This window comes from Nocardia veterana NBRC 100344, from assembly GCF_000308855.1.
GTDB classification, from domain to species: Bacteria; Actinomycetota; Actinomycetes; order Mycobacteriales; family Mycobacteriaceae; genus Nocardia; species Nocardia veterana.
Map to the genome: position 1 here is coordinate 1 of NZ_BAGM01000210.1, position 55,524 is coordinate 55,524.

Genomic DNA, 55,524 nt, shown 5'->3' on the forward strand with positions numbered 1-55,524 from the left:
AAGGTTTGCCTCATCTTCGACAAATTCGTCCGACCTTTTTCGGCAACTTCTTCCGGACACTCGACCATTAATCGGCAACCAGCGAAAACGCAATGGCGTCCGGATCGTCCATTCGTCGTTTACGATATGATCACAGCTGGTTCACAGTCTCGCCACAATGCCCTCGGTACCCTAAAACGGTCTACAGCGTCGTATGATTCCTCACTCGCCGAACGGCAAATTGTGCTTACAAAGGGGCGTTACGTGTCGAATCCAGTCTATGCCCGGGTTCTGGGACCCTTGACTCTTGCTCTGAACAATCGTAATGCGACACCGACCGCTCAAAAACAGCGGCAATTGCTGGCATTGCTGTTGATTCGGCATTCCACGGTCGTTCCGGTGACCACACTGATCGAAGAACTGTGGAACGACGAACCGCCACGCAGCGCCGTCACGGTGGTACAGACCTATATTCTCGGCATCCGCAAGAAGATGGCCGAATATCTGGAACTGGAGCAGAGCGACATCGCGGACAGATATCTGCGCACCTGGAGCAAGGGCTATCTGTTCGACGCGCAGGAGTGCGTCCTCGACCTGCGCGACTACCGAACCATGACCGACGCCGCCCGCTGCGCCCTGACCGCCGGCGACGACCGGCGCGCGGTCGATCTGTTCCAGGCCGCCGAGGCGCTGTGGACCGGACCGCCGTTACTCGACGTCGAGGTAGGCATACCGCTGTCGAGCGAACTCTCGCATCTGGATCAACTGCGGCTGACCAATCTGGAACTGCGCATCGAGGCCGAGTTGCGGCTCGGCCGACATCGCGAAGTGTGCCCCGACCTGGCGCGACTGACGGTGGAACAGCCGCTGCACGAACGATTGCAGGCCTACTACATGTACGCGCTGTGCCGGTCCGGGCGCCGGCACCGCGCCCTGGAGTCCTATCACCACTTCGCCCGCGCACTGCAGCGCGAACTCGGGCTGGATCCCTGCGTGAAGCTGCAGCGACTGCACTACGACATCCTGAACGCCTCCGACGAAACGGTGACCGCGATGCTCGAATCCCGGCACGCCGGATACCTGATCGGCTGGCAGGCGGACGCCGGATACGACGTCTCCGCGACGCCCGCCTGACCCCCCACCCGATCATTCCGCGCCGGCCTCGCCGAGCATCTCGCCCACCAGCGCGGTGGTGTGCGTACCGGCGCGGAATTCCGGGCGGTCGAGCACCTCCAGGAGAAATTCCCGGGTCGTGCAGAGGCGTTCTCCGCTGATCCGGAATTCACCCAGCGCCCGGCGCATCCGCGCGATGGCGGCGGCGCGGTCCGGCGCCCAGACCACCACTTTGGCGAGCAGCGAATCATAGTTCGGCGGTATCGAATAACCGGCCCGAAGATGCGAATCGACACGGGTGAACGGACCACCCGGCGGGGTGAATTCGGAAACGACGGCCGGCGTCGGCACGAAACCGGCGGCCGGGTTCTCCGCGTTTATCCGGCATTCGACGGAGGCGCCCACGGGCCGGATGTCGTCCTGGCTCCGGCCGAGCGGCTCACCCGCCGCGATCCGGATCTGCTCGGCGATCAGATCGATACCGGTCACCATTTCCGTGACGGGGTGTTCGACCTGTATCCGGCAGTTCACCTCCATGAAGTAATAGTTGCCCGCCGCGTCGACCAGGAATTCGACGGTGCCCGCGCCGGTGTATCCGGCCGCGAGCACACCCGCCACCGCGGAACGGCCGATGCGCGCGGCCAGTCCGTCCGGCAGTCCGGCCGCCGGCGACTCCTCCACGAGCTTCTGCTGGCGGCGCTGCACCGAGCAATCTCGTTCGCCGAGATGGATTCCCGCGCCGTGGGTATCGCACAGCACCTGCACCTCGACGTGCCGGGCCTGCTCCAGATACTTCTCGACGTACACCCGGCTGTCGCCGAACAACATGCGCGCCGCGGCCCGGGTCTCGCGATACGCACGCGGGAAGTCGCCGGCCTCGTGCACCACCGTCATCCCGCGACCGCCGCCGCCGGCGACGGCCTTCACGATCACCGGGAAGCCGATCCGCTGCGCCAGGGTCTGCGCCTCGTCGAATTCCACCGCGTCGAGACTGCCCGGCAGCAACGGAAGACCCGCCTTGGCCATCAGCGTCCGCGCCGACTGCTTGTCGCCGAGCTCGGCCATGACATCGGCCGGCGGCCCGATGAGACGGACGCCCGCGGCTCGGCACGCGTCGGCGAAATCCGGTGATTCCGAAAGAAATCCGTACCCCGGATGGATCGCGTCGGCACCGGTGATCTCGGCGGCGGTGAGCACGGCCGCCGCATCGAGGTAACTGCGTTTCGCGGCCGCCGGCCCGATCCGCACGGCCTCGTCGGCGAAGTCCACGACCGCGGAGTCCCGGTCGGCCGCCGAGTAGACCGCTACGGTGCGCAGCCCGAGTTCGCGGCACGTGCGGGCCACCCGCAGTGCGATCTCGCCTCGATTGGCGATGAGAAGCTTGTCGAACATGATGTCTCGCAATCCGTTACGCCACCGAGCGGGCGGCCACCGGTGCGCCGAATCGACGGAACCGAGCGCGACGCTCGGCGGCCAATTCCTCGCCACTGCGCCCGATCAGGGCGGACAACGACTCGACGAGCGCGTGGTGAAGCCGGTCCGCCGCCTGCTGCCGGGCAACGGCGCCACCGGTATCGGCTGCCGGGAGCACGCCGTCGACGATCCCCAACCGCAGCAACTCGCGGGCTGTGAGATGCAGTGCCGCCGCGGCATCGGGCGCCGCGGCCGGATCGTTCCATACGATCGCGGCGCAGCCCTCGGGGCTGATCACCGAATAGGTCGCGTCGGCCGCCATCAGCACCCGATTGGCCACCCCGAGCGCGAGCGCACCGCCGCTGCCGCCTTCGCCGATGACGACGCTGATCACCGGCACCCGTAGGCCCGACATCAGGCGGAGGTTCTCGGCGATCGCGATGGCCTGACCCTGCTCCTCGGCCGCCGCGCCGGGGTAGGCGCCCGGCGTATCGATGAGCGCCACCACCGGAAGACCGAGTTTCTCGGCCAGTCGCATGAGCCGCGCCGCCTTGCGGTAGCCGGCGGGGGTGGGCATGCCGAAGTTGCGCGCCATCAACTCCTTCGGATCCCGGCCCTTCTGCTGTCCGAGGACGATGACCGGTTGCCCGCCGAGCCAGGCCGGCCCGCCCACGATCGCCGGGCAGTCGCCACCGATCCGGTCGCCGCGCAGCTCCACGAATCCGTCGAAGACCAGGCCGATGTAGTCCAGCGCCGTAGGCCTCGTCGTCTCCCGCGCGGCGCGCACCTGCGCCCACGGGTCGGTCGCGGCCAGGGAATCGGGATCGGTGACGAGCTCCGCCGGTTCGCCACGGTCGCCGGTCGGGTCGACCGGTCCCGCGAGGCGCAGCAGCGAGCCCAGCACCGAGCGCAGCCCGGCACGCGGCACGATCATGTCGACCAGACCCCGGCTCAGCAGGAATTCCGCGGTCTGGAACTCCGCGGGCAGCTGCTGCCGGATCGTCTGCTCGATGACTCGGCGGCCGGCGAAGCCGAGGCGGGCGCCCGGTTCGGCGATCAGCACATCCGTCGACGTCGCGAACGACGCGGCGACCCCGCCGTAGGTCGGGTCGGTGATGAGGCTGATGGTCAGGATGCCGGCGCGGCCCAGCTGTTCGAGTGCCGCGCTCGTCTTCGCCATCTGCATCAGCGACAGCGGTCCTTCCTGCATCCGGGCGCCGCCGGAGGCGGTGACGATCAGCAGCGGAATGCGCTCGGCCAGGGCGGTTTCCGCGGCGGCGGTGATCATCTCCCCGACGGCCGTGCCGAGACTGCCGCCCAGGAAGCGAAAGTCCATCGCCGCGATGATCACCGGCGAACCCTCGATCCGGGCGCTCGCGCAGACGACGCCGTCCCGCAGACCGGTGCGGGCCCGGGCACGAGCCAGCCGATCCGGATACGGCTCGACGTCGTGGAAGCCGAGTGGGTCGTCGTCGGTCGCCACGATCGGTAGCGGCCGGAATCGGCCGCCGTCGGCGAGCAGGCGCAGGCGTTGCTCGGCCGAGAGCGCGCTGTGTCGCCCGCATTCACCGCAGACGCCGAGATCTCGTTCGAAACGCTTGCGGTACAGCATGGTCCGGCAGCCCGGGCAGAGCACCCAGTCCGCGGTAGGGGAGCTTTCCGGCTTCTTCACGGGTATCTCCTGTGCTCGATCGGCCACGGCGAGCCCGGACGGCTCGAGGCGGTGTGTTCAGCTTCGCGGCGGCCACTCGAGGACAGCTCGACCGTCGTCCTCGAGCGATGCTGGAGCGGCTCCCCGCACGCTGATGGTGATCGCGGTGCCGTCACCGGTGGAAGGGGAAACAGCTATGCACATCAAGGCATTCGGGGGTTCGGCATGAGCCGCCGCGTGGTCGTGACCGGACTCGGCGTTCGTGCCCCCGGCGGAAACGGCAAGGACGAATTCTGGGCCTTGCTGTCCGAGGGCCGCACAGCCACCCGGCGGATCAGCTTCTTCGACGCGTCGCCCTACCGCTCGCAGGTCGCGGGTGAAGCGGATTTCGACGCGGTCCGGGAAGGCCTGTCGCCCAGAGAAATCCGGCGGATGGACCGGGCCGCGCAGTTCGCGGTGGTGTGTGCACGGGACGCGGTGGCCGACAGCGGGCTGGCGATCGACACCCTCGATCCCCAGCGGATCGGTGTCAGCCTCGGCAGTGCTGTCGCCGCGGCGACGAGCCTGGAACAGGAATATCTGGTGTTGTCCGACGCCGGGCGCAACTGGGTGGTCGACCAGAAACACCTGTCGCCCTACATGTTCGACTACATGGTCCCGAGTGTGATGCCCGCCGAGGTGGCCTGGAGCGTGGGCGCCGAGGGACCCGTCGCCATGGTGTCCAACGGCTGCACGTCTGGCCTGGACTCGGTCGGCCACGCCGTGCAGTTGATCCGCGAGGGTTCGGCCGATGTGGTGCTGGCCGGCGCCGCCGACACCCCGATCACCCCGATCGTGGTGGCCTGCTTCGATGCCATCAAGGCGACCACCCCGCGCAACGACGACGCCGAACACGCCTCCCGCCCGTTCGACAGATCGCGCAACGGATTCGTGCTCGCCGAAGGCGCGGCCATGTTCGTCCTCGAGGAGTACGACAGCGCGCGCCGGCGCGGTGCGCGCATCTACGCCGAGATCACCGGGTACGCGACCCGCTGCAACGCCTACCACATGACCGGGCTCAAGGCCGACGGCCGGGAGATGGCGGAGGCGATCCGGGTGGCGCTCGACGAATCGCGGGTCGATCCCCGAGCGGTGGATTACGTCAACGCGCACGGTTCCGGCACGCGCCAGAACGACCGCCACGAAGCCGCGGCGGTGAAGCGGAGTCTCGGCGAGCACGCCTACCGCACGCCGATGAGCTCCATCAAGTCGATGGTCGGGCATTCGCTCGGCGCGATCGGTTCGGTGGAGATCGCGGCCTGCCTGCTCGCGTTGCAGCATCAGGTCGTGCCGCCGACGGCGAATCTGTACGAGCCGGATCCGGAGTGCGACCTGGACTACGTTCCGATCACCGCGCGCGAGCACCGCATCGACACCGTGCTCAGTGTCGGCAGCGGCTTCGGCGGTTTCCAGAGCGCCATGGTGTTGCGCCGGCCGCAGGAGGTGGCGGCATGAGTGTGGTGACCGGAATGGGCGTGGTGGCGCCGAACGGGCTGGGGCTCGAACAGTTCTGGGACGCCGTACTGGCCGGTCGCGGCGCGATCGCACCGCTGACCCGGTTCGACACCGACGGCTTCAGCGCGACCCTGGCGGGCCAGGTCGCCGACTTCGAAGCCGCCGAGCATCTGCCGACCCGGCTGCTGTCGCAAACCGACGTGTCCACCCGGATGGCACTGGTGGCGGCCCAGTGGGCGCTCGACGACGCGAAGGTCGATACCGGCGCGCTGACCGACTACGACATGGGTGTGGTGACCGGAAACGCTTCCGGCGGTTTCGAATTCACCCATCGCGAATTCAACAAACTGTGGTCGCTGGGTTCCGAGCACGTCAGCGTGTACGAATCGTTCGCCTGGTTCTACGCCGTGAACACCGGTCAGATCTCGATTCGGCACGGGATGCGCGGTCCGAGCAGCGCCCTGGTCGCCGAGCAGGCCGGCGGGCTGGACGCGATCGGCCATGCCCGGCGCACCGTGCGGCGCGGCACCCCGCTCGTCGTGACCGGTGGCGTCGACTCGGCGCTCGACCCGTGGGGATGGTCCGCGCACATCGCGGCCGGAACCGTCAGCACCGCAACCGATCCCGCGCAGGCATATCTGCCGTTCGATGTGCGTGCGGCCGGTAACGTCCCCGGTGAGGGCGGTGCCATGCTGGTGCTCGAGGATGCCGCCGCGGCCCGCGCCCGGGGCGTGCCCGAGGTCTACGGCGAGATCGCCGGCTATGCCCAGACCTTCGATCCGCCGCCCGGCTCGCCGCGGTCGCCCGGTCTGCAGCGGGCGATCGAACTGGCCCTCGCCGACGCCGGACTGAGCAGCGACGACATCGACGTCGTGTTCGCCGACGCCGCCGGTGTCCCGGCCGCGGACCGCGCCGAGGCGGCGGCGCTGGAAGCGGTGTTCGGCCCGCACGCGGTACCCGTCACCGCGACGAAACCGCTGACCGGCCGGCTGTTCTCCGGTGCGGGCCCGCTCGACATCGTCACCTGTCTGCTGGCCATGCGCGATGCGACCGTCCCGCCGACCGCGGGCACGACCGAACTCGCCGCGGACTGCCGCATCGACCTGGTCCGCGGCGAACCCCGAGCCGCCGAGGTGCGGGCCGGTCTGGTGCTCGCCCGGGGGCGCTGGGGATTCAACTCCGCCGTGGTGGTCCGCGCCCAGCCGCGCTAGTCGCCGGTGCACAACCCGACCAACCGTCCGAACCCAACCAGGAGCAGATCATGACCATGACCATGACCATCGACACCCTGCGCCGGATCCTCGTAGCCTGCGCGGGCGGCGACGAGGACGCGCCCGAACTCGCCGGCGATATCGCCGACGTGGAATTCGAAGAGCTGGGTTACGACTCGCTCGCCCTGATCGAGACCGCATCCCGCATCCAGCGCGAGTTCGGGGTGACGGTCCCGGAAGAACAACTCATCGACGTGAAGACCCCACGCGAGCTGATCGACATCGTCAACGACCAACTCGAGGGTGTGGCATGACGATTCGGATGACCCATACCCGCGTCGTCGAGGCGCCGGCGGCCGAGGTCTACGGCCTGGTCGCCGACGTCACCCGATGGCCGGTGATCTTCGCCCCCACGGTACTGGTCCGGCACCTGCACCGCGGGGCGGACGAGGAACGTTTCCGGCTGTGGGCGACGGTGAACGGCAGCGTGACCGACTGGACCTCGCGGCGCACCCTCGACCCCGCCGGCCTGGCGATCACGTTCGAACAGGAACGCAGCCGGGCGCCGATCGCCTCGATGGGCGGGCAGTGGCGATTCACCGCGGACGGCCCGCGGACGACCACGGTCACCCTCGATCACTCCTTCACCGTGACCGACGGCGTCGAACCGGACGTGGTCGCCGGCGCGGTCGACCGCAACAGCATCAGCGAACTGGCCGCGCTGGCGCGCATCGCCGAACTCGGGTATCCGGTCGACGAGATCGTCGTCGGCTTCGAGGACCGCGTGACACTGGAAGCCTCCGCGGCCGAACTGTACGACTTCGTCTACCACAGCGACCGCTGGCCCGACCACGTTCCGCATGTCGATCGCGTCGTGCTCACCGAAGATGCGAACGGCGTGCAGGAGATGGAGATGGACACCGTCACCGCCGGGGGAATCGCCCACACCACCAAATCCATCCGGGTCTGTGTGCCGGACGAACGGATCGACTACAAACAGCAGCTGCCTCCGGCGATGTTGATCGGCCACAGCGGCGCCTGGGAATTCGCCGACGATCCGGCCGGGGTGGTGGTGACGGCCCGGCACACCGTCGCGATCGATCCCGCAGCCGCACGCGAAATCCTCGGTGCCGATACCGATCTCGCGGATGCCCGCGCCTATCTCGGTGAGGCCCTGGGCACCAACAGCCGCAACACGCTGCTGTGCGCGGTCCGCTACATCGCGGCCCGCCGCGCCGAGTCCGCGAAATCGGCGTCATGACGGCGGCCCGAACCTCCGATGCCGCTGTGCCGGTGATCCAGGAGGTGGCCGATGGCGTGTTCGCCTACACCCACGGTCACGGCGGCTGGTGCGTGAGCAACGCCGGAGTGCTGGCCGGGCCCGACGGGGCGATGGTGATCGACACCCTGGCCACCGAAGCCCGCACCCGCGGCCTGATCGACCTGGTCGATCGGGTGGCCGGCGGCCCGGCCCGCACCGTCGTCAACACCCACCACCACGGCGATCACAATTTCGGCAACCACTTGTTCGGGCCGGCCGCGACGGTCATCGGGCACGAGCGGATCCGGGCCGAGATGATCGACACCGGCCTGGCGCTGACCCAGTTGTGGCCGCAGGTCCAGTGGGGCGATGTGCGCGTCACCCTGCCGACCGTGACCTTCGCCGACCGGATGACGGTGCATGTCGGTGGGCGTCGGGTCGAGCTCATCCATCTCGGCCCGGCCGCGCACACCACCAACGATGTGGTGGCGTGGCTGCCGGCGGAGAAGGTGCTGTTCGCCGGCGATCTGGTGATGTCGGGCGCCGCGCCGTTCTGCCTGTTCGGCTCGGTCGACGGCAGCCTGGCCGCGGTGCGCGCCCTCGCCGACCTGGGCGCCGAGACCGTGGTGGCAGGCCACGGCCCGGTCACCGGTCCGGAGATCTTCGACCGGACGACGCATTATCTGCAATGGATTCGCCGGGTGGCGACCGACGGCCGCGCGCTGGGCCTGTCGCCGCTCGAGATAGCCCGCGACGCCGGGCTCGGTGAGTTCGAGGATCTGCTGGATTCGGAACGCGTGGTCGGCAATCTCCATCGGGCCTACGCCGAACTCGACGGCGCCGCCCCCGGGGCGCCGCTGGACGTCCTGGCCGTCTTCGACGAGATGATCACCTACAACAACGGGCAGGTGCCTGCGTGCGCGGCGTGAGTGTCGACGTCTGTGTGGTCGGCGGCGGGCCGGCCGGGCTGGTCGCGGGCGTGTTACTGGCCCGGGCGGGAGCCGAGGTGCTCGTGCTGGAGAAACATCCGGACTTCCTGCGCGACTTCCGCGGGGACACCGTGCATCCGTCGACCTTGACGGCGATGGACGAGCTCGGGGTCGCCGAGGAGTTCCTGCGCCTGCCGCACAGTCGCGCCCCGCGGTTGCCGATGCTGACCGAACTCGGCCCGGTGACCTTCGCCGACTTCCGCAGGCTGCCGGGCCGGTTCCCGTTCGTGGCGTTCATGCCGCAGTGGGATGTGCTGAACTTCCTGGCCGACGTCGGCCGCCGCTATCCCGGTTTCCGGCTGGTCCAACGCGCCGAGGTCACCGGCTTCGTCAGCGACGGCGACACCGTCGTCGGGGTGCGGGCCGAGGCTCCGGACGGGTCGCTCGAGGTGCGGGCCCGGCTGGTGGTGGCGGCCGACGGACGCCGTTCGCTGGCCCGCACCCGGGGCGGTCTCGAGGTGGCGGCCGGGCGGGCGCCGATGGACGTGCTCTGGTTCCGGATCGGCAAACCGGCGGGCGACGCGACGCCGACCGTCCGAAGTGGGCGTGGCTATTTCGTCGTCGCGATCGATCGCGGCGACTACCTGCAGGTGGCCTACATGATTCCGAAGGGCGGATTCGACGCGATCCGGGCGGCCGGCCTCGACGCCTTCCGGGCCGGGCTGGCGGCGATCTATCCGGCGTGGAAGCCGCAGCTGGAGAACGAGATTCGCGACTGGGACGATGTCAAACCGCTGGATGTCCGGGTGGACCGGCTGCGGCGCTGGTACCGCCCCGGCCTGCTCGCGATCGGTGACGCCGCGCACGCGATGTCACCGGCGGGCGGGGTCGGCATCAATCTCGCGGTACAGGACGCGATCGCCACCGCGCGTCTGCTCGGCCCGACGCTGGCGGCCGGGGGCACGCCGACGCCCGGACAGCTGCGCGCGGTCCAGCGCCGCCGCGAATTCCCGATGCGGGTGGTGCAATTCGCGCAACTGCGGTTGCTCGCGGACCTCTATCCGGACGCCTCCCGGCCGAATACCGACAGACCGTTGCTGGCCCGGCTGCTGCGCCGCCTGCCCGGGCTGTCGCATGTGATCGCACGGGTCATCGGGCTCGGCATCCGGCCCGAGCACGTACCCCCGGCGGTCGCCGGAAAACCCACTGTCTCGACCACATAGGAGATTCGATCGTGTCGACCTATCTGCTCGTCCACGGCGCGTTCCACGGCGGCTGGGTGTGGCAGCGGGTGACTCCGCTGCTGGAAGCCGCCGGCCACCGCGTTCTCGCGCCCTCGCTGGTCGGACTCGGCGAGCGCGCACCGCTGCTCGGCCCGGACGTCGGATTGGACACCCACGTCGACGATCTCGCCGAACTCGTCGTCGCCGAGGATCTGCGGGAGATGATCCTCGTCGGGCACAGTTACGCTGGCATCGTCGTCACCGCGCTGGCCGACCGTCTGCCGCGGCGCATCGCGCACCTGGTGTACGTCGACACCTTCGTCCCGCGCGACGGCGAATCGGTCGCCGACATCATGCCGCAGATGGTGGCGGCGTTCGCCGCCGCGGCCGAGGCGACCGGCGAGGGCTGGCGGGTTCCGCCGGTGACCGAGCCGATGGGCGACGGGGGCCTCAACGGCGTCACCGAGGAACCCGATCTGAGCTGGCTGGCCTCGATGTTGACCGCCCAGTCGCTGAAGACGTTCCAGCAACCGCTGACCTTGCGCAACCCGGACGAGCTCGCGCTGATCCCGGTGACCCATATCCACTGCAGCGAGGGTGGCGAGGACTTCAAGGCCATGCGCGCCGCGATGCCCCGGACCCTCCCGCCGGCCGATCTGCCCGCCGATCGCCTGAAGATCCTGCCGACCGGTCACGACTGCATGCTCACGATGCCGGACGAATTCGCCACGCTGCTGGGCGAATTGGCCGCTCAGCGCGCACCGGCGTCGTAGGCGGCGCGGGCCGCGAGCACCTCGGCCAGATGTTCGTTCGACCACCGCGCGAGCCCGTCGAACAGCGGAGTGAGGGTAGCGGCCAGCGCGGTGGCCGCGTACTCCACCCGCGGCGGTACCTCGGCGTGGTAGCTGCGTTCCACCAGGCCGTCCCGCTCGAGCTGGCGCAGCCGCTGGGTGAGCACCTTGGGCGTGACGCCCGAAACGCGTTGCTGTAGTTCGTTGAACCGCATCCGGCCGTCGTGGATCAGCACCCACAGCACCTGGGTGGACCAGCGGCCGAAGAACAGGTCGACCACCGGGGAGATGGGGCACGGGTCGAGAGCTGGTTCCGAGCGAGCGGACGTCATGGTGGACTCCTCGTCACTTTCCATTAGGTAACTACTATACTTCGGAAACTACTGTGGTCTGGCACCGCTTTTCGGCGCGAGAGGAGCACAGTGATGACACCGGCGACAGCGAACGGGCGGACGGATCTGCCGCGGCGTCGCGGCGAACGCCCGCTGACCCGACCGCACAATCCGCACCAGCAACTGAGCCAGAACGCGGGAATCCGGCTGCAGGAATCGCTCTGGGCCCGCATGCGGTCACTCCCCGGGGTGGTGGCCGGGCCCAGTCTGGTCTCGCTCCCCGACACCCGGGCCCTGCATCTGACTCCGGACCTCGCCCACGGCCCGGCGCAATCCTTCTTGGCGGGAACGGAATTCGCACATCTGCACGGTCCGGGCGACGGCAGCCTGCACCTGTGCCTGCCGGCGCGGCTCGCCGGCGCGGCGATCGCCGGCGGGTGGGCCGAACCGCATCCCATGGCCCATACCGGCCTGTTGCCGGCCTCGTTGCTCATGGTCTACGGGCCGCGAGACGCCGATGAACTCGAGCAGGTCTGGCTGCTGGTCCGCGGCGCCTACACCTATGCGCGCGGCACCGGCGGCGGCCGCGCCGCTCGAGCGTGCTTCGAGCGGTGACGGCGAGGGTGGGTGCCATGACTGCCGCAGATCTGGTCGGAACCTGGGAACTGGTGTCCTACTACGACATCGACGATGCCGGTATCCGCAGCGAGGGCCCGCTGGGTGCCGACCCGCGCGGGCTGCTGATCTACACCGCGCACGGATTCGTCTCGGTCAGCATGATGCGCACCGACGGCGCGCCCACCGCACCGTTCATGGGCTACGCCGGCACCTGGCGCGTGGCGGGCGCGACGGTGCTGCACGCGATCGCCGTGTGCTCGAATCCGGCGTGGGCGGGCACCGAGCAGGTGCGGCAGATGTCGCTGCGCGGCGATGTGCTCACGCTGATCGGCACAGCACAGGTGGACGGGCGAGCCCAGCGCCGAATTCTGACCTGGCGCCGGGCCGCCCGCCCGTCCTGATTCGGCGCGGTCACTCCGGCCGGTACGAGAACAGAGGTTCGTCGAATTGCACGGGTTCACCGTCCTGTTTCAGGATCGCGGTCACCACCCCGCCCGCCGGCGCCGTGACCGGGATCATCAGCTTCATCGCCTCGACGATGGCGACCTGCTGCCCGGCGGAAACGCGGTCACCGACCGCGACGAAGGGTTCGGCGCCGGGCTCCGGGCACCGGTAGAACACTCCGATACTGGGTGCGGCGATGACCGGATCGGCGGCCGGAACTCGTTGTCCAGCAGCGGCTTCCGCCGGTGCGGGGAGATCCGGCACGGCACCCGCGACCGGCGCGGCCGAAGCCTGCGGCCACTGGGCTTCCACGGTCACCTCACCGACCTGAATACGCAGTCCGCTGGGTTGCTGCGGAAATCCGCTCAGCAGTCGCAGCGCACCGGATTGGATCGCATCGAGAATCCGCAAGTAGTCGTGCTGGGCGTGACCGAGCTCGGTCGTGGGCTCGAGATCGTCGGTCGTGGTGCCGTCCGGGGTCGTCACGATGGTCCTCCCGGCTCAGTAGTTACCCAGCCCGCCACAGACGTTCAACGCCTGTGCGGTGACGGCGGCGGCACCCGGCCCGATCAGGTAGTCGACCATCGCCGCCACCTCCTCGGGCTGCACGTAACGCCCGATCGGAACCCGGGCGCTCACCCGCGCGTGGACCTCGTCGGTATCGACACCCCACAGCTCGGAATACACCTCCCGAACCCGTTCGGCCATCGGGGTTTCCACGAATCCCGGGCAGACCGCGTTCACCGTGATGCCGGTCTTGGCCAGCTCCAGGCCGAGCGCCTTGGTGAAGCCCACGACACCGTGTTTGGCGGCGGAGTACGGCGCACCGTGCACCACGCCCTGCTTACCGCCGGTCGAGGCGATATTGACGATGCGGCCGCTGCCGCGGTCGAGCATGCCGCCGGCGGTGAGTGCGGCCTTCGTGGCGAAGAAGACGCTGTGCAGGTTGGTCTCGACGACATCGAGCCACAGCTCGTCGTCGATCTGCGCGGTCACCCCGCCCCCACTGCGTCCGGCGTTGTTGACCAGGATGTCGATCGGGCCGAACCGGCGCACCCCGGCATCGACGAATTCCCGCACCTGCGCGGCGTCCCGGACGTCGCAGGCCACCCCGTCCACCGCGAACCCGTCGCCCTGCAGCTTTTCGGCCGTTTCCGCCACCCGCTGCCCGTCGCGCGCGCAAATGAACACCGAAATACCTTGCCCGGCGAGATTTTTCGTTATCTGCAGGCCCATTCCGCTGGTCGCTCCGGTGACCAGGGCGACGCGCTGACTTTCCGCCATATCTCCTCCATCGGTACTGAATCCGGTGACACCGGCCCATCCGGCCACCAGAGTCGCCGAGCGGCCTATAGATCCGGTCAAACCGGGGCCGACTCGACCGACGCTCGAGCGCCGTCGGCCACCGTGAACCGTGCCCGCGGCCCGCCCGATCCGGGCAGCCGACACCGTCTTCCGAGGAGCCGTCCATGACCACCGTCGCCAGCCGCGCCGAGTTGTATGCCGAGGTGCAACAGTTCTACGCCGACCAGATGCAGCGCCTGGACAACCGCGACATCACCGGGTACGCCGAAACCTTCACCGAGGACGCGGAATTCGAGCACACCCCCGGGCGGCCCCCGGCCCGCACGCGCGCCGGGATCGTGGCCGATCTGACCGAGTTCCACAAGCGGTTCGACAGCGATCCGATGCAGCGGCGGCACTGGTTCAACATGACCGATCTGCGACCGCAGGACGACGGCCGCATCGTGGCCACCTCGTACTGCCTGGTGGTCAAGATCCGCCCGGGAGCGAAACCGGAGATCGCACCCAGCTGCGTGGTGCACGACGTCCTCGTCCGCATCGACGGTGAGCTGCGCACCCGATCCCGCCGCGTCACCCACGACTGACCGAAAACCCCAGCCACCGAAGGAGTTCCGCCGTGAGCACGGTACCGTCCACCACCCACCTCGCCCTGGCCGCCGACGCGCAGGACCTGCTGTTCCGTGAAGCCCGCACCGCCAACACGTTCACCGACGAACCCGTCACCGACGAACAGATCCGGGAGATCTACGAACTGATCAAATACGCGCCGACCTCGATGAACCAGCAGCCGCTGCGAATCGTGCTGGTCCGCGGCCCCGAAGCGCGCGCCGCCCTGGTCGAGCACATGCTCGACAACAACAAGCCGAAGACCGCGAGCGCGCCGCTGACCGCGATCCTGGCCGCCGACCTCAACTTCCACGACCATCTGCCGAAGCTCTTCCCGCACGCACCCGAAGCCAAGGACTACTTCGCCGACGACGACTACCGAGCCGAATCGGCGCGCTTCAACGCGCTCATCCAGATCGGGTACTTCATCCTCGGCGTCCGGGCCGCCGGGCTGGCGGCGGGCCCGATGAACGGGTTCGACGCGGCCGGGGTGGACAAGGAGTTCTTCCCCGAGGGCAGCCACACCGCACTGGTGGTGGTCAATATCGGCAAGCCCGGACCCGACGCCTGGTATCCGCGTTCGCCGCGGTTGAGCTACGACGAGGTCGTCACGACCGTCTGACCTCGGCATCGGGCGAGGCGGACACCCGGTACGGGAGGATTCCGCCCGCCCGTCGAGCGGCCGTCGTCCCCGGCCGCTGTGCGAGCATGGGACGGTGAGCGCAACAGCGGGCGGGCCGGCGACGGCGGCCGACCAACTCGAGTCCTTGCGGATCCCGGTGACCGGGTATTGCTACCGCATGCTCGGCTCGGCCGCCGATGCCGACGACGCCGCTCAGGAGACGTTGATCCGCGCCTACACCCGATTCGACAGTTACGACCCGAGTCGCGCTCGGCTGTCCACCTGGGTGCATGCCATCGCCACCAACATCTGCCTGGACATGCTGCGCTCGGCGCGCCGCCGCATGCTGTTCTGGGAGGGCCCGGACGCCACCGGCTTCGATCCGGATGCCGTACTCCCGCCCGACCGGTGGATCGACCCGATACCCGACAGCCGGGTGCTCGATCCGGCCGACCGGATCGTGCGGCGCGAGTCGGTGCGCCTGGCGTTCGTCGCGGCGCTCCAGCACCTGCCGCCGCGGCAGCGGGCCGTGTTGGTCCTGCGCGATGTGCTGGCGTTCAGCGCGGCCGAGACCGCGCAGATGCTCGAGGTCGGCCCGGCCGCGGTGAACAGCGCGCTGCAGCGTGCCCGCGCCACCCTGAGTTCGGTGCCGGAACAGGCCACCGAGGTTCTCGATCCCGAGAACCCCCGGGATCGCGAAGTGATCTCCCGATACGTCGCGGCCTTCGAGAACCATGACGTCGAAGGCCTCGCGGCACTGCTGTGCGAGGACGCCCGGTCGGGCATGCCGCCGCTGGCCTGGCGGTTGAGCGGACGGGACACCATCGTCGCGGTGTTCGCCGCCGGCGATGCGTGTGCCGGCGACCGGCTGGTGCCGGTCGCCATGAACGGGTCGATCGGATTCGGCCAGTACCGCCCCGACCCGGACGGCGTGCTGCGGCCGTTCGCGCTGCTGGCGCTCGGCGCCCGCTCCGGACTCGTCGCGCAGCAGATCACCTACTTCGGCAGTGGCGACCGATTCGCCGAGTTCGGGCTGCCGCCGACCGTCGATTCGGCCGCGCACCGATGAATTCCGGCCGCCCGATTCGTAACAGCAGGGACCCCTCCCCTACGACGAAACGGCAGCCATGACCGATACCGGAACCGACCACACCGCCACCCTGCGAGAACACGTCATCGCCGAACGCACCCGTCTCGCGGAGCTGCTGGCCGCGCTGACGCCGCGGCAATGGGATGCCGCCTCGCTGTGCGCGGGCTGGCGGGTGCGCGAAGTCGTCGCGCATATGACGATGCCCTACCGGACCTCCACGCCCGCGTTTCTGCGCGGCATCATCGCGGCCCGCTTCTCCTTCGATCGCTACGCCGATCGCGCCGCCCGGGCCGACACGGCCCGCCTGAGCGATGCGGAACTTCTGGCGTCGCTGCGGGACAACATCCGCCACCCCTGGCGGCCACCGGGCGGCGGCGTGGCGGGCGCGCTCAGCCACGATGTGATCCACGGTTTGGACATCACCGAGCCGCTGGGGCTGCCGCCCGCACCACCGGAACGCATCGCCGCGGTGCTGGAGAACTCCACCGCGAAGTCGCTGCGCTACTTCGGTGTGGACCTGGCCGGGCGGCGCCTGGAAGCGACCGACGCGTCCGTCGGGATCGGGACGGGCACACCGATCAGCATGAGCGCCAAGGACATTCTGCTCACCGTCACCGGGCGCCGCCCCCTGCCGGTCGAGTGAGGACGCTCAGCTCGCCGGCCAGGTACCGGTGAGCTTGCGGAAGCCGCTGGCACCGGCACGGTCGACCGCGGCCTTCACCAGGCCGAAGATCGTGCCCTGCAGCGCCGCCGCGGCCAGCACCTCCCGCCAGGTGTGGTCGGGCGCGGTGGCGCTGGGTGCCTCGTCCTCGCCGGTGAGCCGCACTCAGAGCCGGGAGAACAGCAGCGACGCCAGCAGTCCGCCCAGCACACTGACCACCATCCCGAGCGGTTTGTAGATCAGCTTCACGACGACCGCCTCCTACGCACGATCCATAACACGGCCAATGCCGAGATCACCGTCAGCCCGACCGCGGGTAGCGGGATCTGCCGGGCGAGTTGGGCCGCCCGATCGGCATTGCCCTGCGCGATCTGCGCGCTGCGGTGCATCCGATCGCGCGCCCGGGCGGGCACGTCGAGTTTGGCGGTCAGCGCCGCCACCGTCTCGCTCAGCTCCGCACGGGTCAGATCGCGGTCGTAGCGCAGTGCCTCCGGGTCGCTCGGGATCGCCGTCCCCGGGTGCGACACCGAAGATCGGCCGTTGCCGGATTGCGACATCTGCCACCATCTCCTCCGGGCGCCGTTCGAATCGTGCGACCCGCTCCGCCCGCGAACGGACCGCCGATATCCGGTTGTGCTCGCGATACCCCGGAATCCGGCGACGACACCGGGCGCGGCGAATACCGGCCCCGGGGAACAAAACGCGCGCCGGGCCCCCTTGCATCGAACAGTCGATCAGAAGGAGATCCGTAGTGACCGATCTGCTGCCGCTCACCCCCGACGAGCTGCTGACCACGACCCGCGCCGTGCGCCGTCGACTGGACCTGACCCGGCCGGTGCCGATGGAGGTGATTCGCGAGGCGCTCGAGGTGGCCCTGCAGGCGCCGTCGGGCGGCAATCGTCAGAAATGGCATTGGATCGCGGTGACCGACCCGGCGCTCAAGGCCCGCGTCGCCGAGTACTACCGGCGCTCGCATCTGGCCTACCGGGAAGCCGGCGGCGAACCGGCCGATGCGGCCGCCGCCCGCATCGCCACCAGCTCGGACTACCTGCGCGAGGTGATGGCCGAGGTCCCGGTCCTGATGATCGGCGCCATCGACACCGGCGGGGCCGACCTCTCCGGTAATCAGGCCGGTCTGTGGGGTTCGCTGCTACCCGCCGCGTGGAGTCTGGCCCTGGCACTGCGGGCCCGCGGACTCGGAACCACCTGGACCACACTGCATCTGGAATACGAACGGGAAGTCGCGGAGGTTCTCGGCATTCCGGCCGACGTGCGCCAGGGCGTCCTGCTGCCGATCGCCTACACCAAGGGCACCGATTTCCGCCCCGGACCACGCGCCGACCTGGACTCGGTACTGCACGTCGACGGCTGGTGACTCCCGGCCGGTGAACGCCGAAAGCCCGGGCACTGCCCGGGCCTTCGGCAACGGCAACCTCAGCGGATGGCGATGATCGCCGAGCCGTGCCCGAACAGACCCTGATTCACCGCGATGCCGGCCCGGGCGTTGTCCACCTGGCGCCCGTCGGCCCGGCCGCGCAGCTGCCAGGTGAGCTCGCAGACCTGGGCGATCGCCTGCGCGGGGATGGCCTCGCCGAAGCAGGCCAGTCCGCCACTCGGATTGACCGGCACCCGCCCGCCCAAAGTCGTTGCGCCGCTGCGCAGCAGCTCCTCGGCGCCGCCCGTCTCACACAGTCCGATGTCTTCGTACCAGTCCAGTTCCAGTGCGGTGGACAGGTCGTAGACCTCGGCGAAGGACAGATCGGCGGGCCCGAGACCCGCCTCCTCGTAGGCGGCGTGCGCGATCGCCGACCGGAACGCGTGCGGCGGCGGCTCGACCGCCACCGCGGAGTCGGTCGCGAAATCCGGCAGATCGAGCACGGTCTTCGGGAACGTCGGCGTCACGGTCGACAGTGCCCGGATCCGGACCGGATCGCTGATGCCGCGCCGGCGCGCATAGTCCATCGAGGTGAGTACCAGCGCGGCACCGCCGTCGCTGGTCGCGCAGATATCGAGCAGCCGCAACGGGTCGGACACGATCGCCGACGCGGCGACCTCCTCGGCCGACACCTCCTTGCGGTAGCGGGCGTACGGGTTGTTCAGGCCGTGCTTGGCGTTCTTCACCTTGACCGCGGCGAAGTCGTCGAGGGTCGCGCCGTGCAGCGCCATTCGTCGGCGCGCGTAGAGCGCGAAATAGATGGGGTTGGTGGCCCCGAGCAGGTGGAAGCGCAGCCAGTCCGGATCGTCGCGGCGCTCCCCGCCGACCGGCTGGAAGAAGCCCTTCGGCGCGGCGTCCGCGCCGACCACCAGCGCCACATCCGTCAGCCCGGCCAGGATCTGCGCGCGGGCATTCGCGATGGCCTGCGCCCCGGACGCACAGGCCGCGTAACTGCTGGAGATACGCGCGCCCGACCATCCCAGCGCCTGCGCGAAGGTCGCGCCCGAGACGAATCCGGGATATCCGTTGCGGATGGTGTCCGCACCCGCGATGTAGCCGACATCGCGGTGGTCGATGCCGGCGTCCGCCAGGGCCGCACGCGCGGCGACCAAACCGTATTCGACGAAATTGCGCCCCCACTTTCCCCATTGGTGCATGCCGGCGCCGAGGACGGCGATATCGCGAGCGTTCGAATCAGGCATCGACCGGCCTCCACATCCACACCGTGTGCTCGGCGTCCTCGTCCTCGTACAGCACGCCGAGGGTCAATTCGACCGGCATGCCGACGGCCAGGTCGTCGACGGTCAGACCGCGCACCACCTGCCCGAGGACCACCATCTGCTCGACCTCGAGTTCCACGGCCGCGACCACGTACGGCTCGAACGGATCCGGTGAGACATAGGGTGCCGGTGGCTTGTACCGGGCGTCCGCGTACGACCAGATCCGGCCACGCGTGGACAGCAGGTACTCGACCAGCTCGGACCCGTCCTTCGCACTCGCGCACTGCGGGTTGCGGCAGGCCAGCGTATTGCGGGGGAAGTACGGCGTGCCGCAGACCTCACAGCGGCTTCCCACCAGGCGGACCGCGCCGTCGTCCGCAGTGAACCAGCCGTCCACCGCGGGGCGTTGTTCTTTCTGCACAGGGCCGACCATATAGGAACACGTTCTATTTTGGCGAGCAATTCGGCACCGCGGATCCCCACCGGCGAGTACGGTGGGACCGGATCGGGGGTGGCACGTCATCCTCGGGTCGATCTGGAGTATCGCAACACGATGGGCATCGAAGCCATTGAGCCGCAATCGATTCGCAACGTCACGATCGTCGGCGACCCGGGGCCGGTGGCCCGGCTGACCGCCCGCCTCCCGATCGGCGGGCGCCCGATCCACTGGGTGGCCGACCACGCCACCCACACGATCCGCCTCGCCGAACTGTCGACCCAGATCCCGGCCGCCGAACTCGAGCGCTCGATCCGGGTGGCCGACGGCCTGGTCGTGGTCGTCGACGCGGCGACCGCGAACACTCGCCGGCTCGAGACGGCTCTGCGAGTGGCCGACGACCACCAGGTCGCCCGGCTGTGCCTGGTGACCGGACTCGGCCGCCCCGGCGCCGATTTCGACCGCAGCGTCCGCACGATCGCCGACGCCCGCGGCGCGGTGCCGGTGCCGGTGCACCTACCCCTCGGCATCGGCGCCGAATTCGACGGTGTGCTCGATCTGGTCCGGATGTGGGAGCTCGAGCCGACGGCACCGGAATTCTTCGGCGGCCGATGGGCAGCGGCCGAACACCGATATCGGCGACTCGTCGAGGCCGTGTTCGAAAACGACAGCGCGCCGGACGCCCGACCGCGCGGGCTCCGGCCGGAGTGGCTGTACGACCGCATCCGCGACCGCACGCGGATCGGCGATGCGGTGCCGGTTCTCTGCGATCCTGCGCCGCATCGAGACGACCGCGGCGCGCTACTGGATGCGATCGTCCGCTTTCTCCCCTCACCGCTGCAGGTGTGCCAGCCCGAGCACGCCCTCGACTACTGACCCGGCGCTGCCGATGCTCGGCGGGCGCGGACCGGCCGTGCTCACTACTGTCGAATCCGACCGAACACTCTGCACGGAACAATCTGCCAGGAGGATCGCTGTGAACCACCGCCACTCCGAGCCCGCGACCCGATGAGCGCCACCGATCTCGATGCCGACAGCGCGGTGGCCGAACGCTATCGCGAACTGGCGGCGGCCGCCCGGGGGCTGGTCGAAGGCGAGCACGACCGAATTGCCAACGCGGCCAATATCTCCGCCCTGGTCTATCACGGTCTGCCCGACGTCAACTGGGTGGGTTTCTACTTCTTCGACGGCCGGGAACTCGTCGTCGGGCCGTTCCAGGGACAGCCCGCCTGTGTCCGCATCGGATTGGACCGAGGGGTGTGCGGGGCCGCGGCGCGCACGCGACGCACCCAGCGCATCGCCGATGTCCATGCGGTCGCAGACCATATCGCCTGCGATCCGGCGAGCCGGTCCGAACTCGTCGTCCCGTTGGTGCACAACGACATTCTGCTGGGCGTCTTCGATCTGGACAGTCCCGAACCGGACCGCTTCGGCCCGGCCGACCAGGCCGGACTGGAGGCCATCGCAGCGATATACGTCGCCTCGGTGACAGCGCCGCGCGCGTGATCCGAGACCGTTCGGCTCGCCGGCGGGCGAGCCGAACGGTCCCCGTCACCAGCCGGAGCCGGAACCGCCGGATCCGGTGTTGGCCAGGATGGTGCCGATGATCATCTGGGCGAGCCCGGCTACAGAGCCAAGAAATTCCACGGGTCCTCCGACTTTTTCCTCATCGCCGCGTGTCCGGCGTAGCCGTGAACCTATCCCGGCAACCTTGTGGAAGAACACCGTTTCATAAAATTGACCACTGGGTGGGACCCGACCGGCCGCCGCTCAGCTAACCTCCGGCGGCTCCCGTCGGCGGTTGTGCGACACCCGCTGGGGCGCAGCGGCAACGGGAGACTAATATTTCGCGGCGTCACGTACGAGCTGAGCGAGAGGTGCTTCATGGCCAAGAAGATCATCGTCGAGCTGGTGGACGACTACGACGGCAAGTCGAAAGCCGACGAGACGGTGCTTTTCGGCATCGACGGCGTGGAGTACGAAATCGACCTGTCGACGAAGAATGCCGACAAACTGCGCGGACTGCTCGAAGAGTGGACGCAGGCCGCCCGTAAGGTCGGCCGAAACCGCCGCGGCGCGAGCCGAATCGGTGGCCCGCGCACCACTCCCGATCGCAAACAAACCGCCGCGATTCGCGAATGGGCCCGCAACAACGGCTACGAGGTCTCCAGCCGCGGCCGCATCCACAAGGACATCATCGAGGCCTACAACAAGGCCAACTGAGACCGGTAGAGCCACCGACGGGTTCGCAGCGCGAAGGCGGCGTGCCCGCCCATCGACCGAGACGGAATCTGGTGGGAGCGGGCGGGTGTCGCGGCGCTGGGCGGCCAAGCCTCGTCCGCGCGAAACCGTTGCGCTGGGCATCGCCCCGGCAGCGGTGCACCACTGCCGATGCGCGGTGCTCCCGGCCGGGCCGACCGCGCAGCCCCTGTCCAAGCGGCTGCTGTTCGGCTTCGGCGCGCACGGCGTGGACTCGCAGTGTGTCGAGGGCGTGCCCCTGAGGGTCGGGCTTGCCCGATGGCAGCCGCTGTCCTATTGTCCGACAACAACTTCGGCTCCGCCCAAAGGACCGCGTTCCACCTCCTTACCGTCGACGGTCCGCGTCGACCGTCGTAGCTCACCGCGCGCGGCGAGCTCGGTGACCGCGGTCCCACCTGCGCAACGGTCACGGCGACGGCGTGAGCAGTTCCTCGGCGTCCGGCATCGCGAGGGCGCGGCGCAGTGCGCCGGACAATTCGGCGAGTTGCCGCCGCGACACGTCCGCGGTGAGCACCGCCTGTGAACCGTGGAAGGTGCCCGGCCACTGATGAATTTCCACCGATATGCCGGCCCGCAGCAGGCGCAATCCGTACGCGAGCGCCTCGTCGCGATTCGGGTCGTACTCCGCGGTGGCGATGTAAGCGGGTGGGAGCCCGGTGAGGTCGGCGGCCCGGGCGGGGGCGGCGTACGGTGTGCCGGGCCGGCCCGCGAGGTAGTGACTCCAACTTTCGGTCACCTTGGCCCGCGTCATGAACACGGTGTCGGTGAAGGCGCGTGCCGACCACGACTCCTGCCGATCGTCGAGGGCGGGCTGGTTGAGCAACTGGAAACAGATCGCCGGCCCGCCCTCGTCACGCGCCCGCAACGCCACTGCCGCCGCCAGATTCGCGCCCGCGGCGTGGCCGCCCACGGCGATGCGGGCCGGGTCGGCGCCGAGCTCATCGGCATTCTTCGATACCCATGCCGCGGCGGCGAAAGCATCGTCCAGCGCTGCCGGATAGGGATTCTCCGGCGCGAGCCGGTAGCCGACCGACACGACCGTGGCACCGGTTTCGGTGGCGATTCGCAGCGCCCACGGATGCTCGGTGTCGAGATCGCCCATCACGAATCCGCCGCCGTGCAGCCATACCACCGCCCCCTGCGGTGTGCGGGGGCGATACACCCGCACCGGAATGCCGGGATCGGCGGGCAGGACCCGGTCGGTGATCTCGAGCTCCGCGGCGTCGGGCACCGGCAGCGCGGCGGACAATTGGGCCAGGCCACGGCGGGCGCGGACGGGGTCACCGAGGGTCGCCGCCGGGAACAACGAGACGAACGGTTGCAGCTCACGATCCATACCGCTGATGATCGTCGCCGCGTGCCGCCGGGGATTGGACGAATGTTCCCGTGGCGATCAGGTTCGCCGACCGGGCTCGGGCCAGGCCACATCGTCGACATCGAGCCACGGCGCGGCGGCCAGTGCCACCGGCGTCAGCCCGGTGAAGGCGCGAGCCTCCCGGTGCAGATGGGACTGATCGGCATAGCCACACTCGTTCGCCACCTCGGCGGCCGCGGCACCGGCCGCCAACCGGTGTGCCGCGTCGTCGAATCGGATCAACCGGGCGGCCCGTTCGGTGTCATCCCGATCTGCGAACCGAACCGCGACCGCAACTTCTTACGGCTCCAGCCGAACTGACGCGCCAGCGCCTCGACCCGGACGCGCCCACGCGCGCGCACCATCTGCCGCTAGGCGAAGGCGACCTCGGCGTCGACCAGCGGGCCCGCGTCACGCCGCCGAACCAGCGCGTCGGCCGCGATCGCGAACCGGGCCTCCCAGTCGCGGGCGGCGTGCAACCGTTCGCGCAGTGCCTCCGCGTCCCGGCCCCACACCTCGTCGAACGCCGTCACCGTCGCCGTCAGCTCCGATACGTCGCCGAAGACGCGGCGCGCGAGCGGCGGCGACAGACGAATCTGTAAACAGTCGACCTCGCGGCCGCACGCGCGGAGACCGCCGGGTAGCGGCCCCACGATCCCGCCGTGCCGCAGTTCGCGCCCAGCTGTTTCGTCGATCAGCGTCCCGTCGCCGAATTCGACGAAGACGGTCACCGCCGGGTACGGCACCACCCGCATATCCACCGATTGCGTTGCCCGACCGGAGAATCCGGCCATCCGCACACCGGCGACCGCGACATTCGACGGCACCGCCAGCCGCCAGACGGCCGCGCTCGCACGGGCCGGGACCGCAGCACTCATATCCCGATCGTAATCGTCGAACCGGACCCGCCCCGCGGCGTTGTTTGCACGAAGTTTACGAGCGCGAACTCTCGGCGCAGCCTACGCGGCCGCCGCCACGCCTAGACTCGCGGCCACGTCGCCGGAATCCGAGGCGACTCGTCCGTTCGACCACCGCCGCCCGAACACCGCGCCGACGCTCGCGCCGGCGCCGACCCCGAATATCCGGGAGCGATCCGGCCCGCCCGCGATCGGTCCCGAGCCGGAACCACGGGAGGACGCGATGACCACCACGCACAGTACGGTGCTCGACCGGGCGGGGACGACCGTGCGGATCCGGACGCCCGGGGAAGTGTTCACGACCCCGGCGCCGACCGCACCGGCCTCGACACTGATCCCCCATGCGCCCGATTCCGGACCGCCGCGGCAGCTCAGCCACCTCGACCTGCACCTGCTCGACAGTGAAACCGCCACGGCGCCTTTGCATATCGGCGCGGTCATGCTGCTCGACTCGGCGGGAGCGGCCGGTGGCCCGCTGGCGGTGACCACGTTGCGGCGGCTGTTCGCGGCGCGGCTGCATCTGATCGCACCGCTGCGGCGCCGGGTGCGCGCGGTCCCGCTGGGCCTCGACGAGCCCTACTGGGAGGACTGCGACACCGTCGACCTCGGATATCACGTGCGGGCCGCGCGCCTGCCCGACGGTGCGAGCGATGCCGACCTCGCCGACTACGTCGCGCGCCGCCACGCTCAGCTCCTCGACCGATCCCGCCCGCTGTGGGAATGTCATCTCGTTTCCGGCTTGTCCGGTGGGCGCCAGGCCGTCTACACGAAAATCCACCACGCGGTGATCGACGGCGTATCCGCCGCGGAGGTCATGGCGGCCATCCTCGACGTCTCCGAAACTCCGACGGACACACCGCCACCGGCCACCGGGGTGCGCCGCGACCGCACCCCCTCGCTCGTGGAGATGGTGGCGCGCAGCTCCGGCAACGCGATGGCCAGGCAGTCGGCGCGTGCTCGCGCGGTCCGGCACGCGGTTCCGGCGCTCCTGCACCACCGCGACGAGTTCCGCGCCAAACACCCCGATGTTCCGTTCAACGGGCCGCTGAGCGCCTCCCGCAGCGTGGCCTACACGTCCCTGCCGCTCGACGCCGTGAAAGCCGTCAAGCGGTCGATCGACGGCACCGTCAACGACGTCGTGATGGCGCTGTGCACCTCCGCGCTGCGCAGCTGGATGCTCGATCGCGAACTCCCGGCCACCCGGCCGCTGCTGGCCGCGATTCCGGTCTCCGTGCGCACCCCGGAGCAGTTCGGCAGTGCGGGAAACCAGTTCTCACTCATGCTTTCTCGGCTGCCGATCGACGAGAGCGATCCGCGCGCCCGGCTGACGATGCTGCACCACAACCTGGTCCTCGCCAAGGAGCGGTTCCGGCAGCAGCCACCGACCCTGCTGCACGAGCTCACCGCGCTGCTGACCCCGGCCCTGCACGGACTGCCGACCCGCGCCCTGCTCCGGGCGGCGGCACCCACCCTGCCCCTGGTCAACCTGATCGTGTCGAACGTTCCCGGACCGCAGTTCCCGCTGTACCTCGACGGAATTCGGGTGCTGGCCAGTTATCCGGTCTCCGTGCTGACCGAACTGTCCGGCGGTCTGAACATCACCGTGATGTCCTACGACGGGCACCTCGACTTCGGCATCCTGGGCTGTCCCGACGCCGTTCCCGACATCGGGGAGCTGACGACCCACCTGGGTGCGGCCCTGGCGGAGCTCCATCCGTAGGAGTCACGGCCGCGGCGACGAGTCGGCCGATCCGGACGTCAGCGCGCCGCCGCGATCACCGCGGCGAGTCCACCCGGGCGCATCAGGACGTCGCTGTCGCTGATCTGCTTGCCGCCGACATGGACGGTCGGCGTGGACGTCACGCCGCCGGCGAGCGCTTCCCTGGTCTTCGTCCGCAGATAGCCGTCGTAGGTGCGGTCGAGGATGCAGTGCGCCACAGTGTCTTCGGAATAGCCGGCCGCTGCCGCGATGGCCACGAGTTCGCGGTCGGTGAGCCCGGCGCCGCCCTCTTCGGGTTGGCGGGCGAACATCGCCGACAGCCACGACTGGTAGTGGTCCACCCCGGCATTCGCCACACAGAACGAGGCGTTGCCGGCGCGCGAGGAGTACTGCGTGGTGCTCGCTCGATCGAGGAAACTGATGACGCTGTATTCGACGACGGCGGTGCCGTCGCGAACCGCGCTCTCCAGAGCCGGCCCGTTGGCCGCTTCGAACATTTTGCAGGCGGGGCACTGGAGATCCATGACCACCCGGACGGTCACCTTCGCCTTCGGGTCACCGACTCGGACCGCACCGTCGGCCAGGACGTGATCGACGGTCGACGATCCGGTCGCCGCCGTGGCGGTGCCCGCGATCGGATCCGTCAGCGCACCGCGCGCCACCACACCGATTCCGATCGCGGCGGCAACGGCCAGCAGGACGACCACCGGGATCAGGACGGTCGGATATGGGCGGCGCGGCGCAGGCTGCGGCGCCGGCGGCCACCCGCCGGGATGGGCGTTCATCGAGGTTCCCCCGCTCGTCAGGATGTGTCCGCTCAGCCTATAGTGCGGCCGCTCCGCGGGCGCGGGCACCGAATTTCGGAGCACACTTGTACACTGACTCGAATGGTCGCCGCCGACCGGTGTCATCCTGAACACGGCCCATACGCAGTGCCGTAAGGAAAAGATCCCGGGCTGCATGCATGGAAACCCGCTCCGGTGGTATCCCCGATGCGACATCAGTGAGCATACGGTCGTACACAGAGTTGGGGCTGCCATGAACCTGTTGAAATGGAGCAAACGGCCCGCCGCCGATATCGACGCGCAGAAACCCGGCACGAATATCGTGCGCGGGTTGGTGGCGCGCGCGACCACCCCACTGCTTCCGGACGATTACCTGCGGCTGCTCAATCCGCTCTGGACGGCCCGCGAACTCCGGGGACGGGTCGTCGACGTCGTCAAGGAGACGCCCGATTCGGCCACCGTCACCATCCGCCCCGGCTGGGGTTTTCCGGCCACCTATCACCCCGGGCAATACGTCGGCATCGGCCTGCAGATCGACGGCCGCTGGCATTGGCGGTCGTATTCGCTCACCTCGATCGGCGGTGGCCGGGACAAAACCATCTCGATCACGGTCAAGGCCAACCCCGACGGCTTCCTGTCCACCCATCTGGTCGACGGCGTCGCCCCCGGCACCGTCATCCGGCTGGCCGCCCCGAAGGGCGATTTCCGCCTGCCCGAACCGGTTCCGGGCAAAATCCTGTTCGTCACCGCGGGCAGCGGGATCACCCCGGTGATCGCGATGCTGCGCGCGCTCGAGACCCGCGGGCAGAGCCCGGACATCTGCCACGTGCACGCCGCACCGACCCGCGACGACGTCATCTTCCTCGACGAAATGCGGACCCGCGCCGCCGAATGCCCCGACTACGAGCTCACCCTCCAACTCACCAGGGAGATGGGCAAATTCGACGTCGCGCGCCTCGACGAGTGGGTGCCCGACTGGCGGGAACGCGACTGCTGGGCCTGCGGGCCGCCGTCCTTGCTCGACGCGATGGAGTCCCATTACGAGGCCGGCGGCCTGCGCCACCGGCTGCACACCGAGCGATTCACCATCGCCCGCACCGACCACGGCGGCGAGGGCGGCACGGTGTATTTCGCGACATCGGGCAAGGAGACGGAAATCGACGGCGCCACAACCCTTCTGGAGGCGGGCGAACGCCTCGGCATCACGATGCCGTTCGGCTGCCGGATGGGGATCTGCCAGACCTGCGTGGTCCCGCTGGCCGGTGGATATGTCCGCGATCTCCGCACCGGGGCGGAGCGTCGCGAAGGAGAACGAATCCAGACGTGCATCAGCAGCGTGTCTGGTGAATGCACCCTCGAGATGTAGGAGACGAGATGGCCATCACCGATATCGATGCCTACGCACACCTGACCGCCGCGGACATCGAGGCACTGGGCGCCGAACTGGACACCATCCGCCGCGATGTCGAGGACTCACGCGGCGAGCGCGACGCCCGGTACGTCCACCGCACGATCGCGCTGCAGCGCGTCTTGGCCGCCGGCGGCCGGGCCACCCTCCTGTTCAGCAACCGCCGGATCGCCTGGTGTGCGGGGACCGCGATGCTCGCCCTGGCCAAGATCATCGAAAACATGGAGCTCGGGCACAATGTGATGCACGGCCAATGGGACTGGATGAACGATCCGGAGATCCACTCCTCGTCGTGGGAGTGGGACACCACCTGTCCGAGCGTGCAGTGGAAGCACTCCCACAATTTCGTCCACCACAAGTACACCAATGTCGTCGGCATGGACGACGACGTCGGCTACGGCATTCTGCGCGTCACCCGCGATCAGCGCTGGGAGTGGTGGAACATCGGGAACCCGGTCTACAACCTGATTCTGGCGACGGCGTTCGAATGGGGCGTCGCGCTGCATCACCTCGAGGTCGAAAAGATCCGCCGCGGGGACAAGACCTGGCGGCAGGCGCTGCGGGATCTACGCATCATCGGCACCAAGGTCGGCAAACAGGCCGCCAAGGACTATCTGATCTATCCGGCCCTGTCCGGGCGGAACTGGAAGACCACACTCACCGCCGACGCCACCGCCAACCTCATCCGCAACTACTGGGCCTATCTGGTGATCTTCTGCGGCCACTTCCCCGACGGCGCGGAGAAATTCACCACCGCCGAACTCGCTGAGGAGGATCAGCCGCGCTGGTATCTGCGACAGATGCTGGGCTCGGCCAACTTCCGGGCCGGACCGCTGATGCGCTTTCTGAGCGGCAACCTCAGCCACCAGATCGAGCACCACCTGTTCCCGGATCTACCGAGCAACCGCTACGAGGAGATCGCCGTCCGGGTCCGCGCGTTGTGCGACAAATACGATCTCCCGTACACGACCGGTTCGCTCGCCCGTCAATATCTGCAATCGTTTCGGACCATCGCGAAACTGGCCCTGCCCAATGCCCTGCTCGCCGCGACCGCCGACGATGCGCCGGAGACCGCCTCCGAGTTGCGTTTCGCGGTCCGAGCGGGGATGCAGGAGCATTTCGGGGTGGACCCGGCGACCGGTAAGCGCCGCGGGCTCCGCACCGCACTGCGCGAACTGAAGCGGGCGCCGATTCGGGCAGCCGCCTGAGTCCGAGGCACGGCCGGGCCGCTGCCGGGAGCAAGCAGCGGCCCGGATCGCGGGGGATCGCTCTCCCTCGGATCCGCGTCACGGCAGAACGGTCAGGCCCTTCGCGGTGAGCAGATACGACGGCGCCATCTCGGCGAGATCCGTTGCCGCCAAATCGAACAGGGCATCGCCGGCCACCGCGGGCGTGAGCGGGTCACCCAACCGCTCGATGTATTCCTCGACGGTGTGACCGGACCGCTCGGCATAGGCTCGCACCGCCGCGAGACCGAGGCCGGTGGCGGGCGTGAGCTGTGGCAGCACCGCGGTGAAACCGATGTCCAGACCGGCCCGGTGCGCCTCGTCCCGGGCGTAGCCGGTGATGAACCGCTGTGTCGCCTTCGCCCCCGCGTAACCACCGCTGAGCGGCGAGCCGTTCACGGCGGCGCCGCTGCTCACCACGATGACGCGGCCGCCCGGCGGCATCGGCGTCGTCAAGGCTTCGCGCAGCCAGTGGAAGGCGATGCGCACATCGGCATTCCAGTTCGCCGAGAACGATTCCCAGGTGTGGTGCTGCAGTGGTCGCATCAGTGGGGCCGCGCCCGCGACGAGGATCAGGATGTCCGGCCGGTACCGGTCGAGCAGCGTGCCCGGGACCGTCGGGTCGGTGGCGTCGGCCACCTCGGGTTCGATACCCGGTGTCTGCGCGGCGAGTTCGGTCAGTGCGGACGCCGTACGGGCCACCGCCACCACCGGTGCCCCGGCTCGGGCGAACGCCACCGCGACGCCGCGACCCAAACCTCGGCCGGCACCGACGACCATCGTGCGCTGCGCCGCGTTCATGCCGACACCGCCACTGCCCGCGCGGCCGCCGCGTTCGCCCGCTCCAGCGCCTTCACGATGCCATCCGCCCAGCCGGATGCGAGCGTCGCCGACATCGGGTCGGGGAAGATCTCCTCCTGCCCGCTCGCGACCCCGTCCAGAATCGCTCCGGCCACCGCCGCGGGTTCGGCCTTGGGCAGGTCCCACTCGCGGATCATGTCGGTGTTCATCGGTCCGGGCAGTGCCGCGTGCACGCGTACGCCCTGTCCGGCCAACAGGAACCGCAGCGATTGGGTCAGCGAGAACGCGGCGGCTTTGGAGATGGCGTAGGCGGGTGTGACGGGCACGGTCGCCAACGCGGCCAGGGACAGGATATTGACGACCGCGCCGCGTGAGGTCCGCAGTCGCGGCAGGAAGGCCTGCGTCACGCGATAGGTCCCGAACAGGTTGACCGCCAGGTGGTTCTCGACGACGGCCGGGTCGGTGAGCTCATCGACGGTGCACACACCGGCGTTGTTGACCAGTACGTCGAGCCCGTCGACCGCGGCGGCCGCGGTCCGGATCTGCTCGGGGTCGGTGACGTCCAGCCGCACCGGGACGACGCGGCGATCGGGATGGTCGACAGGCCGGCGGGCCGCGGCGTACACGCGCTGCGCGCCGCGGTCGAGTGCCGCGTCCACCAGGGCGTGCCCGAGGCCGCGGTTGGCGCCGGTGATCAGGACGGACTGTCCGGCGAGCGTGGTTGTGTGAGTCATTGATCGTTCCTTACGGGGAAGTTCTGGCTGTGCACCTGTGTGACGCACGCGCACCCGGTCTGTCATCGCCGCCGGCGTGTCACCGCGGCGAGGATCAGCGGGCCCGGCCCCGGATTGAACAGCCGGCGCACCGGCACGGCGGACGGTGCGAGCACCGCCCCGGCGGCGAACCGGACCCGGCGGCCACTACGACATTCCAACTCCAGTTCGCCGGCGGCCACCACGACCAGAGCGTCGGCCCAGTCACCGGTTTCGTAGTCGAGCTCCTCCCCCGGCCGCAGGACCAGGGTCCAGCGCCGAATCCGCCGCGTGTCCATCAGTCCGGCAACGGAAGTTCGGCCGGTAAGGCGAACGCGGCGAACAACTCCGGCTGCTGGAACAGGGCGATCTCGGTGAGTGCGGCACCCTCGACGGTGAGGACGCCGATGGCGAATGCGGCGAAGGCGTGGGCACCCGGTGCACGCCAGTAGAGGCCGAAGGCCGGTTGCCGGTTGGCACCGGTGGGCCGCAGCCGCCAACCACTGCCCATATCTCCGAACACGTGGTCGGTGAAGAACGTGGCGATATCGCGGCGGCCGGCGAACCAGACCGTGCCCGGCGGCATGATCAACTTCGCGTCCGCCCGCAGCAATTCGACCAGCGCGGCCGGGTCGGCACTTTCCCAGGCGCTGATCAACCGCGTCAGGGCGCGGGGCTCCGCGGCGGTCGGCACCGGCCGCCACCGGGTGCGTTCCGGCGGGAGATGGTCGGCCAATGCGGCATGCGCTCGCTGCAGCGCACTGTTGACGGCCGCTCGACTGATCCCCAGCGCGGCAGCCGTATCGGCGACCGACCAGTCCAACGTATCCCGCAGGATCAGGACGGCACGTTGCCGCGCGGGCAGCCGCTGGATCGCCGCCAGGAAAGCCAGCTCGATGGTCTCCCGCGCGGTGACCACCGCCTCCGGCTCCTCCTGCGCCGCGGCGGCCGGCTCCAGCAGGCGGTCCGGATAGGGCTGCAACCACGGCACATCCACCGCGGCCAGCCGGTAGCGCCGCGGATCGGCGGGACCGGCGAGATCGCTCGGCCAGGCCCGCGCCTTGCGGCGCCGCAGCGCGTCCAGGCACGCATGGGTCGCGATTCCGTACACCCATGCGCGCAGAGAGGAGCGGCCCTCGTAGGAACCCAGCCGAGCCCAGGCCCGGACCAACGTCTCCTGTACCGCGTCCTCGGCGTCCTCGACCGAGCCCAGCATGCGGTAGCAATGCACCTGCAGCTCGTGTCGCATCGGCTCGACCAGGCGCGCGAACGACGGCTCGTCACCGGCGCGCGCCGCCTCCACCAGCTGATCCATATCTGTATGACGCGCTCACACCCGATCAGTCATCGGTGCGCCGGCATCCGCTCCCGAATCGGGGGCGCACTCAGGTCGCCAGAAACGTCCGGATGGCCTCGTCGGCGGGCAACCGGTTGGCGCCGACGGAGACATCGATGGTCGGATACGCCCGGCGCACCCGATCGGCCACGGTGGCGAGCCGCTCGGCGACCACGGACGGATCGCGCAGCGCCGCCTGCCCCACACCCTCGAAGCCGGGAAATCCGTCGGCAACCAGCGTGACGTCCGGGTCGGCGATGATGGTGTCGTAGGTCTGGAATTCCACACTGAGGATCTTCGACGTCTCCACCCGGCCCGGCGTCGTGAACACCCGGTCGCTGACGCCCGGCACGAAGGCGGCCGCCGAATGCCCCTCCGCCACCATCGGATTCACGCTGATCCGACCGGCATCGATGCCCAGGACCATCCCCGCCGGATGGAAACGCATCGCACCGTCGCGCACGTCCGTCCAGCTCGTGATCGTTCCGTACACCCCCGCGATATCGCTACCGTCGGTCAGGTAGACGACATCTCCGGCAGTACTGTGCGATGCCGTGCGAATGTAGCCTTCCGCGGTCGCGACGTCTCGCTCTCCGAACGCCTTGGGAAATACCTGGTCGACCTGCCACAGCCGGGCGCCGTTGTAGAACCGGTCCGGGGATCCGGGCTCCGGTAACGTCGCAATGGAGGGCGGGGCACCGGCGTCCTCCAGGTCTCGGCGAAAACCTTTGTCGGCGTTCGAAAGTCGGCGAGCCGCATCGCCGGACAGCTGCCCGATCGGCCGTAACCCGTATTCCGCATCGGCTTTCGCGACACCGCCGAGCGCCGTGCTGAGCTCTCGGGCGGCCTGCACGACCGCCCGGGCGATCGCTTCGGATCGGTTCAGCGCAACAGCGACCTCGGGTCGCCGGCCGATCGAGCCGGACATGCCCGAGAGCGTAGCGAGCGGGGAATCTCCTCCCCCCATTGAGAATCCGCCCCGGCCGACGGTCGGCGGCGGCCACGATCACGCCCTCGGCGATCAGCTCTGCGCGGCCGCCGCCTCGATCACCGCGGCCACGGCGGCCGGCTGGGAGACGAGTGCGACATGGGAGGCCTGCACCTCACTGGTGTGGGCGCCCATTCGTTCGGCCGTGAATCGTTGTGCCGCAGGTGGAATCACGGTGTCGTCGGCGGACACCAGGTACCAGCTGGGCGTGTGCGACCAGGCGGGTGGCCCGGAGGGCTCCAGATTCGCCGACACCGCGAGCGATTTCTGGTGCGCCAGCATGGTGGCCGCGGTGGCGTCGCTGACGTCGGGCGCGAAGACCTGATGGAACGACGCGTCGGCGATATAGGCGTCGACGTTGCGGCCGACGAGAGTGGTCCGGTCGTCGACGACCTTCAGCTGCAGCGCGGGCGGCAGCAGCAGGCTGCCGGGAAAGCGGATCGGATCCAGGGCGAGGGCGACCGGCTCACCCTGGGCGGGGCCGAAGGCCGCCACGTAGACCAATGCCCGCACGTTCGGGTTGTCGATCTGGGTGATCACCGCACCGCCGTAGGAATGGCCGACGAGCACCACCGGCCCGGAGATCCCGGCCAGCGTCTTCTCGATCGCCGCCGCATCGTGGGCCGGGCCGCGCAGCGGGTTCTCCGGGACGACGACCGGGAATCCGTGCCCGCGCAACGTATCGGCGACCCCGTCCCAGCTGGTGGTGTCGGCGAAGGCGCCGTGAACCAGCACGATGGTCGGCATCGCGGCGGCATTGGCCGGCCCGAGCACGGCGACCACGAAGCCGGCGATCAAGGCGAAGACGACCGAGACTGCTCGCACCGAACGGGCGATTCGCATAGCCGATCCCTTCGTTCGCTGCGCCGGTCGGCGCGGACGCGAGGACCGGCTACTGGTCAGCAAAGGTGGTCTGGGTGCGACGATAGCGCGGCCGGGGCCCGGTGGGGGCCGATCGGAAAAGATCCACGGCCCGCGATTCCGGAGTCGTACGCGATAAAATGCATCATGTCTCGCCGTCTCATCCCGGGGTGACCAGCTCATGGGCGCTCGACCGGAAAGCGATGCCACCGCCGCCTTCGATCCGGCGGTGCACACGGCGCCGCATCCCGTCGGTGCCGAGCAGCTCACCGGTACGGCGACCGAGCCCCCGGCGCGGATCGCCGGCGACGACCTCGAACCCGGCGACCGGATCGATGATTTCGATCTCCTCCTCGAACTCGGGCACGGCGCCTTCGCCAAGGTTTTCCTGGCGCGGCAGCGGTCGATGCAGCGCCTGGTGGCGGTGAAGATCTCCGCCGACCACGGCACCGAACCCCAGACTCTCGCCCAGTTGGATCACGAATCCATCGTCCGGGTGTACGACCAGCGCGTGCTGCCGGACCGGGGCTTGAAACTGCTGTACATGCAGTACGTTCCGGGCGGGACGCTGGCAGCGGTATTGCGCCGGGTGCGCGCGACGGCGCCGGAGCGCCGCACCGGTCGGCTACTGCTGGACGCCGTCGACGAGGCGCTGGCGGACAAGGGCGAGATCCCCACCTCCAATACCCGGGCGCGCGAGGACATCGCGAACCTGTCCTGGCCCGAGGCGGTGGCCTGGCTCGGTCGCCGGCTCGCCGAAGCGCTCGACTACGCCGACCGCCGCGGGGTGCTGCACCGCGACATCAAACCGGCGAATGTGCTGCTGTCGGCCGACGCCGCACCGAAGCTGGCCGATTTCAACATCAGCTTCAGCGACCACGTCGCGGGCAGCAGTCCGGTGGCGTACTTCGGGGGCTCACTCGCCTATATGTCACCCGAACATCTCGAGGCGAGTCATCCGCAGCTCCCGGGCACGGTGAACGACCTCGACACCCGCAGCGACATCTACGCGCTCGGAGTCATGCTCTGGGAGCTGCTGACCGGACGGCGACCGTTTCCGCCCGTCGAGGCGAAGGACGCACAGGGCTCGGTCGAGCAGTTGCTGGAACTGCGCCGCCGGCCGATCTCGCCGCGGTATCTGGCCGACCTGCCGCCCGATTGCCCGGCCTCGCTGTGCCGTGTCCTGAAAACCTGCCTCGAACCCCGGCGCGCCGATCGCTGGGCCAACGGCGCGGAACTCGCCCAGCAATTCGAACTCTGCCTGGACCCCCGGGCCCGGGACCTGGTCGACCCGCCACCGGGCCGGCGCCGGCCCAGTGGGCCGCTGTGGCCGATACCGATTCTCGCGATCGCGATCGCCGTCCCGAATCTGGCCGCGGCCGGATACAACTACTACTACAACAAGACGCTGATCGTCGGAAAGCTCACGCCCGAGGTCCAGCGGTCCTTCCACGATGTCGCTCGGGTGCTGTATCCCCTGGCCATCGTGGTGGCCACCGCGCTGATCCTCTACACCGCACGCCATCTCATCCGGGTATCCATCGGACTGCACACCGGGCGCGACTACCCCGACGCCACCCTCGCCGGCGCCCGGATCGACGCCTTACGACTCGGAAATCGGGTCGCCGGCATCGCTTTCGTGTTCTGGGTGCTGGGCGGTGTGGTGTTCCCGGTGATGCTCAACATCGTCGCCGGAGGGGTGCCGCGCGGCACCTACACCCATTTCCTGTTGTCCCTGGTCGTCTGCGGGGCGGTGGCGCTGGCCTATCCGTACTTCGCGATCACCTGGTATGTGGTGCGGTTCCTGTATCCGGTCTTCCTGGTCCACGGGCGCTCCGATGCCGCCGATGTCGTCCACCTGCGTCGCCTGGCCCAGCACACCGGCCGCTACCTCACCGTCGCCGCGGCGGTACCGCTGGTCGGGGTTACCGGTATCTCGTTCCTGCCCGCCTCCGATATCGAATCCGTGGTGTGGGCCGTCCGTGTCCTGTGTGTCGGCGGCATCGTCGGATTCGTTCTCGCGTATGTGCTCTACGGCGTGATCGAACAGGATCTCCAAGCATTCGAGCGCATCGCCGCCGCCTCCGATACCGACGACGACCATCGGTAGGCCGACCGCACGAGCTGTTGCGGAGCGGGCGGTGTTGCCGGAAAGTATCGCGTTGTGAAAACGCTCGGGGAGGGCCGTGGTACGCGGCGGATGTGGGTACCGCGGGCCGCGGAGGACGGCCGGCTCGTGCCCGCGGTCGGCGTGGATGCGTTGCTGGCGGTGGGTGTCGCCGTCACCCTGACGGTAGTCCTTCGCCATCCGCTCGGCGACCCGCTGTTCGTCCCGATGCTGGTCGGCGCCACGGTCGGCACGTCGCTGGTCAACCATGTCGCCGGGACAGGGATTTTCGGCGGCAGCGTCGGCAAACTCCTTCTCGGGCTCCGCGTCGTCCGGGCGGACGACGGCGGTCGCCCCGGGCTCGCCCGGTTGGTCGGACGGTGGTTGCTCGGTTATGTGATCGTCGCCCTGTTCGCCCTCGCGGAGGACGGCGGCGGCATCGGCGAAGCATTCGGTCTGCGCGTCGTGCGACGCGCCGACCTGCGGCGCCACCACTAGACGAATCGGATATCGGTTCGGCCGCAGACATTTTCGCCGCCCGCTTCGCGGTGCCGGCCGGAGCGAAGTGTGTCACACTTTTCGGCATCGACTTCATCGCCCGAGGGGTGGATATGCGCGTCGTGCCGGTCGTGCTGGTGATCGCGGTCTGTTGGTGCGCTGCCGCCTGCGGGCCGGATGATTCCGTTCCCGATCGGGCCACAACCGTCCCTTCGACGAATTCCTTTGCGACGGTGGCGAGTCCACCGTCCACGGCGGCGAACGACACGTATTCCGATTCGCCGCCGACGAGATCGAGCGAACCACCCGGCCGGCCGTACACCGCCGGCAACGTCCCGCCGAGCGTCCCGCCCGCCATCGACAACGGGGACGGCCTGCCGCCGACCGCGGTGATCTCCCCCGGCGAGCCCCTCACCGGCGCGGGAATTCCGACCTCGATCACCCCGCTCCCGGCACCCACCACCTCCGCGCCGTCGTCACCGCTCGCCCCGTCGGCCCCGGTCACGGGACCCACACCGACGCAATGACTTCCGCGACGACAGGTGATTCCGCGGCCCTGCAGCGCGCCGTCTCGGTCGCGGTCGCCGTCTCCCAAGCCACGCTGACCGCTGCCGTCCTGTACTACTTCGGCCTCACCTACACCCGGTCGTGGTACGCCCATTTCGGTGTGGACGCACGATTTCTGGACCTCGGCGTCTCGGACTACGTGGTCAGAAGTATCAACGGCGCCTTCTTTCCCGTCGTGCTCGCCGGGCTGCTCGTGCTGGGCCTCGTCGCAGCACGGCGAATACCCATCGTCGTCGCCGCCCGGACCCGCCGGCCGCGGCGAGTACTGCGACTGTGGTGCGCAGCGGTCACCGGCACCGCCGCCGCGCTCGGTGGCGTCGTGGCGATCGGTGTGACGATCCGCGGCGAGCTGCCGCAGGCGATGAGCGTGGTGTTGCCGTTGCTGCTACTCACCACGGTGGGGCTGATCGGATACCGGCTGCACCTGCGCAGCAGCTACCCCGCTCTACTACAGCGCGGCCGGCGTAGGCGCCGGCCGCGATGCCCGCGCCACGGAGGAACACGGGTTCCCGGACCGTCCGGTGGCGGTGATCTTCAGTGTCGACCGGCTCGCCATCGGAGGCGGCGGCTCTCGGGTCGACGTCATCACCACCCCCGGTGAGAAGTACCGCTTCCAGTACAGCGGCCTTCTCCTGCTCGCCCGCGCCAACGACAAATACATCCTCGTTCCGCACCAGTGGCGGACCCGGCATCGTGACCGCGTCTTCGTCGTGAATACCGGTGACACGCTCCGCATCGACCTCGCACCCCATCCCTGACCCGGGGTGCACCGGGTTGGTCGGTCAGGACAGCAGCGGACCCTCCGCCCAGCGGTACAGATGGGCGATGTCCGGTTCGACGATGGAGTCCGGCATTTCCGGGTCGAACCAACGGTCGACGCAGGTCCAGTGATACGGATGCAGGAGGTAGTCGCCGTTGAGCCCCTCCAGGTCGACGAATTCCTGTTCCCAGGCATGGGTCCAGTGCTGGTGCTCCGCGTGGCTGAGGGTCCACGATCCGATCGATGCGATGTGGCCGGGCATCGCGACCAATTCGGCCTCGAAGCGACGCACCACCTCGGCGGCGGTGCCGGGCCGCACCCGCAACAGCAGCGTGCGCTTGATTCGCTTCCCGGGCAACGTGACTCGCGCACCGGCGAGGCGGGTCAGCGCGACCGCGTCGGCCGCGGCGGGGCGCTGTGGCCAGGCCGCGCCGATATCGTCACAGACCAGGTCCCAGCTCATTCCGAGACCACCGACGCTGCCCGGCAGATCGTCTCCGCCCGAGGCCCCGGACGGGCCGGCGACACCCGCCGGCGTGCGAACCACCCAGCGCCCCATCACCGCACCTCCGCCAGCACTCGGCGCGTTCGCGAAACCGCGAGCGAATCGGTCCATCGCCAGAACCGGCTCACCCCGTCGTCGGCGCCGGCCGCCGCGCGCATCCGATAGAACTCGTAGATCCCCGGCAGTTCCCACTGGATCAGGACCGTCATCGTCTCCGCCGAGGTGAAGCGCCGCCACTGCCCGGCCACTCGCATCCCCCGCTCGCCCGCGCCGGGTAGGTAGTCGGCGCGCCACCGCGAGGTCCACTCGTCGACGCGGTCGCTGGGCATCGCGATCTCGTCGATCACGGTCACCGTGCCGGTCACAGCTTGCTCACCACCTCGTCGCGGTAGCGAGCGATATATCCCGGCAGGGCGGCGATCCCGGCGGTGAACAACGACTCCGGCCCGAACAGCGGCGGGTTCACCACCAGTCGCGACGCCCCCGCCTCCGTATAGCCGCGGACGAATTCGACGTCGAATTCCCGTGCCGGGTCGCAGGACCCGGGCCACGCGGTCAACTCGACCGCGCTCTCGGCGCGCCCGGCGGCGCGCGCATGGGCCCGGACCTCGTCGGCCCGCGCGGCGAAATCGGCCGGCGTGATGGTGTAGGGGAACCAGCCGTCGCCGAGGCGACCGGCGCGCCGCGCCGCGAGCGCGCTGTTGCCGCCCAAGACGATCGGGATCGCCCCCTTCGCCGGCCGCGGTTCGCAGTAGACACGGTCGAACCGCACATGATGGCCCGAAAAGCTCGCCGGAGCATCGGCCCACAGCGCGCGCATCGCGCCGATCCCGTCCTCGAGGCGCGCGCCCCGATCGGCGAACGGCACCCCGATCGCCGCGTATTCCTCTCGCTGCCAACCGATTCCGAGACCGAGCAGCAGCCGGTCACCCGAATGCAACGCGATCGTGGCGGCACGTTTGGCCAGCACGACCGGACTGTGCAGCGGCGCGACGATCATGGCGGTCCCGAACCGCAGCGTGCGCGTGGACCCGGCCAGGAACGCGATCGTCTCGAGCGGATCGGTCATCGGCGCCCCGTGCTCGGCGCCGGGCATTTTCCCGTCGGGCGAATACGGATAGTGCGGCTCGTAATCGTCGGCGACGACGACATGTTCGACCGCCCACACCGACTCGACGCCGCATTCTTCCAGCGTCCCCGCCAGATCTTGCAGAAATCCGCCGGAACCGATCATTCCGTCCACATAGGGCAGCACCATGCCGATCCGAGTCATGCGAGCCAGCATCATTCGTGATCGCGACCACACCCATCGCCGGTCCCGGTCACCAGGACACTGTCTCCACCCAGCGAACCCGCGGCGCGAAAACCGGCACGCAAATCCGCGGCGCCGTCACCGGCCGCGACCATCGTCTCGCAGCGATGCCGGGTTCGGGCACACTGGGCGGATGGCACGTTCCGCTGCACCCCGGCCCACCCCCGCCGATCTGGCCGCGGCGGCGGGCCGGACCATTCCCGATCTGCTGGCCCCGGATCTGACCGTACTGTTCTGCGGTATCAATCCGGGGCTGTGGTCGGGGGCGACCGGCCACCATTTCGCCCGCCCGGGAAATCGCTTCTGGCCCGCGCTGTTCCGGTCCGGATTCACGCCGCGGCTGTTACGTCCCGACGAGCAGGACGAACTACCGGCGCTCGGCCTGGGAATCACCAACGTGGCCGCGCGCACCACGGCGAGAGCCGACGAACTGACCGCCGAGGAATTGCGCGCGGGCGGCCGCGCGCTCGTCGAGAAGGTGCGCAGTTACCGGCCGCGGGTACTGGCCGTGCTGGGCCTGGGTGCGTACCGCACCGCGTTTGGCCGACCGCGGACCACCGTCGGCCGCCGATCCGAGACCATCGGCAGCACCGACATCTGGGTACTGCCCAACCCCAGCGGCCTCAACGCCCACTACTCGCTCGACGCCCTGGCCGCCGAATTCCGAAAGCTGCGTGCCGCAACGGGATCGGAGTGAGGGCCGGCGTGGTCGGCACCCGGACACCACCATCGGTCGAACTCGGGTACGGACCACTCAGATATGGATATAGCCGCCGGTGAGGGTCATATCGTCGAGGCGCGGGGCGATGGATTCGCCGCCGAGCGCGGTGCGCAATTCGATCTGTTCGTCCCGGACGACATGCATGACGGCATTGATCAATGCGAGATGGGTGAACGCCTGCGGATAGTTGCCCCAGTGCCGGCCGGTCAACGGGTCGATCTCCTCGGCGTACAGACCCAGTGGGCTGGCGTAGCCGAGCAGTCGTTCGCACAGCTGTTTGGCCCGGTGTTTCTCCCCGATTTCCGATAATGCCGACACCAGCCAGAACGAGCAGATCGTGAAGGTGCCTTCTTCCCCGGCACAACCGTCGTCGGTTTCGTCGATGCGATAGCGCAGCACGAGTCCGTCGCTGGTGAGTTCGTCGGCGATGGCGAGCACGGTGTTGCGCACCCGTTCGTCGTCGGCGGGAAGGAAACGAACCAGCGGGATGAGCAGCGTCGAGGCGTCCAGCGCGGTACTGCCGTAATGCTGGGTGAACACGCCGCGCGAATCGACCGCGTGGGCACAGACATCGGCGCGGATCTCGTCGGCCGCGCGCTGCCAGCGGGCGGCCCGCTCGTCGTCGTGGTGGATACGGGCCAGGCGGGCGCCGCGGTCGGCGGCGACCCAGCACATGACCTTGCTGGAGGTGAAGTGCTGTGGCTCACCGCGCACCTCCCAGATCCCGTGGTCGGGCTCGCGCCACACCGCGAGCGCGCTCTTCACCGCCCAGCGCAACAGCGGCCAGGTCCGCGCGTCGATCTGGTCCTGCCGGCGGGCGTAGAGGTAGACCGCGTCCAACGCGGCGCCCCAGACGTCGTGTTGCCGTTGCCGATAGGCGTCGTTGCCGATCCGCACCGGAGCGGCGTTCTCGTATCCGCGCAGATTGTCCAGGGTCTGTTCGCGCAGGTCGGTTTCGCCGCCGATGCCGTAGACGATCTGCATGTCCTGGGCATTCTCGGCCAGGTTGATGAGGTGGGAGAAGTAGTCGTTGGCCTCCCAGTTGAACCCGAGCGTGTACAGACCCCACAGTGCGAACGCCGAATCCCGGATCCAGGTGTAGCGGTAGTCCCAATTACGTTCGCCGCCCGGCGTTTCCGGCAACGAGGTGGTGGGTGCGGCGACGATGGCACCGGTCGGGGCGAAGGTGAGGCCTTTGAGGGTCAGAGCGCTGCGGGTCAGCTGCGCGCTCCACGGATGGTCCGGGAACCGGCCGCCGGCCAGCCAGTGCCGCCAGTGGTGCACGGTCCCCTTCAACCGCTCGGCGGCCTCCTCGACGGTCTCGGGAGCCGCCCGGCTGCCCCACGACAGTGCGCAGAAGCGGGTGTCCCCGCTTTTGAGCAGGGTGCGGGCGACCGCGCGTGAGCCCTCGATCCCGATCCGCAGGTCGGTGGTCAACCGCAGCGACAGATCGACCCCTTCGGCGTCGGCTCGGACCAGGTGGTAACTGTCGAGGTACTCCCACCTCGCCCGGGCCCGGCCGTAGTCGAAGGCCGGCTGGCAGTCCAGGACGAACTGCATCTGCCCGGTCTCGCAGTGCACCGTGCGCAGCAGGATGTGTTCGGCGTCGTAGTCGGTGGGAGCGCGGCGGTGCGCGCTGCGGCCCGGTTGCTGGTGGCGCCACGGGCCGACCAGCAGGACATCGCGCACGGTTGCCCAGCCTTCCCCGCTGCGCCAGCTGGTCTCCATGACCATCGTCCCGGGAATGTACCGGCGGCCGGCCGGGGTGGCGATGTCGTCCGGCGCGAATCGGAAAGCCCCGGCGGAACGATCGAGGACGGCGCCGAAAACGCTGGGCGAGTCCATCCGAGGCAGACACATCCACTCGACGGCGCCGCTGGGCGCGATGAGGGCGGTGACCTCGGAATCCGAGATGAACGCGTAGTCGTCGATGCGGGGGAACGCGCTGACCCGCGGCGGGTGTTCCGGATGATCGTTCATGCGGTGCTCCCATTCGTCACCTGCTCGGGCACTGCTGTCGATCGTATGCCCGGCCCGGCCCGGATTTCAGGGAAGCGAGCCAGGCGGATACGGCCACCGCCTGGTTCGCCGGAAATTTGCCGAAACTCGCCTGGGGAAGCCCGCGGCGGGCGACGATGAGGTGGTGAGCGATCGAGAGCCCCTCCGTCGGCCGGCGGGACGCATCGTGCGAGCGCCGACGCACCCGCCCGGCACGCCACCGGCGATGCCGAGGCCGGCCCGGGCGCCCCGGTGATCGTCCGGCGCCGGGCCCGCGCGGTGCGGCGAGCGTGGCTGGAAGCCTTGGGCCCCGGGGAGCGTTCCACCGTCGTGGCGTGGGCGGCGTTCACGGCGACCTTCGCCACGACGCGCGCGCTGACCCACTGGATCCGCGCCGGACACGGTCCCGGTGGCGGCGGAATCAGCCTGGGCGGCAGGCACTTTCACCACTACAACATCGGGATAGCGCTGCTCGCGGCAGTGGGGGCGGTGGCCGTCCGGGGAACCGAACGCGCCCGCCGCCACCCGATGGTGGCCACCTCCTACGGCGCCGGTTCGGCGCTGATCGTCGACGAGCTGGCCCTGCTGCTGAATCTCGAGGACGTCTATTGGGCGCGGGAGGGGCGCACCAGCGTGGATGCGGCGATCGTGGTGATCGGTCTCGGCGGCGTGGCCACCGCCGGCTTCGAATTCTGGCCGCGCGCACGTCGTGCCCTGTCGGGCCGCTGACGTCGCGCGCCGGTCAGTGCACGGTGATGTCGTCGCGGGACCAGAACGCCCGCATGCTCGTGATGCGCCCGTCCGCGTCGAAGGTCATGACGTCGATGGGCTCGATGGTGGTGGTGTGGTCGTCGGATTCGGTGCTGACCCGGAATACGAAGGCCGCACTGTCGCCCGCGACTCGCAGCGTGCGCAGCTCGGTCGTCCTGCTCCTCGATTCGAGGGCGCGATAGAACTTTTCGATCTCCGCGCGGCCGCGGTGCGGCGCCGAGCCGACCGGATCCTCGACCGTGGCGTCCTCGGCGTACAGGGCAGCGATATCGGCCGCGGTGCCGGTGGCGACGGCGTCGAGGTAGTGCTGAACGGCGGTTCGGATCTGTTCGGGTGAGGCCATCGCCCGACGGTAGGTCCGGGGGCGTGGTGCGACGCGGCCACGTCTCGGTGAGCGGGAGTGGCGGTGCCGGGCGCGCCGGTCAGCGGGACGACAGGTGCGCCGCCGCGGTGCGCGTTCCTAGCGTCGAGGGCGGAGAAACCGGTCTCCGGCGAAAGGTATTCGACTGTGACCCCCGAGACGACATCGTCACCTGGGAATATCCGTACCGGCGTCGATGTGGTGATCGTCGGCGCGGGCATCGCGGGCCTCTATGCCATATATCGACTGCGCGAACAGGGTCTGCGGGTGCAGGCGTTCGAGGCGGGCGACGGCGTGGGCGGCGTGTGGTACTGGAACCGCTATCCGGGTGCGCGCTGCGACGTGGAGAGCGTCGACTACTCGTACTCGTTCGACGAAGCGCTGCAACAGGAATGGAACTGGAGCGAGAAGTACGCCACCCAGCCCGAGATCCTGTCCTATCTCGAACACGTCGCCGACCGCTTCGATCTGCGTCGCGATATCGAATTCGGTACCCGGGTCACCGATATCGTCCTCGACGAGGCCACGCTGCGCTGGCGGGTGCGCGTCGACAGCGGCGCGGAGGTGACGGCGCGGTTCGTGGTGCTGGCCACCGGGCCGCTGTCCAACGCCAACACCCCCGACATCGACGGCCTGCCGACCTTCGCCGGCCGGCTGCTGCACACCTCCAGCTGGCCACACGAGGGCGTCGACCTCACCGGTCAGCGCATCGGCGTCATCGGCACCGGTTCCTCGGGCATCCAGGCGATTCCACATCTCGCCGAGCAGGCCGAGCACCTGTACGTCTTCCAGCGCACGCCCAATTACAGTGTGCCCGCGGGCAATACACCGCTCGACGATCGTACGCGCCGGGAGCAGAAGGCCGGTTATCCGGAGCGGCGGCGACTGTCGATGACCAGCGGCGGCGGCTCACCGCATCGGCCGCATCCGAAGAACACCCTCGAGGTCTCCGAGGAGGAGCGCCGCGCGGCCTACGAGGAGCGTTGGCGGCTCGGCGGCGTGCTGTTCAGCAAAACCTTCCCCGACCAGATGGTGACCGCCGAGGCGAACGAGCCCGCGCGCCGGTTCTGGGAGGAGAAGGTGCGCGCGGTGATCGACGATCCGCGGGTCGCCGACCTGCTGATCCCCCGCGATCATCCGATCGGCGCGAAACGGATCTGCACCGATACCAACTACTATCAGACCTTCAACCGGGACAATGTCACCCTGGTCGATCTGCGCAGCACCCCCATCGAGCGGATCAACGCCACGGGTGTGCACACCTCCGAGGCGTACTACGCCCTGGATACGCTGGTGCTGGCAACGGGTTTCGACGCGATGACCGGATCGGTCGCGAAGATGAACATCGTCGGCCGGGGCGGGGAAACCCTGAACCACGCCTGGCGAGAGGGACCGAAAACCTATCTGGGCCTGGGCATCACCGGTTTCCCGAATCTGTTCAATCTCACCGGCCCGGGCAGCCCGTCGGTACTGGCCAATATGGTGCTGCATTCGGAACTGCATGTGGACTGGGTGGCCGATGCGATCGACTTCCTGGATCGCCGCGGCGCCACCGCCCTGGAGGCCCGGCCGGAGGCGGTGGCGGCCTGGGTCGCCGAATGCGCCGAGCGGGCGGCGGGAACGCTCATGCCGCAGGCGAATTCGTGGTACCTGGGCGCGAACGTGCCGGGCAAACCACGGGTGTTCATGCCGTTCGTCGGCGGGTTCGGCGTCTACGGCGAGATCATCGCCGACGTCGCCGCCTCCGACTACAAGGGATTCGACGTCATCGACACCCCCTCGGACCGGGAGTAGCGGCGGTCCGGGCGCGGTATCAGCCGGTCACCGCGCCGTGGGCGGCCGAACTCACCAGCTTGCGGTACTTGGCCAGCACACCCGAGGTGTACCTCGGCGGCAGCGGTTGCCAGCCGACTCGGCGGGCGGCGAGTTCGGCCTCATCGATCTCGACGTCGAGGATGCGGTTGGCGACGTCGAGGACGATCGGATCGCCGTCGGCGACGAAGGCGATCGGCCCGCCGTCGACGGCCTCCGGAGCGATGTGCCCGACACACAAACCGGTTGTGCCGCCGGAGAATCGGCCGTCGGTGAGCAGCAGGACGTCCTTGCCCAGACCGGCGCCCTTGATCGCGCCGGTGATGGCGAGCATCTCCCGCATGCCGGGGCCGCCCTTGGGGCCCTCGTAACGGATGACGACGACATCGCCGGCGACGATCGTGCCGTTCTCCAGGGCGTCCATCGCGGCGCGTTCACCGTCGAACACCCGGGCGGTGCCGCGGAAGACGTCGGAGTCGAAACCGGCGCTCTTCACCACCGCGCCCTCGGGGGCCAGCGTGCCGTGCAGGATGGTGAGCCCGCCCGTCTTGTGGATCGGGCGGTCGAGCGGGCGGATCACATCGCCGTCGAGTCCCAGCTCGATCGACGCCAGGTTCTCGGCCATCGTCGCGCCGGTCACGGTCAGTGCGTCACCGTGCAGCAGCCCGGCATCCAGTAGCGCCTTCATCACCACCGGGATGCCGCCGACCCGGTCGACGTCGTTCATCACGTAGCGGCCGAACGGCTTGAGGTCGCCCAGATGCGGCACCTTGTCGCCGACGCGGTTGAAGTCGGCGAGGGTGAGGTCGACGTGCGCCTCCCGGGCGATGGCCAGCAGATGCAGCACCGCGTTGGTGGAGCCGCCGAGCGCCATCACGACGGTGATCGCGTTCTCGAAGGCCTCACGGGTCAGGATGTCGCGTGCGGTGATGCCGCGACGAAGCAGTCCGACGACGGCCTCCCCGGACTTGCGGGCGTACTCGTCGCGGCGGCGGTCCGGGGCGGGCGGTGCGGCCGAGCCGGGCAGGCTCATGCCCAGCGCCTCGGCGGCCGAGGCCATCGTGTTGGCGGTGTACATACCGCCGCAGGCGCCCTCGCCCGGGCAGATCGCCCGTTCGATGCGGTCGACCTCCTCGCGGCTGATCAAACCCTTCATACAGGCGCCGAACGCCTCGAAGGCGTCGATGATCGTGACGTCGCGGCCGTCGATATTGCCCGGCAGGGTGGATCCGGCATAGAGGAACACACTCGCCAGGTCCAGCCGCGCCGCCGCCATCAGCATGCCGGGCAGGCTCTTGTCACATCCGGCGAGCAGGACCGACCCGTCGAGCCGTTCGGCCATCATCACCGTCTCGACGGAATCGGCGATGATCTCGCGGCTCACCAGGGAGAAATGCATTCCCTCGTGACCCATCGAGATTCCGTCGGACACCGAGATCGTGCCGAACTCGAGCGGGTATCCACCGCCCGCGTGCACACCCTCCTTGACCGCCTTCGCCAGCCGATCGAGGGACAGATTGCACGGGGTGATCTCGTTCCAGCTCGAGGCGACGCCGATCTGCGGCTTGCTCCAGTCCTCGTCACCCATGCCGACCGCGCGCAACATGCCGCGCGCGGCGGTCTTCTCGAGCCCGTCGGTCACATCCCGTGAGCGAGGCTTCATGTCGTGCGTGCCACCGTCCTGTGCCATGACGCAAGCCTAGGCACTGTGCGCACCGGTCGGCCGCGAAATCCCGCTCGCGCACCGCGGCGGCGGTCCGGTCGCGGTCACCGCCCGCCGGTCACCACCCCGACCGCGACCCCGATGACCGCCGCGTTGTAGAAGAACCCGAGCACGGAGTGCACCAGAACCTGGGCGCGGACATCGCGATGACGGGTCTCGACCGCCCAGATCACGACGTAGACGGCGGCCAGCACGTCCCAGACCGCGAGCCAGTCGTTCGGGTCGCCGGCCCACAACACGGCCAGGCCCACGACCACGAGTGCTGCCTCCATCGCCCGGCTGACGATCACCCTCGGCCTGATCATGACCCGATCATCGCCGCGTTCGGTGCTCGATGGCCGGAGGTGCCGTCGGGCGGGCGCCGCGTGGCGGGGCCGGCCGGATCGGGCAGGCGAGGCCACCGAGCGGTGCGGCAGGACGTACGGTGACCGATGTGGCGGCATCCGAACGCTCCGGCGCAGGCAAGTACGGTCCGGTGGAGGCGACGGGTCCGGCCGCGGCGTGTCGCGGCGATATCGACGACCTGGCCGAGCGGCTGATGACGGCGATCTTCACCGACAACCCCGAGTGGACAGACTATTCCGCGGTGACGCGGCAGGATCTGCAGGACGGGTGCCGGCGGTTCCTGACCCGGGTGCTGGATCTGCTCGACTCGGGCGGGGCCGGCGCCGAACACGACGACGTCGCCGCGGCGATCGGGAAACAGCGCGCCGAGCAGGGCGTACCGCTCGAGGCCATGTTGCGCACCTTCCGGCTGGGCGGACGTATCGTCTGGGAAGCCCTGCTGGATCGGGCCGCACCGATCACCCCCGGCGAGTTCCGGGAAACGGGTACCGCCATGTGGGCGGTGATCGACGGCATGTCCTCGGCATTGGTCACGTCGTATCGCGGCGCCGAGCTCGATCGGGTGCGGCGCGACGAGCGGCGGCGGCACGCCTTGATCGACGACGTCCTCAGCGGGCGGGGACGCGACGCCCGGTTCGCCGCCCACGCCGCGCGGGAATTGAACCTCCCGATCGGCGGTCCCTACCTGGTCGTCGTCGCGGTGGGTGACCCGCATCCGCTTCGGCTGGGCACCGAAACCGCACTGGCCGCCATGGGAATTCGGTCGATCTGGCATGACCGCGGTGACTCCACCGTCGGCATCGTCGCGCTCGAACAGCATTCGCCGCAGCAGGTCGCCGACGCGTTGCGACCGCTCGTGCGCGGCCACGGTGGCCTGTCCCCCACGGTGTCCGGGCTGGCCGACATCGACATCGCCCTTGCGCTCGCCACACTCGCACTCGACACCGTGATACCGGATTCCGCGGGCGTGCTTACCGCTCTCGACAGCCGCTACCCCGAGGCGCTGCTGCTGCGATCGACCGACCTGGCGCACCTGCTGGTGAACCGAACCCTCGGCCCCGTCCTGGCGCTGCCGCACAAAGAACGGGACGTGCTGCTGCGGACGCTGACGGTGTGGCTGGCCGAGAACGGTTCCGCCGCCCATGCCGCACCGCGGTTGCACTGCCACCGCAACACCGTGATCAACCGCATCCAACGCGTCGCCACCCTGCTCGATCAGCCGCTCGAGGGATCCCGCCGGCAACTGGAACTGTCGCTCGCGCTCATCGCGTACGAACTGCTCGAACGCCCCTCGGACTGACCGGCGGACCGGCCGGATTGGGCGCAGCGCCCAATTTCGTGCCTCGATTCCTGGGCTTGCCGAGAATTGTCCGGGCCTGCGGCACCGACCAGACTCCACACCTGATGACCCGCGCCACAACCGGATTCGGGTCGCTCAATCCAGGACGAGGAGCACCACAAGTGCCGGAATTCGATCTCTTGATCGTCGGCGGCGGGCCCGGCGGCTATGTCGCGGCGATCCGCGCGGCCCAGCGCGGCCTGACCGTCGGGCTGGTGGAAAAGGAACGCCCGGGCGGGGTATGCCTGAACTGGGGCTGCATCCCCACCAAAGCGATGCTGCGATCGGCGGAGGTGTACGAAACAGTCCGAACCGCAGCGGATTTCGGCATTCACGCCGACAACCCGCGGGTCGACTTCACCGGCGTGCGGCAACGCGCGGACGACATCGTCGGGCAGCTGACCGACGGGGTGGCGGGATTGCTGAAGGCCAACGGCGTCACGGTGATCGAGGGTCATGCCCGCTTCATCGCCCCGACCACCGTCGACATTCTCGAACCCGGTCCCTCACCGGTCTATCCGGACGGGCCGCGCTACGCCGCCGCCCCCTCCGGTGGCCCGACCACCACGGTGACGGCCACCGACGTGATCATCGCCACCGGGTCGACACCGGCACCGTTACCGGTTCCGGGCGCCGACCTGCCGGGCGTCGTCACCTCCGACGGTGCGTTCGGTCTGACCGAGGTACCCGACCGGCTGGTCGTGATCGGCGGCAGCGCGGTCGGAGTCGAATGGGCGACCGTGTTCGCGACCCTCGGCGCCGAGGTGACCGTGGTCGAGCTGCGCGATCGCCTGGTTCCGCTGGAGGACAAGGATATCGGCGCCGCCTTGGGGCGCTCGTTCGCCGAACGCGGCATCACCGTCCTGACCGGCTCGACGGTCACCGGTATCGCGCGGACCGGGGAGGCCCTGGCGGTCGAGGTCGCCGGAACCGCGGCCCGGACCATCGCCGCCGATGTCGTGCTCGTCGCGGTGGGCCGGCGGCCGAATACGGCTCACCTCGGCCTCGAAGCCGCCGGAATCGCCACCGACGCAAAGGGTTTCATCCCCGTCGACGGTGCACTGCGCACCGCGGTCGACCACGTCTACGCCATCGGCGACGTCACCGGCACCGCCCTGCTGGCGCACGTGGCCTCCCATCAGGGCCTCACCGCCGCGGATATCGTCGCCGGCCACGACGGGCACATCGACTACGACGTCGTTCCGGCGGCGACCTTCACCCATCCGGAGATCGCGAGCGTCGGCCTGACCGAGGACGCGGCGCGCGCCCGCGGCCACGAGGTGATCACCGCGAAATTCCCGTTCTCCGCCCTCGGGCGGGCCAAGGCGTTCGGCGAGACGGCGGGATTCTGCAAGATCGTGGCCGGCGCCCGGCACCGGGAAGTGCTCGGCGTGCACATCATCGGCCCGTCGGCCGGCGACCTGATCGCCGAAGGCGCACTGGCGATCTCGCTCGAGGCGACGCTCGACGAACTCGCCGGCACCATCCACGCTCACCCCACCCTCGGCGAGATCGGTATGGAAGCGGCCCTGACCGGGCTCGGCCTGCCGATCCACACCGCGCCGCGTTCACGTTGAGGAGCACCATCGTGACCACCACCCCGCAGCAGATCCCCCGCACGTCCGGCCGCCGCACGGCGCGCCGTGCCACCACCGCCGGGCCCGCCACCACCGCCGGGCCCGCCACCACCGCGATGGCCCCGACGTCGCCGGCCGAGGCTTCCCCGGTCGACCGGACCGCGTCGCCCACCACATCGTTCGCGTCCCGCGTCGCGGCGGAAACTCCCGAAACCCTGCGAAAGCTGTATCGCGACATGCTGTTCGTGCGCCGGTTCGAGGAGCGCACCGCGCAGAGCTACCAGCAGGCGAAGATCGGCGGCTACTGCCATCTCAACCTGGGCGAAGAGGCCACCGTGGTCGGCCTCGGGGCGGCGATGCGGCCCACCGACTATCTGTTCACCAACTATCGCGAGCACGGGTACGCGCTCGCCAAGGGGATCCCGCCCGGCCGGGTGATGGCCGAGTTGTACGGGCGCGCCACCGGCACCTCCAAAGGGTGGGGTGGGTCGATGCACATGTACGACACCGCGACTCGGCTCCTCGGCGGCTACGCCATCGTCGGAGGCCAGCTGCCCTTGGCCGTCGGCGCGGCCCTGGCCATCGACTACCGCGGCGGGGACGAGGTCGTCGTCTGCCAAATGGGCGAGGGCACAACCAATATCGGCGCCTTCCACGAATCACTGAACCTGGCCGCACTCTGGCACCTGCCGATCGTGTTCCTGGTCGTGAACAACTACACCGGCATGGGCACCACCGTCGAGAAGTCCTCCGCGGAACCGGATCTGTGGAAACGCGCCGCCGCCTATCGCATGCGCGGCGAACGCGTCGACGGCACCGACGTTCTCGCCGTCCGCGACACCGCACGCGAGCTGATCGACGCCGCGCGGCGCGACGGCACACCGGCGCTGCTGGAAGCGGTCAGCCATCGGCTCAAGGGCCACTCGGTGGTGGACCCCGCGAGATATCGCACCGAAGAAGCGGTATCGGCGGCCCGCTCGCACGACCCGATCGACCGGTGGCAGCGGACGCTGCTGGAAACCGGTGTCCTGGACGAGGATTCGGCCACAGCGCTGGAGTCCGCCGTGGCCGCCGAGGTCGCCGCCGCTGTCGAATTCGCCGACACCAGCCCACATCCGGAGCCGTCGAGCCTGTTCGACTACACCTACGCCAGCCCGGTGCCCGGCGATTCCCGCCGCCTGCCCGCCGATCCGCTCTTCACCGCCTGAGGACCGACCCGTGCCTGTGATGACCTACCGCGAAGCGCTGCGCGAAACCCTGCGCGAGGAAATGCGCCGTGACGACGATATCTTCCTGATCGGCGAGGAGATCGGCCTGTTCGAGGGCTCCTACAAGATCACCGCCGGACTGCTGCGGGAATTCGGTGAGAAGCGGGTGCGCGACACCCCGATCGCCGAGGAAGGATTCGTCGGCGCGGCCATCGGCGCCGCCATGCTCGGCCTGCGGCCGATCGTCGAGATCATGACGATCAACTTCTCCCTGCTCGCACTCGACCAGATCGTCAACCACGCCGCGAAGATCTACGGCATGTTCGGCGGACAGACCAGCGTCCCCATGGTCATCCGGACGCCCGGCGGCGGCGGACAGCAGCTCGGCGCCACCCATTCGCAGAACATCGAGCTCTACTACGCGTTCGTGCCCGGGTTGAAAGTGGTCGCGCCCAGCACACCCGCCGACGCGCGGGCGCTGCTCAAAGCCGCCATCGCGGACGACGATCCGGTGCTGTTCCTGGAGAACCTCGCGCTCTACAACGCCAAGGGCGAAGTACCTTCGCAACTCCCGCCCGCGACCATCGGCAAGGCCGCCGTCACCCGCACCGGCACCGACATCACCCTCATCGGTTACTCCCGGATGGCCGCGGTCTGCACGCAGGTCGCGGAACGGCTTGCCGGCGAGGGTATTTCCGCCGAGGTGATCGACCTGCGCAGCCTGCGTCCGCTCGACCGCGACACGCTGATCCGCTCGGTCCGCCGCACCGGGTGCGCGGTCGTCGGTGAGGACGACTGGCTCACCTACGGCATCGGCGCCGAAGTCGCCGCCTCGATCTCCGACGGCGCCTTCGACTGTCTCGACGCCCCCGTGCGCCGGGTCGCCATGGCCGAAGTGCCGCTGCCCTACGCCAAGCCGCTGGAGCGGCTGGCGCTGCCGTCCGCCGATTCGCTCTACGCCGCCGCCGTGGAAACCCTTGCGGCCGTAGGCAAGCGACGCTGAGAGGAATTCAGTGCCCGACATCACCATGCCCCGGCTCTCCGACACCATGGAAGACGGCGTCGTCGCCAACTGGCTCAAACAGGTCGGCGACACGGTCACCCGCGGAGACGTCCTCGCCGAGATCGAAACCGACAAGGCCCTGATGGAACTGGAGGCCTACGAGGACGGCATCCTCGAACACATCATCGCCGAGGCCGGCACCCGCGTGCCGATCGGCGAGCCGATCGCCGTCCTGGGCGACGGCAGCGGAAAAGCCGCGGCGTCCGGCCCGACATCGACGCCCGACCGGCGGACCGCGGCCGTACCGGCCGGGAAGGACACCGCGCCGTCGCCCGCTCCGACCCGCATCGAGCCCGCCGTGATGCCGGCGCCACCGGCTGCGGCACCGGCCGCCGATACCACCCGCCCTAAATCCTCCCCCCTGGCGCGCAAGGTCGCCCGGGAACTCGGTGTCGACATCACCACCGTCACCGGAACCGGACCGGGCGGACGGATCACCCGCATCGACGTCGAAAACGCCCATGCCGCAATCGCTCCCGCCACTTCACCGCCCACCACGGCACCGCCCGCCGCACCGGCGATCACGGCATCGGACACGGCCGGCCCCCCGGCGTCCGGTGACTTCGACGAGATCCCGCTGACCACCATCCAGCGCGTATCCGCCACCCGTCTCGCCGAGAGCAAACAGCAGGCGCCGCACATCTACCTGACCAGCGCGGTCGACGTCACCGAGTTGCTGGCCTTCCGCTCGCAGATCAACGACACCCTCGGCGCAACCGGGGCCGGGCGAATCAGCGTCAACGACCTGCTCGTCAAGGCGGTGGCGACCGCGCTGCGCGCCAACCCCGCGGTCAATGTCACCTTCGCCGGCGCCACCCTGCGCCGGCATCACGGCATTCACCTCGGCGTTGCCGTGGCCACGCCCTCGGGCCTGCTCGTCCCCGTGATCCGCGACGCCGACCGCAAGGCCGTCTCGGCCATCGCCGCCGAAACCCGGGACAAGGCCGCACGCGCCCGCGACCGCAAACTCCGTGCCGAGGAGATGACCGGCGGTACCTTCACCATCTCCAACCTCGGCATGTACGGCATCGAACATTTCACCGCGGTCATCAACCCGCCCGAGGCCGCCATCCTCGCGGTCGGCGCCGCCGGCGACGAACTGCGCCTCGACGGCGGCCAGGTCGTGACCCGAAAGATCCTGCGCCTCACCATGTCCGCCGATCACCGAGCGATCGACGGCGCTGTCGCCGCCGAATTCCTCGCCCAACTCCGAGACCTGCTCGAACACCCCCTGCGGATTGTGACCTAGGCGCCACCGCGCGGTCACAACCATCGAAGCCGGGCGACGCCACTCGCACACCCCCGGGCACCGCCGCCCGGCTTCACCCCTCACCTCCCAGCGCGGATCCGGACGCCGCTCGACCGGAGTGCCCCGAGGCCCAGCGCCGGGCTCGACGAGCCGGTTCGGGCCTATAATTAATTAGATAGGCTAAACAACGTGGCGTGCGTCACATTCGCCCGCCGAGCCCATCCGGCAACCGCGCGTTGCCCTCACCGAACAAGGAGCTGAACAGCAGGAAAGGCAGTCTTGACCGCGATCCGCACCGACGCCGGCCCCGTCATCGACCCACCTCGGCCCGATCTGCCCGCCCCGGCGGCCGATCCGCCGACGCGCGTGGGCGGGATGTTCGCCTCGCTCGCCGTCCCCAATTACCGCTACTACTTCGCCGGTCAGGTGGTGTCCAATACCGGCACCTGGATGCAGCGGATCGCGCAGGACTGGCTGGTGCTCGGTCTCACCGGCAGCTCGTTCGCGGTCGGCATCACCACCGCCATGCAGTTCCTGCCGATGCTGCTGTTCGGTCTCTACGGCGGGGTCATCGCCGATCGCTTTCCCAAGCGGGGTCTGCTGGTCATCACCCAGGCCACGATGGGCGTGCTCGCCGCCGTACTCGCCGTCCTGACGCTGACCGGTGCGGTCGAGGTGTGGCACGTGTACCTGCTGGCGCTGTTGCTGGGCATGGTGACGGTGGTCGACAATCCGACCCGGCAGTCGTTCGTCCCGGAAATCGTCGGCACCCAGCGGCTACGCAACGCCGTCAGCCTGAACTCCGCGAACTTCCAGGCCGCCCGGCTGATCGGGCCCGCGGTCGCCGGCGCCCTGATCGCCGCGGTGGGGTCCGGCTGGGCCTTCGTGATCAACGCCTGCTCGTTCGCGGCCGTCATCGCCGGTCTGCTGGCAATGCGGCCCGCGGAGTTGACCCCGGTGCCCCGCCTGCCGCGCCGGAAAGGGCAACTGCGCGAAGGCCTTCGCTACGTGGGCGCCCATCCGCACCTGCTCTGGCCCATCGTCATGGTGGGGTTCATCGGCACTTTCGGGTACAACTTCCCCACTGTTTTATCCGGATTCGCGTATCACGTCTTCGACGTCGACGCCGGAAAGTACGGTCTGCTCAACACCGCGCTGGCCGCGGGATCGCTCGTCGGCGCACTCCTGGCCAGCCGTCGCGGGCGGGTGCGGATGCGGATGCTGGTCGCCACGGCCGTCGGCTTCGGCGTGCTGGAGGCGGTCACCGCGTTCGCTCCCGAGTACTGGCTGTTCACCGTACTGCTCACGGTGGTGGGTCTGCTCGGCCTCACCTTCAACACCTCCGGCAACTCGATGGTGCAGCTCGA

Annotated in this window: 59 protein-coding genes and 1 pseudogene (1 of these 60 only partly in view); 34 read left to right on the plus strand and 26 right to left on the minus strand. The window is 69.4% G+C overall.

The window, feature by feature from the left end; all coding sequences use genetic code 11:
- Positions 1-126 precede the first annotated feature (126 nt).
- Positions 127-1,113: an AfsR/SARP family transcriptional regulator gene (locus ON37_RS30180; RefSeq protein WP_083893406.1), complete on the plus strand. Its 987-nt coding sequence runs from the start codon at positions 127-129 to the stop codon at positions 1,111-1,113.
- 12 nt (positions 1,114-1,125) lie between these two features.
- On the opposite strand, the gene ON37_RS30185 is transcribed toward ON37_RS30180, so the two are convergent.
- Both ON37_RS30185 and ON37_RS30190 read right to left on the minus strand, forming a co-directional pair.
- Positions 1,126-2,484 (minus strand): acetyl-CoA carboxylase biotin carboxylase subunit, encoded by a 1,359-nt coding sequence (locus tag ON37_RS30185; RefSeq protein ID WP_040724432.1) that lies wholly within the window; start codon positions 2,482-2,484, stop codon positions 1,126-1,128.
- 16 nt (positions 2,485-2,500) lie between these two features.
- Positions 2,501-4,177, minus strand: coding sequence for an acetyl-CoA carboxylase carboxyl transferase subunit (locus tag ON37_RS30190; RefSeq protein ID WP_040724435.1), 1,677 nt, complete (start codon positions 4,175-4,177; stop codon positions 2,501-2,503).
- Positions 4,178-4,381: 204 nt separating this feature from the next.
- On the opposite strand from ON37_RS30190, the gene ON37_RS30195 reads away from it, so the two are divergent.
- The 7 genes from ON37_RS30195 to ON37_RS30225 are packed head-to-tail and all read left to right on the plus strand — an operon-like array spanning position 4,382 to position 11,047.
- Positions 4,382-5,650, plus strand: a complete 1,269-nt coding sequence (locus tag ON37_RS30195) for a beta-ketoacyl-[acyl-carrier-protein] synthase family protein (RefSeq protein ID WP_040724439.1) — start codon at positions 4,382-4,384, stop codon at positions 5,648-5,650.
- The gene (locus ON37_RS30200; RefSeq protein WP_040724441.1) at positions 5,647-6,861 is read left to right on the plus strand and encodes a ketosynthase chain-length factor; all 1,215 of its coding nucleotides are present in this window, start codon (positions 5,647-5,649) and stop codon (positions 6,859-6,861) included. Before ON37_RS30195 ends, ON37_RS30200 begins: the two co-directional genes overlap by 4 nt.
- Before the next feature lie 50 nt (positions 6,862-6,911).
- Entirely contained in the window at positions 6,912-7,175 is a 264-nt protein-coding gene (locus tag ON37_RS30205; RefSeq protein WP_040724444.1) for an acyl carrier protein, read from the plus strand.
- Positions 7,172-8,122 (plus strand): aromatase/cyclase, encoded by a 951-nt coding sequence (locus ON37_RS30210; RefSeq protein WP_040724446.1) that lies wholly within the window; start codon positions 7,172-7,174, stop codon positions 8,120-8,122. The genes ON37_RS30205 and ON37_RS30210 overlap by 4 nt, the downstream gene beginning before the upstream one ends.
- Positions 8,119-9,051 (plus strand): MBL fold metallo-hydrolase, encoded by a 933-nt coding sequence (locus ON37_RS30215; RefSeq protein ID WP_051032327.1) that lies wholly within the window; start codon positions 8,119-8,121, stop codon positions 9,049-9,051. The genes ON37_RS30210 and ON37_RS30215 overlap by 4 nt, the downstream gene beginning before the upstream one ends.
- A complete protein-coding gene (locus ON37_RS30220; RefSeq protein ID WP_040724449.1) occupies positions 9,039-10,274 on the plus strand; it encodes an FAD-dependent oxidoreductase in 1,236 nt (411 codons plus the stop codon). The genes ON37_RS30215 and ON37_RS30220 overlap by 13 nt, the downstream gene beginning before the upstream one ends.
- Positions 10,275-10,285: 11 nt before the next feature.
- Positions 10,286-11,047: an alpha/beta fold hydrolase gene (locus tag ON37_RS30225; RefSeq protein ID WP_040724451.1), complete on the plus strand. Its 762-nt coding sequence runs from the start codon at positions 10,286-10,288 to the stop codon at positions 11,045-11,047.
- Here the strand turns inward: ON37_RS30225 and ON37_RS30230 are convergent.
- Positions 11,026-11,397, minus strand: a complete 372-nt coding sequence (locus ON37_RS30230) for a winged helix-turn-helix transcriptional regulator (RefSeq protein WP_040724563.1) — start codon at positions 11,395-11,397, stop codon at positions 11,026-11,028. The two genes, ON37_RS30225 and ON37_RS30230, sit on opposite strands and share 22 nt — an antisense overlap.
- Before the next feature lie 93 nt (positions 11,398-11,490).
- Between ON37_RS30230 and ON37_RS30235 the strand changes: the two genes are divergently transcribed.
- On the plus strand, positions 11,491-12,012 hold the full coding sequence (locus tag ON37_RS30235; RefSeq protein WP_040724453.1) for a luciferase domain-containing protein: 522 nt from the start codon (positions 11,491-11,493) through the stop codon (positions 12,010-12,012).
- A gap of 17 nt (positions 12,013-12,029) precedes the next feature.
- On the plus strand, positions 12,030-12,416 hold the full coding sequence (locus ON37_RS30240; protein ID WP_040724456.1) for a lipocalin-like domain-containing protein: 387 nt from the start codon (positions 12,030-12,032) through the stop codon (positions 12,414-12,416).
- A gap of 10 nt (positions 12,417-12,426) precedes the next feature.
- Here ON37_RS30240 and ON37_RS30245 read toward each other — a convergent pair whose 3' ends face one another.
- Positions 12,427-12,945, minus strand: coding sequence for an acetyl-CoA carboxylase biotin carboxyl carrier protein (locus ON37_RS30245; protein WP_051032328.1), 519 nt, complete (start codon positions 12,943-12,945; stop codon positions 12,427-12,429).
- A 15-nt stretch (positions 12,946-12,960) separates the two neighbouring features.
- Positions 12,961-13,743: an SDR family NAD(P)-dependent oxidoreductase gene (locus ON37_RS30250; RefSeq protein ID WP_040724567.1), complete on the minus strand. Its 783-nt coding sequence runs from the start codon at positions 13,741-13,743 to the stop codon at positions 12,961-12,963.
- A gap of 185 nt (positions 13,744-13,928) precedes the next feature.
- On the opposite strand from ON37_RS30250, the gene ON37_RS30255 reads away from it, so the two are divergent.
- The 4 genes from ON37_RS30255 to ON37_RS30270 all read left to right on the plus strand — a co-directional run bounded on the left by ON37_RS30255 (position 13,929) and on the right by ON37_RS30270 (position 16,725).
- A complete protein-coding gene (locus tag ON37_RS30255; RefSeq protein WP_040724458.1) occupies positions 13,929-14,348 on the plus strand; it encodes a nuclear transport factor 2 family protein in 420 nt (139 codons plus the stop codon).
- A gap of 32 nt (positions 14,349-14,380) precedes the next feature.
- Entirely contained in the window at positions 14,381-14,992 is a 612-nt protein-coding gene (locus ON37_RS30260; RefSeq protein WP_040724461.1) for a malonic semialdehyde reductase, read from the plus strand.
- Positions 14,993-15,086: 94 nt separating this feature from the next.
- The gene (locus tag ON37_RS30265) at positions 15,087-16,061 is read left to right on the plus strand and encodes an RNA polymerase subunit sigma-70 (protein ID WP_040724464.1); all 975 of its coding nucleotides are present in this window, start codon (positions 15,087-15,089) and stop codon (positions 16,059-16,061) included.
- Between the two features lie 58 nt (positions 16,062-16,119).
- Entirely contained in the window at positions 16,120-16,725 is a 606-nt protein-coding gene (locus ON37_RS30270) for a maleylpyruvate isomerase family mycothiol-dependent enzyme (protein WP_040724467.1), read from the plus strand.
- A gap of 6 nt (positions 16,726-16,731) precedes the next feature.
- On the opposite strand, the pseudogene ON37_RS30275 reads toward ON37_RS30270, so the two are convergent.
- Together ON37_RS30275 and ON37_RS30280 are read right to left on the minus strand one after the other, a co-directional pair.
- A pseudogene (locus ON37_RS30275) lies at positions 16,732-16,965 on the minus strand (DUF4235 domain-containing protein).
- A 23-nt stretch (positions 16,966-16,988) separates the two neighbouring features.
- Positions 16,989-17,300 (minus strand): DUF3618 domain-containing protein, encoded by a 312-nt coding sequence (locus ON37_RS30280; protein ID WP_040724468.1) that lies wholly within the window; start codon positions 17,298-17,300, stop codon positions 16,989-16,991.
- Positions 17,301-17,494: 194 nt separating this feature from the next.
- Here ON37_RS30280 and ON37_RS30285 point away from each other — a divergent pair, with 194 nt between their 5' ends.
- Positions 17,495-18,118, plus strand: coding sequence for a nitroreductase family protein (locus ON37_RS30285; protein WP_040724470.1), 624 nt, complete (start codon positions 17,495-17,497; stop codon positions 18,116-18,118).
- 59 nt (positions 18,119-18,177) lie between these two features.
- On the opposite strand, the gene ON37_RS30290 is transcribed toward ON37_RS30285, so the two are convergent.
- Both ON37_RS30290 and ON37_RS30295 read right to left on the minus strand, forming a co-directional pair.
- Positions 18,178-19,380: a lipid-transfer protein gene (locus tag ON37_RS30290; protein WP_040724472.1), complete on the minus strand. Its 1,203-nt coding sequence runs from the start codon at positions 19,378-19,380 to the stop codon at positions 18,178-18,180.
- Positions 19,373-19,831, minus strand: coding sequence for a Zn-ribbon domain-containing OB-fold protein (locus tag ON37_RS30295; protein WP_051032329.1), 459 nt, complete (start codon positions 19,829-19,831; stop codon positions 19,373-19,375). Before ON37_RS30295 ends, ON37_RS30290 begins: the two co-directional genes overlap by 8 nt.
- A gap of 78 nt (positions 19,832-19,909) precedes the next feature.
- Between ON37_RS30295 and ON37_RS32620 the strand changes: the two genes are divergently transcribed.
- The 3 genes from ON37_RS32620 to ON37_RS30310 all read left to right on the plus strand — a co-directional run bounded on the left by ON37_RS32620 (position 19,910) and on the right by ON37_RS30310 (position 22,057).
- A complete protein-coding gene (locus ON37_RS32620) occupies positions 19,910-20,710 on the plus strand; it encodes a GTP-binding protein (RefSeq protein WP_245553578.1) in 801 nt (266 codons plus the stop codon).
- Positions 20,711-20,842: 132 nt separating this feature from the next.
- Positions 20,843-21,340, plus strand: coding sequence for a free L-methionine (R)-S-oxide reductase MsrC (msrC, locus tag ON37_RS30305; RefSeq protein ID WP_040724474.1), 498 nt, complete (start codon positions 20,843-20,845; stop codon positions 21,338-21,340).
- 378 nt (positions 21,341-21,718) lie between these two features.
- Complete coding sequence (locus ON37_RS30310) at positions 21,719-22,057, plus strand: histone-like nucleoid-structuring protein Lsr2 (RefSeq protein ID WP_040724476.1); 339 nt, start codon at positions 21,719-21,721, stop codon at positions 22,055-22,057.
- Positions 22,058-22,499: 442 nt separating this feature from the next.
- Here ON37_RS30310 and ON37_RS30315 read toward each other — a convergent pair whose 3' ends face one another.
- From ON37_RS30315 to ON37_RS34415, 3 genes are all read right to left on the minus strand, one after another.
- Positions 22,500-23,429, minus strand: a complete 930-nt coding sequence (locus ON37_RS30315) for an alpha/beta hydrolase (RefSeq protein ID WP_051032330.1) — start codon at positions 23,427-23,429, stop codon at positions 22,500-22,502.
- A 57-nt stretch (positions 23,430-23,486) separates the two neighbouring features.
- On the minus strand, positions 23,487-23,690 hold the full coding sequence (locus ON37_RS34410) for a helix-turn-helix domain-containing protein (protein ID WP_245553579.1): 204 nt from the start codon (positions 23,688-23,690) through the stop codon (positions 23,487-23,489).
- 128 nt (positions 23,691-23,818) lie between these two features.
- Positions 23,819-24,325 (minus strand): hypothetical protein, encoded by a 507-nt coding sequence (locus ON37_RS34415; RefSeq protein ID WP_245553580.1) that lies wholly within the window; start codon positions 24,323-24,325, stop codon positions 23,819-23,821.
- 262 nt (positions 24,326-24,587) lie between these two features.
- Between ON37_RS34415 and ON37_RS30330 the strand changes: the two genes are divergently transcribed.
- Positions 24,588-26,084, plus strand: a complete 1,497-nt coding sequence (locus tag ON37_RS30330) for a WS/DGAT/MGAT family O-acyltransferase (RefSeq protein WP_083893410.1) — start codon at positions 24,588-24,590, stop codon at positions 26,082-26,084.
- A 38-nt stretch (positions 26,085-26,122) separates the two neighbouring features.
- Here the strand turns inward: ON37_RS30330 and ON37_RS30335 are convergent, their stop codons facing one another.
- Positions 26,123-26,869 carry a DsbA family protein gene (locus tag ON37_RS30335; RefSeq protein ID WP_040724578.1) on the minus strand — a complete coding sequence of 249 codons (747 nt, stop codon included), beginning with the start codon at positions 26,867-26,869 and terminating at the stop codon, positions 26,123-26,125.
- 253 nt (positions 26,870-27,122) lie between these two features.
- On the opposite strand from ON37_RS30335, the gene ON37_RS30340 reads away from it, so the two are divergent.
- Entirely contained in the window at positions 27,123-28,235 is a 1,113-nt protein-coding gene (locus ON37_RS30340) for a ferredoxin reductase (protein ID WP_040724479.1), read from the plus strand.
- An 8-nt stretch (positions 28,236-28,243) separates the two neighbouring features.
- Positions 28,244-29,485, plus strand: a complete 1,242-nt coding sequence (locus tag ON37_RS30345; RefSeq protein ID WP_040724480.1) for a fatty acid desaturase family protein — start codon at positions 28,244-28,246, stop codon at positions 29,483-29,485.
- A 78-nt stretch (positions 29,486-29,563) separates the two neighbouring features.
- Here the strand turns inward: ON37_RS30345 and ON37_RS30350 are convergent, their stop codons facing one another.
- The 6 genes from ON37_RS30350 to ON37_RS30375 all read right to left on the minus strand — a co-directional run bounded on the left by ON37_RS30350 (position 29,564) and on the right by ON37_RS30375 (position 34,223).
- Positions 29,564-30,304, minus strand: a complete 741-nt coding sequence (locus ON37_RS30350) for an SDR family oxidoreductase (protein ID WP_040724482.1) — start codon at positions 30,302-30,304, stop codon at positions 29,564-29,566.
- Entirely contained in the window at positions 30,301-31,038 is a 738-nt protein-coding gene (locus ON37_RS30355) for an SDR family NAD(P)-dependent oxidoreductase (protein WP_040724485.1), read from the minus strand. Before ON37_RS30355 ends, ON37_RS30350 begins: the two co-directional genes overlap by 4 nt.
- 62 nt (positions 31,039-31,100) lie before the next feature.
- Positions 31,101-31,355, minus strand: coding sequence for a hypothetical protein (locus ON37_RS30360; protein ID WP_051032331.1), 255 nt, complete (start codon positions 31,353-31,355; stop codon positions 31,101-31,103).
- Positions 31,355-32,371, minus strand: coding sequence for an RNA polymerase subunit sigma-70 (locus ON37_RS30365; RefSeq protein ID WP_051032332.1), 1,017 nt, complete (start codon positions 32,369-32,371; stop codon positions 31,355-31,357). The genes ON37_RS30360 and ON37_RS30365 overlap by 1 nt, the downstream gene beginning before the upstream one ends.
- 70 nt (positions 32,372-32,441) lie before the next feature.
- Positions 32,442-33,320 (minus strand): hypothetical protein, encoded by an 879-nt coding sequence (locus ON37_RS30370; protein WP_040724487.1) that lies wholly within the window; start codon positions 33,318-33,320, stop codon positions 32,442-32,444.
- A gap of 93 nt (positions 33,321-33,413) precedes the next feature.
- Positions 33,414-34,223, minus strand: a complete 810-nt coding sequence (locus ON37_RS30375; protein WP_040724490.1) for an alpha/beta fold hydrolase — start codon at positions 34,221-34,223, stop codon at positions 33,414-33,416.
- Between the two features lie 199 nt (positions 34,224-34,422).
- On the opposite strand from ON37_RS30375, the gene ON37_RS30380 reads away from it, so the two are divergent.
- The 4 genes from ON37_RS30380 (at position 34,423) to ON37_RS30395 (ending at position 38,014) form a co-directional block, all read left to right on the plus strand.
- Positions 34,423-36,351: a serine/threonine-protein kinase gene (locus tag ON37_RS30380; protein ID WP_051032333.1), complete on the plus strand. Its 1,929-nt coding sequence runs from the start codon at positions 34,423-34,425 to the stop codon at positions 36,349-36,351.
- 54 nt (positions 36,352-36,405) lie between these two features.
- On the plus strand, positions 36,406-36,846 hold the full coding sequence (locus ON37_RS30385; RefSeq protein ID WP_157171709.1) for an RDD family protein: 441 nt from the start codon (positions 36,406-36,408) through the stop codon (positions 36,844-36,846).
- Between the two features lie 113 nt (positions 36,847-36,959).
- Positions 36,960-37,373 (plus strand): hypothetical protein, encoded by a 414-nt coding sequence (locus ON37_RS33385; protein ID WP_168441290.1) that lies wholly within the window; start codon positions 36,960-36,962, stop codon positions 37,371-37,373.
- On the plus strand, positions 37,370-38,014 hold the full coding sequence (locus ON37_RS30395; protein WP_040724494.1) for a hypothetical protein: 645 nt from the start codon (positions 37,370-37,372) through the stop codon (positions 38,012-38,014). The genes ON37_RS33385 and ON37_RS30395 overlap by 4 nt, the downstream gene beginning before the upstream one ends.
- A gap of 181 nt (positions 38,015-38,195) precedes the next feature.
- Here ON37_RS30395 and ON37_RS31410 read toward each other — a convergent pair whose 3' ends face one another.
- From ON37_RS31410 to ON37_RS30415, 3 genes are read right to left on the minus strand one after another with little or no spacing between them, the layout of a single operon-like run.
- On the minus strand, positions 38,196-38,732 hold the full coding sequence (locus ON37_RS31410) for a Dabb family protein (RefSeq protein ID WP_051032335.1): 537 nt from the start codon (positions 38,730-38,732) through the stop codon (positions 38,196-38,198).
- Positions 38,732-39,043 carry a hypothetical protein gene (locus tag ON37_RS30410; RefSeq protein WP_040724497.1) on the minus strand — a complete coding sequence of 104 codons (312 nt, stop codon included), beginning with the start codon at positions 39,041-39,043 and terminating at the stop codon, positions 38,732-38,734. The genes ON37_RS31410 and ON37_RS30410 overlap by 1 nt, the downstream gene beginning before the upstream one ends.
- Entirely contained in the window at positions 39,040-39,951 is a 912-nt protein-coding gene (locus tag ON37_RS30415; RefSeq protein WP_157171711.1) for an LLM class F420-dependent oxidoreductase, read from the minus strand. The genes ON37_RS30410 and ON37_RS30415 overlap by 4 nt, the downstream gene beginning before the upstream one ends.
- A 172-nt stretch (positions 39,952-40,123) precedes the next feature.
- On the opposite strand from ON37_RS30415, the gene mug reads away from it, so the two are divergent.
- Complete coding sequence (mug, locus tag ON37_RS30420) at positions 40,124-40,687, plus strand: G/U mismatch-specific DNA glycosylase (protein WP_040724499.1); 564 nt, start codon at positions 40,124-40,126, stop codon at positions 40,685-40,687.
- A 57-nt stretch (positions 40,688-40,744) separates the two neighbouring features.
- On the opposite strand, the gene ON37_RS30425 is transcribed toward mug, so the two are convergent.
- Positions 40,745-42,691 (minus strand): glycoside hydrolase family 15 protein, encoded by a 1,947-nt coding sequence (locus ON37_RS30425; protein WP_083893412.1) that lies wholly within the window; start codon positions 42,689-42,691, stop codon positions 40,745-40,747.
- A 270-nt stretch (positions 42,692-42,961) separates the two neighbouring features.
- On the opposite strand from ON37_RS30425, the gene ON37_RS30430 reads away from it, so the two are divergent.
- Positions 42,962-43,438, plus strand: a complete 477-nt coding sequence (locus ON37_RS30430; RefSeq protein ID WP_174362159.1) for a hypothetical protein — start codon at positions 42,962-42,964, stop codon at positions 43,436-43,438.
- A 13-nt stretch (positions 43,439-43,451) separates the two neighbouring features.
- Here ON37_RS30430 and ON37_RS30435 read toward each other — a convergent pair whose 3' ends face one another.
- Positions 43,452-43,823, minus strand: a complete 372-nt coding sequence (locus tag ON37_RS30435) for a nuclear transport factor 2 family protein (RefSeq protein WP_040724500.1) — start codon at positions 43,821-43,823, stop codon at positions 43,452-43,454.
- A gap of 165 nt (positions 43,824-43,988) precedes the next feature.
- On the opposite strand from ON37_RS30435, the gene ON37_RS30440 reads away from it, so the two are divergent.
- Positions 43,989-45,635 (plus strand): flavin-containing monooxygenase, encoded by a 1,647-nt coding sequence (locus ON37_RS30440; RefSeq protein WP_051032337.1) that lies wholly within the window; start codon positions 43,989-43,991, stop codon positions 45,633-45,635.
- A gap of 19 nt (positions 45,636-45,654) precedes the next feature.
- Here ON37_RS30440 and ilvD read toward each other — a convergent pair whose 3' ends face one another.
- Together ilvD and ON37_RS30450 are read right to left on the minus strand one after the other, a co-directional pair.
- A complete protein-coding gene (gene ilvD, locus ON37_RS30445; RefSeq protein WP_040724501.1) occupies positions 45,655-47,343 on the minus strand; it encodes a dihydroxy-acid dehydratase in 1,689 nt (562 codons plus the stop codon).
- A gap of 77 nt (positions 47,344-47,420) precedes the next feature.
- Positions 47,421-47,681, minus strand: a complete 261-nt coding sequence (locus tag ON37_RS30450; RefSeq protein ID WP_157171712.1) for a hypothetical protein — start codon at positions 47,679-47,681, stop codon at positions 47,421-47,423.
- A gap of 128 nt (positions 47,682-47,809) precedes the next feature.
- Here ON37_RS30450 and ON37_RS30455 point away from each other — a divergent pair, with 128 nt between their 5' ends.
- The 6 genes from ON37_RS30455 to ON37_RS30480 all read left to right on the plus strand — a co-directional run.
- On the plus strand, positions 47,810-49,021 hold the full coding sequence (locus tag ON37_RS30455; protein WP_245553581.1) for a PucR family transcriptional regulator: 1,212 nt from the start codon (positions 47,810-47,812) through the stop codon (positions 49,019-49,021).
- 161 nt (positions 49,022-49,182) lie between these two features.
- Positions 49,183-50,637, plus strand: coding sequence for a dihydrolipoyl dehydrogenase (gene lpdA, locus ON37_RS30460; protein WP_040724506.1), 1,455 nt, complete (start codon positions 49,183-49,185; stop codon positions 50,635-50,637).
- 11 nt (positions 50,638-50,648) lie between these two features.
- A complete protein-coding gene (pdhA, locus tag ON37_RS30465; RefSeq protein ID WP_245553582.1) occupies positions 50,649-51,845 on the plus strand; it encodes a pyruvate dehydrogenase (acetyl-transferring) E1 component subunit alpha in 1,197 nt (398 codons plus the stop codon).
- Between the two features lie 19 nt (positions 51,846-51,864).
- On the plus strand, positions 51,865-52,848 hold the full coding sequence (locus tag ON37_RS30470; protein ID WP_210742068.1) for an alpha-ketoacid dehydrogenase subunit beta: 984 nt from the start codon (positions 51,865-51,867) through the stop codon (positions 52,846-52,848).
- Between the two features lie 10 nt (positions 52,849-52,858).
- The gene (locus tag ON37_RS30475) at positions 52,859-54,157 is read left to right on the plus strand and encodes a dihydrolipoamide acetyltransferase family protein (protein ID WP_174362160.1); all 1,299 of its coding nucleotides are present in this window, start codon (positions 52,859-52,861) and stop codon (positions 54,155-54,157) included.
- 279 nt (positions 54,158-54,436) lie between these two features.
- On the plus strand, positions 54,437-55,524 hold the 5' portion of the coding sequence (locus ON37_RS30480) for an MFS transporter (RefSeq protein WP_245553583.1). Its footprint extends 289 nt past the window's final position; the window shows 1,088 of its 1,377 coding nt (coding positions 1-1,088); it begins with the start codon at positions 54,437-54,439; its stop codon lies beyond the right edge, outside the window.

What these genes read in the sequence shown, in the direction of transcription:
- ON37_RS30180 (WP_083893406.1), top strand. Translation starts at nt 127, where the DNA reads ATGATCACAGCTGGTTCACAGTCTCGCCACAATGCCCTCGGTACCCTA.
- ON37_RS30185 (WP_040724432.1), bottom strand. Translation starts at nt 2,484, where the DNA reads ATGTTCGACAAGCTTCTCATCGCCAATCGAGGCGAGATCGCACTGCGG.
- ON37_RS30195 (WP_040724439.1), top strand. Translation starts at nt 4,382, where the DNA reads ATGAGCCGCCGCGTGGTCGTGACCGGACTCGGCGTTCGTGCCCCCGGC.
- ON37_RS30200 (WP_040724441.1), top strand. Translation starts at nt 5,647, where the DNA reads ATGAGTGTGGTGACCGGAATGGGCGTGGTGGCGCCGAACGGGCTGGGG.
- ON37_RS30205 (WP_040724444.1), top strand. Translation starts at nt 6,912, where the DNA reads ATGACCATGACCATGACCATCGACACCCTGCGCCGGATCCTCGTAGCC.
- ON37_RS30210 (WP_040724446.1), top strand. Translation starts at nt 7,172, where the DNA reads ATGACGATTCGGATGACCCATACCCGCGTCGTCGAGGCGCCGGCGGCC.
- ON37_RS30215 (WP_051032327.1), top strand. Translation starts at nt 8,119, where the DNA reads ATGACGGCGGCCCGAACCTCCGATGCCGCTGTGCCGGTGATCCAGGAG.
- ON37_RS30230 (WP_040724563.1), bottom strand. Translation starts at nt 11,397, where the DNA reads ATGACGTCCGCTCGCTCGGAACCAGCTCTCGACCCGTGCCCCATCTCC.
- ON37_RS30235 (WP_040724453.1), top strand. Translation starts at nt 11,491, where the DNA reads ATGACACCGGCGACAGCGAACGGGCGGACGGATCTGCCGCGGCGTCGC.
- ON37_RS30240 (WP_040724456.1), top strand. Translation starts at nt 12,030, where the DNA reads ATGACTGCCGCAGATCTGGTCGGAACCTGGGAACTGGTGTCCTACTAC.
- ON37_RS30250 (WP_040724567.1), bottom strand. Translation starts at nt 13,743, where the DNA reads ATGGCGGAAAGTCAGCGCGTCGCCCTGGTCACCGGAGCGACCAGCGGA.
- ON37_RS30255 (WP_040724458.1), top strand. Translation starts at nt 13,929, where the DNA reads ATGACCACCGTCGCCAGCCGCGCCGAGTTGTATGCCGAGGTGCAACAG.
- ON37_RS30270 (WP_040724467.1), top strand. Translation starts at nt 16,120, where the DNA reads ATGACCGATACCGGAACCGACCACACCGCCACCCTGCGAGAACACGTC.
- ON37_RS30280 (WP_040724468.1), bottom strand. Translation starts at nt 17,300, where the DNA reads ATGTCGCAATCCGGCAACGGCCGATCTTCGGTGTCGCACCCGGGGACG.
- ON37_RS30290 (WP_040724472.1), bottom strand. Translation starts at nt 19,380, where the DNA reads ATGCCTGATTCGAACGCTCGCGATATCGCCGTCCTCGGCGCCGGCATG.
- ON37_RS30295 (WP_051032329.1), bottom strand. Translation starts at nt 19,831, where the DNA reads ATGGTCGGCCCTGTGCAGAAAGAACAACGCCCCGCGGTGGACGGCTGG.
- msrC (WP_040724474.1), top strand. Translation starts at nt 20,843, where the DNA reads ATGAGCGCCACCGATCTCGATGCCGACAGCGCGGTGGCCGAACGCTAT.
- ON37_RS30310 (WP_040724476.1), top strand. Translation starts at nt 21,719, where the DNA reads ATGGCCAAGAAGATCATCGTCGAGCTGGTGGACGACTACGACGGCAAG.
- ON37_RS30315 (WP_051032330.1), bottom strand. Translation starts at nt 23,429, where the DNA reads ATGGATCGTGAGCTGCAACCGTTCGTCTCGTTGTTCCCGGCGGCGACC.
- ON37_RS34415 (WP_245553580.1), bottom strand. Translation starts at nt 24,325, where the DNA reads ATGAGTGCTGCGGTCCCGGCCCGTGCGAGCGCGGCCGTCTGGCGGCTG.
- ON37_RS30330 (WP_083893410.1), top strand. Translation starts at nt 24,588, where the DNA reads ATGACCACCACGCACAGTACGGTGCTCGACCGGGCGGGGACGACCGTG.
- ON37_RS30335 (WP_040724578.1), bottom strand. Translation starts at nt 26,869, where the DNA reads ATGAACGCCCATCCCGGCGGGTGGCCGCCGGCGCCGCAGCCTGCGCCG.
- ON37_RS30340 (WP_040724479.1), top strand. Translation starts at nt 27,123, where the DNA reads ATGAACCTGTTGAAATGGAGCAAACGGCCCGCCGCCGATATCGACGCG.
- ON37_RS30345 (WP_040724480.1), top strand. Translation starts at nt 28,244, where the DNA reads ATGGCCATCACCGATATCGATGCCTACGCACACCTGACCGCCGCGGAC.
- ON37_RS30350 (WP_040724482.1), bottom strand. Translation starts at nt 30,304, where the DNA reads ATGAACGCGGCGCAGCGCACGATGGTCGTCGGTGCCGGCCGAGGTTTG.
- ON37_RS30355 (WP_040724485.1), bottom strand. Translation starts at nt 31,038, where the DNA reads ATGACTCACACAACCACGCTCGCCGGACAGTCCGTCCTGATCACCGGC.
- ON37_RS30360 (WP_051032331.1), bottom strand. Translation starts at nt 31,355, where the DNA reads ATGGACACGCGGCGGATTCGGCGCTGGACCCTGGTCCTGCGGCCGGGG.
- ON37_RS30365 (WP_051032332.1), bottom strand. Translation starts at nt 32,371, where the DNA reads ATGGATCAGCTGGTGGAGGCGGCGCGCGCCGGTGACGAGCCGTCGTTC.
- ON37_RS30370 (WP_040724487.1), bottom strand. Translation starts at nt 33,320, where the DNA reads ATGTCCGGCTCGATCGGCCGGCGACCCGAGGTCGCTGTTGCGCTGAAC.
- ON37_RS30375 (WP_040724490.1), bottom strand. Translation starts at nt 34,223, where the DNA reads ATGCGAATCGCCCGTTCGGTGCGAGCAGTCTCGGTCGTCTTCGCCTTG.
- ON37_RS30380 (WP_051032333.1), top strand. Translation starts at nt 34,423, where the DNA reads ATGGGCGCTCGACCGGAAAGCGATGCCACCGCCGCCTTCGATCCGGCG.
- ON37_RS33385 (WP_168441290.1), top strand. Translation starts at nt 36,960, where the DNA reads ATGCGCGTCGTGCCGGTCGTGCTGGTGATCGCGGTCTGTTGGTGCGCT.
- ON37_RS30395 (WP_040724494.1), top strand. Translation starts at nt 37,370, where the DNA reads ATGACTTCCGCGACGACAGGTGATTCCGCGGCCCTGCAGCGCGCCGTC.
- ON37_RS31410 (WP_051032335.1), bottom strand. Translation starts at nt 38,732, where the DNA reads ATGGGGCGCTGGGTGGTTCGCACGCCGGCGGGTGTCGCCGGCCCGTCC.
- ON37_RS30415 (WP_157171711.1), bottom strand. Translation starts at nt 39,951, where the DNA reads ATGACTCGGATCGGCATGGTGCTGCCCTATGTGGACGGAATGATCGGT.
- mug (WP_040724499.1), top strand. Translation starts at nt 40,124, where the DNA reads ATGGCACGTTCCGCTGCACCCCGGCCCACCCCCGCCGATCTGGCCGCG.
- ON37_RS30425 (WP_083893412.1), bottom strand. Translation starts at nt 42,691, where the DNA reads ATGAACGATCATCCGGAACACCCGCCGCGGGTCAGCGCGTTCCCCCGC.
- ON37_RS30435 (WP_040724500.1), bottom strand. Translation starts at nt 43,823, where the DNA reads ATGGCCTCACCCGAACAGATCCGAACCGCCGTTCAGCACTACCTCGAC.
- ilvD (WP_040724501.1), bottom strand. Translation starts at nt 47,343, where the DNA reads ATGGCACAGGACGGTGGCACGCACGACATGAAGCCTCGCTCACGGGAT.
- ON37_RS30450 (WP_157171712.1), bottom strand. Translation starts at nt 47,681, where the DNA reads ATGATCAGGCCGAGGGTGATCGTCAGCCGGGCGATGGAGGCAGCACTC.
- ON37_RS30470 (WP_210742068.1), top strand. Translation starts at nt 51,865, where the DNA reads ATGACCTACCGCGAAGCGCTGCGCGAAACCCTGCGCGAGGAAATGCGC.